The following is a 57,671-nucleotide window of genomic DNA, read 5'->3' as shown; positions in this document are numbered from 1 at the left end:
TCCGTTACATCCAGTAGACTTTTAAAGCATTGTCATATCGCTGCAGACTACCTACCCTGCTTTCAAAGAAAACTCAGGAAAATGCCATGAAAAGCCTCGTCACCTCACTCACCCTTGTCAGCAGCTTGTTTGCTTCTATTGTCCTGGCATCGGATGTCCAGAGCATCGATGTCTACCGCGATCCGAACTGCGGTTGCTGCAAAGCCTGGATTGAGCATCTGGAGGGAAACGGATTCAGCGTTACCGACCATGAGGAAACGGATATGACGTCGGTAAAACAACACCTGGGTGTACCGGGCGATCTGGCGTCCTGCCATACGGCAGTAATCGATGGGCGTTTTGTTGAAGGGCATGTGCCTGCAGCCGATATTCGATTGATGCAGCAGCGTCCCAGCGTGCTGGGTATTGCAGTACCGGGCATGCCTGTAGGCTCACCAGGCATGGAAATAGGCGACCGGCAGGATAGCTATCAGGTAATCAGTCTGGATGAGGCAGGCAATCGCAACGTGCAGAGCACCTATCCCTGATCAGTTTCAACAGGTGACGTAGCCGTTGCGGCCATTGTCCTTGGCCTGATAGAGGCATAAATCGGCTTGATGCATCCAGGCATCGGTATTGGCGTGTCCTGCCAGCAGGCAACCACCGATGGAGACGGTGACCGGACCTGCTGGCGTCTTCAGCTGCTCGGCAACCGTCTTGCGAATATGCTCTGCGGCCGTCTCCAGCCCATCACGCGTGATTTTGGGCAGCAAAAGCACGAACTCCTCACCGCCCATGCGGAATAGTCGGTCTGAATGCCGACAACTGGCCTCGACAATCTGCGCAAACTCGATCAGGACCTTGTCACCGACTTTGTGCCCGTGCACATCATTGACCTCCTTGAAGAAGTCCAGATCCATGACCAGCAGGCCGAATCCAGTGCCGTAACGCTGATGCTCGGCCAGTGCTATTTCCAGCTCGCTGTCCATGGCGCGACGATTGCCCACCATGGTCAGCGGATCCAGCGCGGCCAACTCGACCAGTTGACGGCGCTGGCGGCGGCCGCGATAGGCAAAGACAAAGGAGAAAAGACTGGCAATCAGACAGGTCACGGCAAAGGAAGTCATCTGGTAATGGCTTTCGAACACCTCGCCAGGATGCAAGTAACCAAAGACACAGAGGGCCAAGAGCGCAGAGAATGTCGCGATGGCACTTTGAATAGGTGGCACAACAAAGAAGTTAAAGAGAATCAGGGTATAGAACCAGAACAGCCCGTTCACACCCAGGTTGATGGCCACCAACACTGCACCGATGGAATAGATACAGGCCAAAAAAAGACCAGGACGAATGGTGTCACCGCTCTTCCAGGCATAGACCACAGCAAAGCCGGTACTGATGACCAGGAAGCTGTCAACCAGCCCAACCAGCCAGTTGCCCTCGAGCAAGCGGTAAATGGTGTAGGGTGTTATCCCGAACAGGGAGCAAAACCCAACCAGCGTAATGATGGATAGCTGAAAATCGCCTTTCAGGCGCATCCAGATACTGTGCATTGGCTACTCAGTGGCGTTAATGTCAGGCAGTCAAGGATGGTGTGACTAAAGCGCACACTACATCCTGAATAAACAACCGACAATAGCATGACGCCACTATAGTGTCTTCACTCTGTTTCAAATGTGAGACACTTTTCTTCAGGATTGCTGCGCAGCGGTATCCTGAATACGCTTGACCATGGCTCTCAGCCCGTTGCCACGGGTGACGCTGAGATGTTTGATCAGATTCAACTGCTCAAAATAATGCTCGATATCGAAATCAATGATCTGCTTTGCCGTCTTGCCGTTGTAGGCGGCCAGCACCACAGCCAGCAACCCCTTGACGATAAAAGCATCGCTGTCCGCATCGAAAAACAACCTGCCACCCTCGGCGTGGCTATCCAGCCAGACCTGACTTTGGCAACCACGCACCAGATGCACGTCAGTACGCTGATTGTCAGCCATGGCCGGCAATTCACGCCCAAGGTCGATGATGTACTTGTAACGGTCTTCCCAACTGTCAAAAAAAGACAGATTGTCGACAATATCATCGCTGCTGATATCCGTACCGAATTGGCTCATGTGCAGGCATCCATCAGTCAAAAAAACAGGCCGGTTTCGAGCTGAGCTTCTTCGCTCATCATCTCGCGGCTCCAGGGCGGATCGAATACCAAATCAACCTTGACCGTCTCGACATTCGGCACACGACGCACGCGGTATTCAACATCACCAACCAGCACCGGACCCATACCACAGCCAGGTGCGGTCAATGTCATGCTGATGTCCACGCGCTTGGCGGCCTGGTCGACCGCAACGCTGTAGATCAACCCCAGATTAACCAGATCGACGGGAATCTCCGGGTCAAACACGGTGCGCAGGGCATCCCACACCTGCTCGACGTGAATCTGGTCATCCGTAGGCTCGGGGAAGCTCAGGATTTCCGGCTCAAGACCCAGGCTGGCGGCGTCAGTACCGTCTACCCGCACCATCTGGCCATGGTAGGTCACCGTATAGTTACCGCCCAAGGATTGGGTAATGGTTACAAAGGTGTCCTTGGGGATAGTCAGCGGCGTACCATCCGGAACCCGGCGCGCAGGACAATCGGCCTGGGCTACCACCATACGTCTTTCCATTTCTGCGCCTTAATTGATACTGAAACTTTCGCCGCAACCGCACTGGTCTTTGACGTTGGGATTGATAAAGCGGATCTGGCGGTTGATGCCTTCCTTGACCAGATCAATTTCGGTGCCGGACAAGACCTGCAGACTGTCACGATCAACCAGCAGTTCAACCTGCTCATCCAGACGGAAATGCAGGTCAGTATCTACGCCCTGCTCGACCATATCGATGACATACATAAAGCCGGTGCACCCGCTCTTTTTTACGCTAAGGCGAACCGACTTGCCTGGCTGCGAGCCGAGCTGCCGACGGAAATGCTCCAGCGCTGCCGGGGTCACACTGACGACCTGGTTACCGGGGTCGAAGGATTCAACACTCATGGTCTGACTCCTATAAAAACTGTCGAACCTTTTCCAAGGCTTCAAACAAGCGGTCTACGTCCGCAAAAGTATTGTAGATACTGAAACTGGCCCGGACGGTACCGGGAATGCCGTACTGATCCATGATGGGTTGGGCACAATGGTTGCCCGTTCGCACAGCGACGCCCTGCTGATCCAGTAGCATGCCGACATCATGCGGGTGCGCACCCTCCAGCAGAAAGCTCAGCACGGCAGCCTTGTGCGACGCGGTGCCTACCAGGGTCAGACCGGGAACCGCTTTGGCTTTCTCCATGGCATAGGCAAGCAATGCCTGTTCGTGCTCGGCGGCAGCCTGCCGATCCAGCCCGTTGACGTAGTCTACCGCCGCACCCAGGGCGATAACCCCGGCGATATCCGGCGTCCCCGCCTCAAACTTGTAGGGCAACTGATTATAAGTAGTGCCGGCAAAGCTCACGGTTTCGATCATTTCACCGCCGCCCTGATAGGGGGGCATGGCTTCCAGCAGTTCAGCCTTGCCGAACAGCACACCCAGTCCGGTCGGACCAAACAGCTTGTGCGCGGAAAATACATAAAAATCGCAATCCAGCGCCTGCACATCCACCGGCCAGTGACCAATTGCCTGGGCACCATCTATCAAACACAAGGCACCCGCCGCATGGGCCAGACGTACAATCTGCTCGACCGGATTAATGGTTCCCAACGCATTGGAGACGTGCCCGCAGGCGACCATTTTTACCCGCTCATCCAGCATGCTTTCCAGCGCAGCCAGATCCAGTGTGCCGGCGGCATCAACCGGAATGGCTTCAACATGGGCGCCGCGTTCGGCCGCAATCATCTGCCAGGGGACAATATTGGCATGATGCTCCATGGCCGAAACCAGTATCCGATCGCCCGCTTTGAGCGTGCTGCGCCCCCAGCTGTTGGCGACCAGGTTGATGCTTTCCGTCGTACCCTTGGTCCAGATGATCTGGCGTGCCTCAGGTGCATTGATAAAGGCGGCAACGCGGGACCGCGCAGCTTCGAACTTTTGCGTTGCCCGGTCAGCCAGGGCATGGGCACCACGGTGCACGTTGCTGTTGTCCTGGCTGTAATAATCAACAATCGCCTGAATCACTGCCTGCGGCTTTTGTGTAGTCGCGGCATTGTCCAAATACACCAGCGGGTGGCCATTGACCTGCTGGTGCAGAATCGGAAAGTCTGCCCTGATCAGCTCTGGATCAAAGCGGACCTGGCTTGGCTTGTTTGCCAACTCATTCATGGTTGAGTGTTTCCAGCTCTGGCGCACGGCCAAACAGACTGGCCAGACGCGGGCGAAGGTAGTCTTGAACCGCTACTTCAGGCACTTCGTTGAGCAGCTCGTTGATAAAGCCAAAGCTCAGCATGCTGACGGAATCAGCCTTTGATACACCGCGGCTCTGTAAATAGAACAGCGAGGTCTCATCCAGCTGACTGATGGTCGCACCATGGGCGCAACGCACATCGTCGGCATAAATTTCCAGTTCCGGCTTGGTATTGATCTCGGCGGTACGCGAGGTCAGCAGGTTCTTGTTGCTGAGTTGTGCCAGGGTTTTCTGCGCCTGCGGATGAATATGAATACGACCGTTGAACACCGCTTTGGCAGAATCACCGACGATGCCACGAAACACCTCATTGGTGGTGCAGTGCGGCACGCAATGCTCGACATTGGTGTGGTAGTCGATCAACTGGCTGTTACGTGGCAGATAGACGCCGTGCAGCTCCAGATGCGCGCCCTGACCGCGATGATTGACCTGATAATCAATGCGTTTCAGGCGACTGCCCATGGCCAGGGTAAAACCCTGAAAACGGCTATCGCGGTCCAGATTGACGTGCACACCGCCCACATGCAGCAGGTTTTCCTGCTCCAGATTGATACGGTAGTGCTGGCAGGATGCATTGGCGCCCACCACCACTTCGGTCAGAGCGTTGATAAAGCCGTTCTGCTGTGCCTCTGAGGAAATATAATGCTCAATGATTTCGGCTTCGCTGCCCTCCTCCAGCACCACCAGCAAACGCTGACTGGAAACAGTCGGCTCGGCACCGGGCGTGGCCAGATTAACGATATACAACGGCTTGGCCAGACGCTGACCCTTAGCCAAATGCAGCAATACGCCGTCTGCGGTCCAGGCATTGCTCAAGGCTGCAAACAAATGCCGCTTGGCGTCCACAACCTGACCCAGATGCGCGTTGATCACCGCCTGTTGCGCTGCATCGGCGTTAACAAAACGCACCATCTCGGCCGGCAACGGGCTGGAATCAGTCGGGCTGAAATGACCGTTGATAAAGACCAGACGTGTGGCATCCAGCTCGATCAGCTCAATACCGTCCAGTGCCTGACGGACCTGTGCCGACCACTGAGCCGGGCAGTCGCTCTGCAGCGGTTGCAAGGGTGTGTATTTCCACATCTCGGTCTTGCGTGTGGGCCAGGCCGCTGCAGACCAGTCGTCAGCACCCTGCTTGCGCAACGTATTCAGCCAGGCAGGCGACTGCTGCTGGCCCGCCAGCTGCAATGCCTGTTGTTGAAAATCACTCATGCTCAAGCCACCTCGCCTTCGAGCCAGCCGTAGCCCTTGGCTTCCAGCTCCAGAGCCAGACTCTTGTCACCTGACTTGACGATCCGGCCACCGGCCAGAACATGCACGTAATCCGGCACGATGTAATCCAGCAGACGCTGATAGTGGGTCACCACCAGGAAGCTGCGCTGACCGTCACGCATGGCATTGACGCCATCGGCCACTACCTGAAGCGCATCGATATCCAGACCGGAGTCGGTTTCATCAAGAATGCACAGCGACGGTTCAAGCAGCATCATCTGCATGATTTCGTTGCGTTTCTTTTCGCCACCGGAGAAGCCTTCATTGACGCCACGCTTGAGAAAGCTGGCATCCAGATTGACGCGCTTGCTGGTTTCGCGCGCCAGCTTCATGAAGTCGACCGAGGACAGTTCAGGCAAACCATGATGCTTTCGCTTGGCATCCAGGGAGACCTTGAGGAACTCCATGTTGCTCACGCCGGGGATTTCAACCGGATACTGAAATGCCAGAAACAGACCTTCGCGGGCGCGCTCTTCGGTATCCATGGCCAACAGGTCCTGGCCCTTGAACAGAATACTGCCTGCGGTGGCTTCATAACCAGGGCGGCCGGAGAGAACATTACCCAGGGTGCTTTTACCCGAACCGTTAGGGCCCATGATCGCATGCACCTCACCCGGTTTGACCTCGATATTCAGTCCCTTGAGGATGTCTTTCTCTTCAACTTTAGCGCACAACCCTTTGATAGATAACATATTCAACGCCTGATAACTGTATGAAATAGGGGGATTGGTCTGTGTTCGGGTTAACCCACCGAACCTTCCAGACTGACTTCCAGCAATTTGCCCGCTTCAACGGCAAACTCCATCGGCAACTCCTTGAACACCTCGCGGCAGAAGCCGTTGACGATCATCGAGACCGCCTTTTCAGCGTCCAGGCCGCGTTGCTGACAAAGAAACATCTGATCGTCACTGACCTTGGAGGTAGTGGCCTCGTGCTCGATCACCGCGCTTGGGTTCTTGCTCTCGATATAGGGGAAGGTATGCGCGCCACAGCGGTCGCCAATCAGCAAGGAGTCACACTGGGTATAGTTACGCGCACCATCGGCACCCGGGTTGATTCGCACCAGTCCGCGGTAGGCACTGTCGCTACGGCCAGCAGAAATACCCTTGGCAATGATGGTTGAGCGGGTGTTCTTGCCCAGGTGGATCATCTTGGTGCCGGTGTCGGCCTGCTGAAAGTTGTTGGTCAGCGCTACCGAATAGAATTCGCCGACGCTGTTGTCACCCTTGAGAATGCAGCTGGGGTATTTCCAGGTCACCGCCGAGCCGGTTTCGACCTGAGTCCAGGAGATCTTCGAGTTGGTATGGGCAATCCCGCGCTTGGTCACGAAATTATAGATGCCACCCTTGCCCTCGGCGTTGCCCGGATACCAGTTCTGTACCGTGGAATACTTGATTTGCGCACCATCCAGTGCCACAAGCTCTACCACCGCCGCGTGCAGCTGGTTTTCATCGCGCATGGGCGCCGTGCAGCCTTCAAGGTAACTGACGTAGGAGCCTTCATCGGCGATGATCAGCGTACGCTCGAACTGCCCGGTGTTCATTTCATTGATGCGGAAATAAGTCGACAACTCCATCGGGCAACGCACACCCTTGGGGATATACACAAAGGAACCGTCGGAAAAGACCGCACAGTTAAGGGCGGCATAGTAATTGTCTTTCTGCGGCACCACGCTGCCGAGGTACTTCTGCACCAGCTCAGGGCAGCGGTGAACGGCCTCGCTGATCGGGCAGAAGATCACTCCAGCCTCTTCCAGCTTGGCGCGGAAGGTGGTCACAACCGAGACCGAATCAAACACCGCATCCACGGCTACACCAGCGAGCATTTCCTGTTCATGCAGGGGAATGCCGAGCTTTTCATAGGTCGCGATCAGCTCAGGGTCGACTTCGTCGAGGCTCTTGGGCTTGTCGGCCATGCTCTTGGGTGAGGAGTAGTAGGATACCGCCTGAAAGTCGATTTCCGGATAATGCACATGGGCCCAGGTCGGCTCTTCCATTTCCTGCCAGGCTTTATAGGCCTTCAGACGCCATTCAAGCAGCCAGGCAGGCTCGCCCTTCTTCTCGGAAATAAAGCGAATCACATCCTCATTCAAGCCCGGCGGCAGAGTATCGGACTCGATTGCCGAATGAAAACCAGCGGCATAGTCTTGTTTGATAAGACTCTCGACCTGTTCAGTCACGGTATCACCTCAATCTGTCAGCGACACATCGGTGCTTCGCTGAGCGTATTTTTCAGGCTGACGACAAGCTGGACAGAGCCCAGGGGACAGTCGTCTGAATCGGATGGCTCTGTGGCCACTTCAGATAATGCGTTCCAGCTCTTTGGTCAGACTACCGGCACAACCGGTTTTGTCCTGACGGGAACGGACGCGTTGGATATCTTCTCGGGAAACCAGATCAGCCAGACTGATCTCGCTCAAGAATTGATGCAGTCGGTTACTCAAATCGGACCACAAGTGGTGAGTAAGACACACCTCGCCCGATTGACAGTCACCCTTGCCGAGGCACCGGGTCGCGTCCATGGAGTCATTCACTGCCTCGACTATCTGCGCCACGTTGATAGCCTGCGCACCGCCCGACAGGCGATAACCGCCGCCTGGACCACGTACGCTTTCAACCAGACGGCAGCGCCGCAACTTGGCAAACAGCTGTTCAAGATAGGAAATCGATACCCCTTGGCGCAGCGATATATCAGCCAAGGTGATCGGTCCCTGATCTTCATGCAGTGCCAGATCAAGCATCGCGGTTACCGCATAGCGACCTTTGGTGGTCAGACGCATAGGCAATTCCAAACCCGTTGAACGTGGTCGCAACTATGCAATATCCAAGCATTTCAGTCAAGTATTAGCCAGAGACCTGGAATCCTGCGGCGGCATTATAAAGGCATTTAACCGCGGCCTGAACACAGCACCTCAATATGCCCAGTTACAAATAAGGCAAGCGCTTCAAACAGGTCATGTCGACAGTTAAAACCCGACCTACCCTCGTCGGCTTTGCTGTCGCCCGCGCACGTCTGTCGTCACGCTGTCGATATCATCGAGAGCCATGCCGAAGCATAAACAGTATGGAGATAAATCATAAAATGGCTGATAAACAGGCACAGGGAGTGCTATCGTTTGACAAATTTGCGAACAGTACAACAAGGAGCTAGTCGATAATGAGTCACCACAAGCAATTCTATATTAACGGCCAATGGGTTCAGCCCAAGGGCACTCAAAGCATGGACGTGATCAACCCGGCCACCGAAGAGGCTGTTGCGACCATCGCCCTCGGTAACGCAGAGGATGTTGATCTGGCGGTTGCCGCCGCCCGCAACGCCTTTGAAAGCTACTCGCAAACCAGTCGTGAAGAGCGTATTGCTCTGCTCGAGCGCATTCTTGGCGTATTCAAGAAGCGTATGGGTGAAGTCGCGGAAGCCATTACCGCAGAGATGGGTGCACCGGACAAACTCTCGCAAATGGCCCAGGCCCCTTCCGGTCTCGGACACTTTGCAGCAGCACTGCATGCCCTGAAGAACTATGAATTTGAAGAGCAGATCGGTACCACTCAGGTAGTCAAGGAGCCGATCGGCGTTTGTGGTCTGATCACCCCCTGGAACTGGCCGATGAACCAGCTGACCTGCAAGGTTGCACCGGCGCTGGCTACCGGCTGCACCATGGTGCTCAAACCTTCCGAGGTTGCACCTTTGTCTGCCCTGCTGCTGGCTGAGATTCTTGATGAGGCGGGTGTACCTGCCGGCGTATTCAACCTGGTCAACGGTGACGGCCCCACCGTCGGTGCTGCCATGTCCGCCCACCCCGGCATCGACATGATGTCCTTCACCGGCTCCACCGGTGCCGGTCGTCAGGTCATGACCAACAGTGCCGGCACCATCAAGCGCGTGGCGCTTGAACTGGGTGGCAAGTCCGCCAACATCCTGCTGGACGATGTCAACTTCGAGAAGATGGTCGGCCATGCTGTCCTGACCTGCATGAACAACACTGGCCAATCCTGTAATGCACCCACTCGTCTGTTGGTTCCGGCCAGCCGCATGGACGAGGTCGCTGCCATCGCGGCAGCTGTGATCACCAAGGTCAAGGCCGGCGATCCCAAGGCCGCTGATACGGTCAACGGCCCTGTGGTATCCAAAGCCCAGTGGCTGAAGATTCAGGATCTGATCCAGAAAGGTATTGATGAGGGCGCCACCCTGCTGGCCGGTGGTACGGGTCTGCCGGAGGGTCTGAGCAAGGGCTACTACGTCAAGCCGACCATTTTTACCCATGTAAAGAACGACATGACCATCGCCCGTGAGGAAATCTTTGGTCCGGTACTGTCGATCATCGCCTACACCGATGAAGACGACGCCGTACGCATTGCCAACGATACCGTCTACGGTCTGTCCGGCTATGTATCCTCCTCCGATCTCGAGCGCGCCCGCAAGGTTGCCCGCCGTATCCGTACCGGCATGGTGCACCTGAACGGCGCCCAGCTGGACAACAACGCGCCCTTCGGTGGCTACAAGCAGTCCGGTATCGGCCGAGAGTGGGGCCATCATGGCTTCGAGGACTTCCTCGAAATCAAGTCGATCTTCGGTTATCACCCGAAGCAAGCTTGACCGCTAGCGGCAAGCTTTAAGCTTCAAGCAGCAAGTAAAGCAAAGCCCCGGCCCTGTGCCGGGGCTTTTGCTTTTGAGACTGAAGCTTGAAGCTTGAAGCTGAAAGTATCTCTTTTCCTGGGAAGGTCGAGTTCCATCTCGACCAAGTGCGTCGACCGCAGCACCTTCGGCCGAGATGGAACTCGGCCACTCCCAAAAAACCAGATCCATGGCATGCCTTGGCAAGATAACAACAAAAAAACGGCAAGGGACAAGCTTCAAGCTGCAAGAGAACCCTGACTCAACACCGGGTTTTTGGGTTTAACTTGCCGCTGGAAGCTTGCAGCTGGGTTAGCGGGCTAGCCCAGTGATTTGACCGCTTCTATCATCTGCGCCATGACCTTCTGCGCGTCGCCATAAACCATCGAGGTGTTATCCGCGTAGAACAGCTCATTTTCCACGCCGGAATAGCCCTTGCCCTGCCCGCGTTTGACCACATAGGCCTGCCGGGCCATGTCAACGTTGAGAATCGGCATGCCGTAGATGGGGCTGGATTTGCGCGTGCGTGCGGCCGGATTGACCACATCATTGGCACCCAGCACGATGGCTACGTCCGTCTGGGCAAAGTCTTCGTTGATATCTTCCAGGTCATAGATGATGTCGTAAGGCACACCGGCCTCGGCCAACAGTACGTTCATATGCCCTGGCATGCGGCCTGCCACCGGGTGAATGGCAAAACGCACATCGACACCCTGCTTCTGCAAAAGCTTCACAAATTCATAGAGCTTGTGCTGGGCCTGAGCGACCGCCAGGCCGTAACCGGGGACGATAATGACCTTGCCGGCGTAAAACATGCTGATCGCCGCATCCGAGGCCTCGGCTGATTTCATGCTGCCTTCAATCTCGCTGTCGCCTTCGTCTCCCGACTCACCGAACTGGCTGAAGATCACGTTGGATACTGGGCGGTTCATGGCCTTGGCCATCATCAGGGTCAACAGCGTGCCGGCTGAACCGACCACAGTACCGGCAATGATCATCGCCGGGTTCTGCAGCACAAAACCCTCGAAGGCCACAGCCAGACCGGTAAAGGCGTTGTACAGGGAAATCACCACCGGCATGTCGGCACCGCCAATCGGCGTAGTCAGCATCACCCCGAGGGCCAATGACAGCAGGAAAAACACGGCAATCAGCAGCATCGGCACGTCAGCGCCGGTCAAACCGGCGGTGGTAATGGCAGCCCCCGTGGCCAGCGCCGCGCAAAACAGGCTGGCATTGATCAACTGCTGGGCTGGCAGCCTGATGGTCTTGTTCATCCGGCCATCCAGCTTGGCCCAGGCAATCAATGAACCGGACAAGGCGACTGCGCCAATCAGCCCGCCCAGCACAGCCAACACGGTCACGACCAGACCATGGTGCTGGGCATTCCCGGAAAACAGTTCAATCGCGGCAATAGCTGCCGCTGCGCCGCCACCCATGCCGTTATACAGCGCCACCATTTGCGGCATGTCGGTCATGGCTACGGTCTTGCCGCTATACCAGGCCCAGCCTACCCCCAGCCCCAGGGCCAGAAGCACCAGACCAATGTTGACAGGTAGGTGGTCCTGCGCCCGCTCACTCACATCAAAACCGTAGAGAAAGGCCACCACCACCGCCAGCGCCATACCCCAGCCGGCGAGGACAATACCCGAGCGCGCGGTAACCGGACTGGCCATGCGCTTGAGACCGTAGACAAAGAGCACCGCAGCAATAAAGTAAGCCGCGTCAATGATCAGAGAGATATCCATGGGCTATTCCTTGTCTGCTTGACTGTCTTTGCCCGGGGCGGGCCGCCGGTCACTGCCCTTGAACATCTCGAGCATGCGTTCGGTCACCACATAGCCACCCGCCGCATTGCCGGCACCCAGCAGCACACCAAAAAAGCCGATGGCCTGCTCCAGTGGCGTGGCGGCATTCAGCAATGCCCACATGGCGCCGACCACGACGATGCCATGGATAAAGTTGGAACCGGACATCAACGGGGTATGCAGAATAGCCGGCACCCGACCAATGATTTCATAGCCGGTAAAGGCCGCTAGCATGAAGATGTACAGGGCCACAAAGCCGGTAATGGTAGTTGTCGCGTCCATGGTTATTCCCCGCTCGATTCGGCTGCTTCGCGGGCAACCTTGTGCTTGATTTCACCGGCATGGGTCAGTACCGCCCCGGCCAGAATCTCGTCTTCCCAATCGATGCTCAGCTCACCGTCCTTGACCATCAGACCGACCAGACTCAGCAGGTTGCGGGCGTAGAGTTCGGAGGCGTGTTCGGCCAGATGACTGGGAATGTTCAGCGGTGCAACAATGATCGCCGGACCGACTTCCACCGTATCCCCCGGCTGCGTCAGCGGCGTGTTGCCGCCCCCTTCCGCGGCAAGGTCAATAATGACCGAGCCGGGCTTCATACCCATGATCTGTTCCTTGCTGATGATCTTCGGGCTCGGGCGTCCGGGAATCGACGCTGTGGTAATTACCGCATCGGCCTGCTGGATATGCCGGGTCAGCACTGTGGCAACCTTGGCCTGCTCTTCTTCGGTCAACTCCCGAGCGTAGCCGCCCAGTCCGCTGGCTGAGACGCCGGTATCGACAAAGCGCCCGCCGACCGATTCCACCTGCTCCTTGACCTCGGGCCGCACGTCATAGCCTTCGACCATGGCGCCCAGCCGCTTGGCCGTCGCCAGTGCCTGCAACCCAGCCACACCGGCGCCCATCACCAGAATCTTGGCCGGACGTAAAGAGCCGACGGCTGTGGTCATCATCGGCAAAATACGGTTGAGATTGGTGGCCGCCAGCAAGGCGGCGTAATAACCCGCCAGAGCCGCCTGGGAAGACAGCGCATCCATGGCTTGGGCCCGGGTAATACGCGGTACCAGCTCCATGGCAAAGCAGGTGATCTGATGATCACGCAGCGCACGCACAATCGGCAGTTCACGGTGGGCATAGACAAAGCAGCAGAGCACGGTGCCCGGCTTCATCGCTTCTATTTCAGCGATGGAGGGCGGCTGGACGCGAAAGATCAGATCGACCCCGCTTGGCGGTTTATCTGCAGTGACGCCGACATCGGTATACAGCGCATCGGGTAAGCGCGCCGCATCACCGGCTCCGGGTTGCAGATAGATATCAATGCCGAGCTTGGCAAGTTTGGGAACAACGGCAGGAACGAGGGCTACGCGCTTTTCATGCAGGCGCGTTTCCGTTGGAACGAACAGGGTGACTGACATGGCGCATCCTTGGTTTTTGTTATATCCACAGCTTAGACCATGGACATATCAACACACCAAGGACGCGCAAGCAAATCAGGCTGGCTGCGCTTCAAACTCCTCCGCCACCTGGTTCATCAGGGCGCCATTGTCATGCTGCCAGGGATGGAAATCCGCGTTGAAATAGTCACGGTAATCGCGCATCAGGTGACTGAAAAAGCCGCCCGGCCCCCACAGCCAGAGCATGCCCCGCCACCAGCTCTTGAGGGTCAACGCGCCATCCTTGCGCATCATGTACAGCGTGCCCTTGGTCACATCCTTGAGAAAAAAGAAGGTCGCCTGGCGCATGGCCCGTCGCAGGATCTTGCGGTCACCGCATACCTGCATGTACACATCAAAGGCGACGGCCTTGTGCTCGGTTTCTTCAAGGGCATGCCAGCGCCAGATCTTCTGCATTTCCGGGATGGCACCGGCAATCCACTTGGGATCACTGAGCATGGCGTTGGCGAGAATGGCGGTGAAGTGCTCCATGGCTACCGTGCCGGCCAGTTGACGCTCGGGGCCAAAGTGTTTCTGCACAAAGCGGATGCGCTTTCTGACCGGCACTTCGAGCTGGTCGATATCGTAGCCCAGATCGCGCAGACGGTTGTTGTACTCGATATGCTCGCGGCTGTGATGACCTTCCTGGCCGATAAAGCCACGAATCTGTTCCTTCAGCGCCGGGTCGGTAATCTGGTCGCGGTAATGTCTGACCGAATCGATGAAAAAACGCTCACCATCAGGAAATAATACCGACATGGCGTTGAAAAAGTGGCTCTTGAACGGATCGTTGCTGTGCCAGTAGCGTGGTAGAGGGTCAGGCAAGGCAAAGTCCATGCGTCGGGGCCGAATGATGAGATTGGCGGGGGTCAGGCTGGTCATGAAGACTCCTTGGGCATACCGAGCAGGCGTTTTAATTATTATCAATACCAACCAATATAGCCCCGTCCAGAACTGGACGACAGGTCCCATGCAGCCAATTAACAGGTCATAACTGGCCAGATCTGAAGATAAAAAACAGGCGCACGTCGAGCTGCAACCCGTCAGAGGCTGACGGGTTGCAGTATTTCAGGGCAGGCATCTGAGCCGTGTTTAATCAACCAGGCGCCAGGTGGTACCGCCCTTGCCATCTTCCAGCACCACTCCCATGGCTGTGAGCTGATCACGGATGCGGTCAGACTCGCCCCAGTTTTTCTCGGCACGGGCTTGCAGACGGGCCTGGATCAGCGCATCCACCTCGGCTGCATCAACCCGCCCTACTGCGCCAGCCTGCAGGAACTGCTCAGGCTCCAGTTGCAGCACCCCCAGGCTTTCTGCCAACTGTTTGAGTCGGGCAGCCAGCGCCGCAGCGGCATGCAGATCGGACTCCTTCAGACGATTGATCTCGCGCACCATGTCGAACAGCACGGCGCAGGCTTCAGGCGTATTGAAATCGTCGTCCATGGCCGCGCCAAAGCGCTCGACAAAGGCTTCACCGCCAGCAGGCGTCGCTTCAGGCAGCCCTTTGAGCGCATGGTAGAAACGCTCAAGTGCCCCCTTGGACTCCTTCAGGTTGTCCTCGGAATAATTGATCGCACTGCGGTAATGGCTGGCAACCAGCAGATAGCGCACGACCTCCGGCTGGTATTTCTCCAGCACGTCACGAATGGTAAAGAAATTGCCCAGCGACTTGGACATTTTCTCGCCATCAACCCGTACCGCACCGGCATGCATCCAGGCCATGGCATAGGGTTTGTCATTGGCCGCCTCGCTCTGGGCAATCTCGTTCTCGTGGTGCGGGAACACCAGATCCGGACCACCGCCGTGGATATCGAAGGTTTCACCCAGGCAGCAGTTGGACATCACCGAGCACTCGATATGCCAGCCTGGACGACCCTCACCCCAGGGCGATGACCAGCTTGGTTCACCGGGCTTGACGCCCTTCCACAGGACAAAATCCAGCGGGTCTTCCTTGGCCTCATCGACTTCGATGCGCGCGCCAATTTTCAGGTCCTCAATCTTGCGACGGGACAACTTGCCGTAGCCGACAAACTTGGCCACGCGGTAATACACGTCGCCGTTGCCCGGCGCGTAGGCATAACCCTTGTCGATCAGCGTCTGGATCATGGCATGCATGCCCGGCACATGATCACTGGCCTTGGGCTCCATATCCGGACGCAACACGTTGAGCCGCGCTTCATCTTCGTGCATGGCAGCGATCATCCGACCGGTCAGGTCGAGAAAACCCTCGCCGTTCTCATTGGCGCGGCGAATGATCTTGTCGTCAATATCCGTGATATTGCGCACATAGGTCAGCTTGAAACCGCGAAACCGCATCCACCGAGCCACAACGTCAAAGGCCACCATGACCCGGGCGTGGCCAATATGGCAGTAGTCGTATACGGTCATGCCGCAGACATACAAGCGCACGTGATTATCTTCCAGCGGCACCAGTGGCGCTTTGGTCTTGCTCAGGGTGCTGTAGATCTCCAATGCCATTATTGCCCCCAGGAATCACGCAGGGTGACGGTGCGGTTGAAGACCAGATGGTCTGGACTGGAATCCTTCATATCCACACAGAAATAGCCTTCGCGCTCAAACTGGAAGCGCTCCTCCGCAGCGGCCTGGGCCAGCGAGGGTTCGGCGCGGCAACCGGTCAGGGTAACCAGCGACTCCGGATTGATATTGTCCAGAAAACTGCCGCCGTCCTCGTCCTTCTCCGGGTTGGCCGAGCGGAACAGGCGATCGTATAGTCGCACTTCACAGGGCACGCTCTCGGCCGCTGGCACCCAGTGAATCACGCCCTTGACCTTGCGACCTTCGGGGTTCTTGCCCAGGGTGTTCTCGTCGTAGCTGCAGCGCAGTTCGATGATGTTGCCATCCGCATCCTTGATTGCTTCATCGGCGCGGATCACATAACTGCCACGCAGGCGCACTTCGCCACCGGGAATCAGACGCTTGAAGCCGGCCGGGGGGACTTCCTCAAAGTCGCTGGCATCAATGTAGATTTCACGACTGAAGGGCAATACGCGTACACCCATATCCTGCTTGGGATGGCGTGGCAGCTCGAGCTGTTCGATCTGGCCTTCGGGGTAATTGGTGATCACCACCTTGAGCGGCTTGAGCACGCACATGGCGCGCGCGGCATTGGCATCCAGGTCTTCACGGATGGCAAATTCCAGCATGCCGATATCCACCACACCACCCGCCCGATTGACCCCGATCATATCGCAGAAATGCCGGATAGACGCTGGCGTGTAGCCGCGGCGTCGGAACCCGGACAGCGTCGACATGCGCGGGTCATCCCAGCCGCTGACATGCTTCTCATCGACCAGTTGCTTGAGCTTGCGCTTGCTGGTGATGGTGTAGTTCAGGTTAAGGCGAGCAAATTCGTACTGACGTGGCTGTGCCGGTACTGGCAGATTGGCCAGGAACCACTCATACAACGGCCGGTGGTCCTCGAACTCCAGGGTACAGATCGAGTGGGTAATGCCCTCAATGGCATCCGACTGGCCATGTGTGAAGTCGTAGCTGGGGTAGATACACCACTTGTCACCGGTCTGGTGATGATGGGCATGCCGAATACGATACAGAATCGGGTCGCGCAGGTTGATGTTGGGCGCGGCCATATCTATTTTAGCTCGCAGCGCACGCACGCCATCGGCAAACTCACCGGCCTTCATGCGCGCAAACAGGTCCAGGTTCTCGGCCACCGAGCGCTCACGGAACGGACTGTTCTTGCCTGGTTCAGTCAGGCTGCCGCGGTATTCACGGGCCTGCTCTGGCGACAGATCACAGACATAGGCCTTGCCCGTCTCGATCAGATTAACAGCCCAGTCATGCAGTTGATCAAAGTAGTCCGATGCATAGTGCTCGGCACCCCACTCGAAACCCAGCCAGCGCACATCGCTCTTGATCGCGTCGATATATTCCTGATCTTCCTTGGCCGGATTGGTGTCATCAAAACGCAGATTGCACTGGCCGCCAAACTCCCGGGCCAGACCAAAGTTCAGGCAGATCGACTTGGCATGCCCGATATGCAGGTAGCCGTTCGGCTCCGGCGGGAAACGGGTGACTATCCTGTCGTGCTTGCCGCTTTCAAGGTCGCCCTGAACGATCGGACGGAGAAAATTGGCTGCCGCGGTGCTTTCCGGTTTGTTCATAGAATTTGCTGGACTCATTGCTGGTGACGCCTGCGCGGTCACGGATTATGGCTAGGCCATGATGGCCAAAGCGCTTATCATACCGCAAAGTGTCAAGCGTCTGAACGCGCACAAAGTCACATCGCTGTATTCATTTACCCTTTTACGCCCGAGGATTGCCCACAATGGTCAAACTGCATACCAACCACGGTGTCATTACCCTGGAACTGTTCGCCGACAAGGCACCGGAAACCGTTGAGAACTTCAAGCAGTATGTCCGCGATGGACACTATGACAACACCATCTTTCACCGCGTGATTTCCAACTTCATGGTTCAGGGCGGCGGCTTCGAGCCCGGCATGAAGCAAAAGGAAACCCGCGACCCGATCAAAAACGAAGCCAACAACGGCCTGAACAACAGGATCGGCACCGTCGCCATGGCCCGCACCATGGAGCCGCATTCCGCCAGCGCACAATTCTTTATCAACGTGGCCGACAACAGCTTTCTCGATCACAGCGCCCCCACCGTTCAGGGCTGGGGCTATGCCGTTTTCGCTCAGGTAGTAGAAGGCATGGATGTGGTCAACAAGATCAAGGCCGTGAAAACCACAATGCGCGCCGGTCACCAGGACGTTCCCGCTGATGATGTGATCATCGAACGTGCTGAACTGACCGAGTAACGCCCGGCAATGCGCTATCTGCTGCTCTCCGATCTGCATCTGGAAGCCGAACGCCCGGATATCACCCGGGCGTTTCTGCGCTGCCTTGATGAACGCGCCGCCAAGGCGGATGAAGTCTATATCCTCGGTGATTTTTTCGAGGTCTGGCTCGGCGATGATGATCCCAGCCCGCTCGCTGATCAGGTCACCGCCGCCCTCGCCCGCCTTGCCGATGCCGGCGTACGGGTGTTCATCATGCATGGCAATCGCGACTTTCTGCTGGGCAAGGCCTTCTGCCGTGCTGCGCGCTGCCAGTTGCTGAGCGATCCCTGTGTGCGCCAGTTCAATGGTGAATCCGTACTGCTGATGCATGGCGACAGCCTGTGCACCGACGATCTTGGTTATATGAAGATGCGGCGCTGGCTGCGCAACCCGGTGAGCCTGTTCATTCTGCGCAATCTGTCGCTCAAACGGCGTCGGGCCATAGGCCGCAAGCTGCGCAGCGAAAGCCAGGCGCAAACCCGGCAAAAGCCCAGTGATATTACCGATGTCAACCTGGGTCAGGTCGCCCAAGTCATGCATAAACATCAGGTGCGCTGCCTGATCCACGGTCACACCCACAGGCCCGCCACCCACGCCCTGATGCTCAACGGCCAACCCGCCGAGCGCATCGTACTGGGGGATTGGGACAAGGCCGGCTGGGTACTTGAGATTGATGAGCACGGCAAACGCCTCGAACAATTCCCGCTCTGACCTTCTGGGGCTATTCGCGCCACGCACCGAGCAGTCAACCAAGTCTGCTCGCCCACCCCGCAGCAGCACTGCATGGCAACATCACCACTAAGTGCGCAACTTCTTGCGCACTTAGCTCGTTGAATACAAAAGGATTTTCCTGCTGATCAATGGCCAAGTGCCTGCCGGTTTTGTCTACCCGCGCACATTTTTTACCACGCATTTCTGCGATAATCGGGCGCCTGTATCCATACAGGTCTGCAGACCACTCTGCATGTCGCTTACCCGATCAAGGAAGATAGGATGTTCGCCCCAGCCAATCAGGCCGACTTCACCCTCGCTATCCCCGGCATCAGCCACGACTTCAAGGTGCTGTCCTTCGACGGCGTCGAGCAGATCAGCCAGCCTTACCGCTTCGAACTGGTACTGGTCAGCGAACGCCCGGATCTGGATATCGAAACCCTGTTGCAGCAACCGGCCTTTCTCAGCTTTGCCGGGCAGGACAAGGGTATCCATGGCCTGATTCACCGCGTCGCCCAGGGCGATGCCGGCAAACGCCTGACCCGTTATCACCTGCGCCTGGTGCCGCACCTGTTCTATCTGGGCTTGCGCACCAACCAACGTATTTTCCAGCACCTGAGCGTGCCCGAAATCATTGCCCAGGTCCTCGGCGACCATGGCATGCAGTCCGATGCCTACCGCTTTCAACTCAACAGCGAGTACGCGCCACGGGACTATTGCACCCAGTACGACGAGACCGACCTGCACTTTGTACAGAGATTGTGCGAAGAGGAAGGTATTCACTACCACTTTGAACACACAACCGATAACCACCTGCTGGTGTTTGGCGATGACCAGACCAGCTTCCCGCGTCTGGAAAGACCCACCGCCTACAGTCAGGACAACGGCCTGGTCGCCGATGAACAGGTGATCAAACGCTTTGCCCTGCGCATGGAGACCCGGCCTAGCCGCGTGACTCGCCGCGACTACGACTTTGAAAAGCCGCATCTGTTAATGGAGGCCGCCCACCAGGCCGAGCAGCCCATTGAGGGGGAAGAGCCACCACCGCCGCTGCCGGACCTGGAAGACTACGACTACCCCGGCCTCTTTAGCGAACGCGCCCGCGGCAAACACCTGGCCAAGCGCACCCTGGAGCGCCATCGCAGCGACTACCGCCTGGCCGAAGGCAAGAGCGATGTCCCCAGCCTGATCAGCGGCCACTTCCTGACCCTGTCCGAACACCCCAGAGCCGACTGGAACGACCTGTGGCTGATCACCGGCATCCGCCACGAGGGCAAACAGCCCCAGGTGCTGGAAGAGTCGGTTACCAGTGACGTCAGACCGGAAGATGGCTTTACCCAGGGCTACCGCAACCAGTTCACCGCCACGCCCTGGGATGTGCCGTTCAGACCACAACTGAACCACCCCAAGCCCAAGGCCCTCGGCAGCCAGACCGCCGTGGTCACAGGCCCCGCTGGCGAAGAAATCCACTGCGACCAATACGGCCGCATCAAGGTGCAGTTCCACTGGGACCGTGAAGGTCAGGCCGATGAGCAGACCAGTTGCTGGTTGCGTGTCTCATCCAGCTGGGCCGGTAATCAATACGGCGGTATCGCCATCCCGCGCATCGGTATGGAAGTGCTGATCACTTTCCTCGAAGGCGACCCGGATCAACCGCTGGTTACCGGCTGCCTGTACCACAAGGGCCATCCCACACCCTACGAGCTACCGGCACACAAGACCCGCAGCGTATTCAAGACCCTGAGTAGCGCCCCCGGTGGCGGCGGTGATGGTTACAACGAACTGCGGATTGAAGACAAGCAAGGCGAAGAGCAGATCTACCTGCACGCCCAGCGCGACTGGGACGAGAACATCGAGCACGATCAGAAGATCCGCGTCGGCAACGAACGCCATGACCGCGTCGAAGCCAACAGCTACTCGGAATTCATGGCCGAGGAACACCACACCACCCACGGTGAGCGCAAAACCGAGATCAAGGCCAATGATCATCTGACCGTGGGCACCAGTCAGCACGTCAAACTGGGTACCGGTCAGTTCATCGAGGCGGGCAACGAAATTCACTACTACGCCGGCGACAAAGTAGTGATCGACGCAGGCATGGAACTCACAGCCAAAGGCGGCGGTTCCTTCCTCAAGCTCGACCCCAGCGGCGTAACCCTGAGCGGACCCAATATCAGGATCAATTCGGGGGGCAGTGCCGGGCGGGGTTCGGGACTGGATATTGTGCTGCCGCTACTGGCCGGCATGGCTGACAGTGCTCAGGCTGGCGCCATAACAACCCCAGTGCTGGCCAATGCCCAAAGCAATCTGGCGCGACTGGCGCGCAGCATGGGCGCCAGTCGCTGCCCTATCTGTGAAGCCTGCATGGAAGGAGTCTGCCCGGTATGAGCGCACATTCACCCATCGAGCCACAGCAGTGGATTGCCGACCAGAAAGCCTATGGACGGCAGATTTTTCTGATCATCGACCGGCTGGCAGAACCAGATCCGATAACGCAGCTTTTCGGCCTGGACCTCATGCAGGAGTACATCAATCTCTACGCTGGCACAGACTACAACGAGCTGAAAGACATGGGTCCCTGGCTGATCAAGATACCCGAACACAGCACCCAGGCACTTAGCGGCCTGCTGGATGCCCCAGAGCCGCTTTGGGGCTGGTTGGCCAGTGCTGACCAGCTTGATCTGGCTGGTCTTGCCACGCATTGGCGCGAGCGCATGGTGATTGTCGAAGCAAACAAGAAAGCCCTGTATCGCTTTCAGGACAACCGGGTAATCAGTCACCAATTGACCCATCTTTCAGCAGAACAGCGGCCGCTCCTGCTGGGGCCGCTGCACAACCTGTTGTGCTGGCACCAAGACCAATGGAACACATGGGTTAATCCTGCTCCCGCCCCGCACCCTGAACCCATCAACAGGCCCTGGCTGGACATACCCGAACCTGACGACACCGCACAGGCAATCCGTTTGCATAACCTGCAACAATGGCTGTGGCAAGAGCACCCGACAGCGGCTACCCAACTGGCAACACGTGAGCCGCTCAAAAACTGGCTGCAACGCCAACTGCAAACAGCCCAGGACTGGGGCTGGAATAACACGGAACAACTGCATTTTCTGCTGCAACACCAGTTGAATAGCCAGGTAGCCAACCAACCATTCTGGGTCAAACAAACCGGCGAAACACCCACAGCCCATTATCAGCGCTGCCGAAACGCGCTGGCCAACACCCCCTCCCGGAGTACTCCATGAAGCTGCCCATACTGCTGTGCCTGAGCACCCTTACCCTCACCGCCTGCAGCTTTGCCGGGCATATGGCCAAGGAAGGTGTGTTGTCACTGACCGAGCGCAGTGGGCGTGAGCATTTCACGCTGGCGGGTAGTCTGCCTGCCAACTTTGAGTTGATGGCCTCGGCCCAATATCAGGTGCTGGATGCAGAGAAATGCCAGGTTCGTGATTTTAGCTCAAGTGGCACCTCTACTCGCACTATGGTCATCCAGCAAAGCACCGAGCTAAACAATCACCCCCACGACTTCAGCCTGAACATCCCCCTGACCCACCATGTTGGCTTATGTCACTCAGAACTGTATCGGGTGGCGCTTTATGTTACGGGGCACTATGGCGAAGAGAGCTGGAAACAAGACAGGCATGGCGGCGGCATTCCAGTCGTTGATACACGACCGACGCATGCCCCCAGCTTCGCCAGCGACGGCACTATGCTACTTCGGGGTATGTGCACTTGGATGTTTAAGTTAAGCACCGCCTACTCACGTAAGGGACAGGTAAGCAAACTACTCCACTGCTCACAGCCAGACGAAAACTGGTCGCAGGATTATGATCTATCCAAACGCAGAGGCCTTGGCGTGACCCTTGGCCGTGATGAGCTGGCGGGTAAAACCGTTATATTGGAGATTCGTGAAGATCCGCAGGAAGAACCCTCAATGCACAGGCGTTGGATTGAGACCCCAACAGGCTGGAAGCCTTGCCAGGGCACAGAGCAATCCGACCGCTGCCAAGAGCCACCCATTTTCAAGACCTTTCAAATGAACGGGCAAGAATGCACTGTCTACCCCAACTGTACGGAGTAATCACGGATGAATGACTCTCCCAGCGCTCAAGAATCCAATAGTTTAGATTGCCCTATAAAAAACCAATGGGTAAGTTTCCGTCTGCTTGACGAACACGGGGAGCCCGTCTGTTTCAGTGGCCTCGCTTTCAAGCTTTGCGATACTGAAGGCCAGATTTATACAGGAGAGCTTGACCAAGATGGCTATGCTCTTATCAATAATATTTATTGTGGCCCAATGCTCTTATCCATGACTGCAGAGTACCCTGGTGGTGACAGGTGGTACGAGACATTACGCGATAGAAAGGAATACCCTCTCCCGCTAACCAATTTACAAATCGCAGCCGAGCAAACCCCAATAGGCCCCCGCCGCACTGGAGAGAGCCTGACCTATCTGGCAGAGGAACGCGCAGCACAGGAAGGCGCACGTTTTTATCGTGTGGAGGTCAGCGATCTGGTCGAGGCCACCAAGCACCTGCCCGACCCCGACCAAGCTTGGGGTCCACGCCCGAGCGCAGGTCTAAAGCAGGCTGCCGGAGCTGCCGCAGACCAACCCGGCATCGCTCTGGAGCCCAATCAGCACCACGTATTTGAGGTCAAAGCGCTCAGGGCCTACAGCCCGATCTTCTCAACGGCACCCGAGTTTTCAGCACTAAACGCCTATCAATTGGCCGTGATGGCCATTCTGTCCTATGCGCCCTTCAGCATAGAACGAGAAGACAAAGCCCCCTCACACCCACCTCCATACCTGCAAGCAGGCAGCATTGGTAATGTGCTACGAGAACAGTTGGCCTGCCAAATCAAGCCAACACTCTTTGAAAAAGCCAATTTCCATCTATTATCTGAAGAAGTGCCTTATTCAAAACGCTTTGAGGTTGTGCCTTACGACCCTGAGCGATATCAAATTCAGAGTGAAAAACTTACTCCAGAAGATGAGCACTTTCTGCATGATGATAAAACCGACACACAGGTTCTTATTACCCATAATGACAAGATAATACTAATTTCAATCCGCGGCTCTGCCAGTCCACACGATTGGCTCCGCGACTTTGATGCGCGCCAAGTTCCAATCGAGAATGGCATTGGTAACGCACATCGTGGATTTTATGAAGCTTTCTGTATTGCGCAAAAATTTACTAAAACCTATCTGGAACGCTTTCACAGAGAAGACCACAATATCATAGTGTGCGGCCACAGTTTAGGTGGTGCCATAGCTTTGCTACTTGCAGACTATGTCCGCAAGACATGGTCGCCAAAAACCCAGCTTTATACCTACGGCGCCCCACGCGCAGGCGACGCTGCTTTTGTGGAAAGCGCAAAAGATCTGGTTCACCACCGCCTTGTCAATAATAACGACCTCGTCCCCTCTGTCCCCGCGAGATGGATGGATTCGGAGTGGAAAGTAGTTGTGCCTGGGCTGGTTATGCTGCTGGCTTCTCTTGCTCCACCAGCCAAAGCGACAAGCCTTTTGCTGGCCGGTCTAGTCAATCTTAAGGGTGATGCTTATCAACACCATGGCGAGCAGTATTATTTTATGCCTCGCAGGCCCGGTGGCGGCAGTGAGGCTTCCGTCCTATGGCAGCCGGGTTGTGCGGCACTGGAAGAAGGTGACTGCGCACGCTTTAGCGCTGAGCTCTCGATTGTTAACGATGAGGTTGAACGCCGGAATTTTATTATCCAGATTGCCTCGTTTTCACATCACTACAAAGACACGGGCTATGCCCGTGCGGCCTTGACCAATCTATTACGCTGGAATGCCAGTCTCAGCCGCGGTGGTCAACTTTTCACAGAAGAGGAGGTCGAGCTTCTTAGACCACAACTGACCAAATTAGAGAGGGAGCTGGCAAACTGGACCCCGGGTTCCTTCACGGAGTTCAGGAACCGGATTCGCCTGTACCATGACTCCCGTTTCTACAATAAGACCGATACCGAACTGCTTACGTTTTACCGCGATGACATAAACTCATTAACAGACCCCCTGATAGTGCAACAGCGCAAACTGACAGCTGCTCAGCAGCGGCTAACAGCTCAAGCCAGTATCCCGATCACAGCTGCTGCTGTTTTTGGCGATCAGGCCAACAGAGAAGACCTGCAACAACTGGTAAGCGAATGGCGTCAGGAAGAGCTGAACCTGGAGGCAGAGCGAGTGGCCAATGTGGAATCAGCCTCAACCCGTAACGGCCAATATGCTTGATCTCTTACCTCAACGCGTAATGCTTTATACAAGTAAAACCGGCACCTTTATAAAGTTAATGCTGCTGGGCGCCATGTTGTTAGACCTTACCGCCTGCAGCTTTGTCGGGCATATGGCCAAGGAAGGTATGTTGTCACTGACCGAACGCAGTGGCCGTGAGCATTTCACCTTGGCGGGTAGTCTACCGGCCAATTTTGAGCTGTCAGCCATCTCATACTATCAAGTGCTGGACGAGGACAAGTGTCAGGTACGTGACTTCACCTCAAGTGGCACCTCAACTCGGGTTATGGCGACTCAGCAAGACACCGAGCTAAAGGATCACCCCCACACCTTCAGCCTGGAAATCCCTCTTACGCATCATATTGGTTTATGTGATTCCGAGTTGTCTCGGGTGAAGCTGCAGATTAAAGGACATTATGACGAACGTAATGATCGACAAAGTCGCCATGGGGGCGGACTCAGCATCCTCGACACCAGGCCAGAAAATGCTCCTGCCTTTGATTCCGAGGGTAATCTTTACCTACGCGGCATGTGCAGTTGGATGTTTCAGATAAGTAGCCTTTACGTTGGGATAGACAAACTACTCCACTGCTCACAGCCAGACGAAAACTGGTCGCAGGATTACGACCTCTCCAAGCGCAGGGGCCTTGGCGTGGCCCTTGGCCGCGATGAACTGGCGGGTAAAACCGTTATCTTGGAGATTCGTGAAGATCCGCAGGAACGCCCATCTCACCGAAATACCTGGATTCAGTTCCCTGAGGGCTGGAAACCCTGCGAGCCCAAGCCAGGCGGCTGGATGAGGTGCCAAGATCCACCCCTATTCAAGACCTTTGAGATGAACGGCCAGGAATGCACCGTCTACCCAAACTGCACGGAGTAATCACGGATGACACCTCCCAGCTACCACTTTCAGCTTTTCCGCACGTTGTTGCTATGCTCCCTGGCGCTAGGCCTCACTGCCTGCAGTTTTGTCGGGTATATGGCCAAGGAGGGTCTGGTGTCACTGACCGAGCGCAGCGGGCGTGAGCATTTCACGCTGGCGGGTAGTCTGCCAGCCAACTTTGAGTTAATGGCCTCGGCCCAGTATCAGGTGCTGGATGCAGAGAAGTGCCAGGTACGTGACTTTACCTCAAGTGGCACATCTACTCGCACTATGGTCGTCCAGCAGAGTACCGAGCTACAGGATCACCCACACGACTTCAGCCTGAACATCCCTCTGACCCACCATGTTGGCTTATGTCATTCTGAACTGTATCGGGTGGCGCTTTATGTTACGGGGCACTATGGCGAAGAGAGCTGGAAACAAGACAGGCATGGCGGCGGCATTGCAGTGGTTGATACACGACCGGCCGATGCCCCCAGCTTCGCCAGCGACGGGACCATGTTACTCCGGGGTATGTGCGGCTGGATGTTTCAGATCAGCCCCGTCTACCTCGAGCTTGGCAAATTGCTTCACTGCTCACAGCCAGACGAAAACTGGTCGCAGGATTACGATCTATCCAAACGCAGGGGCCTTGGCGTGGCGCTTGGCCGCGATGAGCTGGCGGGTAAAACCGTTATCTTGGAAATTCGTGAAGATCCGCAGGAACGGCCATCTCACCGAAATACCTGGATTCAGTTCCCTGAGGGCTGGAAACCCTGCGAGCCCAAGCCAGGCGGCTGGATGAGGTGCCAAGATCCACCCCTATTCAAGACTTTTGAAATGAATGGGCAGGAATGCACCGTCTACCCCAACTGTACGGAGTAATGACGGATTAAGACGCTCCAAGCAGCCTAAACTTGAGCTTGTTGATCAAGGGAATAACTCGTACTGGACTGGCTGACACAGCAATCTGCCGCATCTGCCAGCCCTGGTGAGTCGCCAGCATGACCGCGCAACTCGGTATCCACACTCGGAACGTCAGCCCGGCTATTTCTGGCTTTACCCCTGCACCCATACGGAAGCAAACCACTATGTCCCTGCTCACGCGTTTTCACTGCAACCGCCTGGCCGCCACGGCGCTGATGATCAGCAGTGTGCTGACACTGAATGCCTGCTCTGCCCAATCACATTCGACAGAAGTACGAAGGCTTGGGACGCCGATTGAGGGATATAGCCATACTTCGGCGGGCATCAACCGCTTCTCGGTAAATGGTAATGGTGGACCCAACGTCGGACCTAACCAAGGCGGGGGCAAGCAAAACTGCTGCGTCAGCTTGCCGGTTACTTGGCAGCCCGGGCTCAAGGTGATAGTTGAATGGGAGAAAGATCCAGATCCATTTTCATCCAGTCGAATTCAAGAAAAACCATTCACAGAAGCTTGGCGCGCTCAAATGCAGGAGCAGCGGACTCACTATACAAATCACCGAGCTGAGGTCGAAGTGGCGCCTTATGAGGCGCTGGGCGTGGTCAGCGTGCACTTTCTGCCCTGCAATGAAGTCAAAGTCACTGCTGGCATCTACGGGTTCGGCCACCCACAATACCCATATTCCGACCCGTTCAACATGGAAGAGCCCAGCCAATGCCCGAACAAGTAGTTAGCCCGGCATCGCACGAGCTCTCCAGTACTGTATAAGACCAGCGACACGCGCACTGATACCGAACTCACACCTTGATCAGCATCGCCCGCAAGGTCTGAATCTCGTCGCGCACACTGGCGGCGGCTTCAAATTCCAGGTCGCGTGAGTGGTGGTACATCTTTTCCTCAAGCTGGCGGATACGTTTGCTGATTTCCGAGGGTGAGCGCAACTGGTTGGCGTTGTACTCGGCTGCGTCTTCAGCGGCCTTGAGTTTTTTGCGCTTGTTCGAACGGCTGCCCGGCACCACAGCACCTTCAAGAATATCGGCGACGCTCTTGGTTACGCCCTTGGGTGTGATGCCATTGGCCAGGTTAAAGGCTATCTGCTTGTCCCTGCGGCGTTCGGTTTCACCTATGGCGCGCTCCATGGAACCGGTCATGCGGTCGGCATAGAGGATGGCCTTGCCGTTCAGGTTGCGGGCGGCGCGGCCGATGGTCTGGATCAGTGAGCGCTCCGAACGCAGAAAGCCTTCCTTGTCGGCATCCAGTATGGCCACCAGGGAAACCTCTGGCATATCAAGGCCTTCTCGCAATAAGTTGATGCCAACCAGCACATCAAAAGCACCAATGCGCAGGTCACGAATGATCTCTACGCGCTCCACGGTATCGATATCCGAGTGCAGATATCGCACGCGTATGCCGTGGTCGGACAGGTAGTCGGTCAGATCCTCGGCCATACGTTTGGTCAGGGTGGTGACCAACACCCGTTCGCCTACGGCGGTACGCAGGCCTATTTCCGAGAGTAGATCGTCAACCTGGGTGGTGGCGGGCCGGACTTCGATCAAGGGATCAACCAGCCCGGTAGGTCGGACTACCTGCTCGACTACCCGGCCAGCGTGTTCAGCCTCATAGGGGCCGGGTGTGGCAGAAACAAAAATCGCCTGGGGCGAGATGGCCTCCCATTCGTCAAAACGCATGGGGCGGTTGTCCAGCGCCGAGGGCAGACGGAAGCCGTATTCGACCAGGGTTTCCTTGCGCGAGCGGTCACCCTTGTACATGGCGCCAACCTGGGGCACCGACACGTGGGATTCGTCGATGATCAGCAGGGCGTTGGCCGGCAGGTAATCAAAGAGGGTCGGGGGTGCTTCGCCATGGGCACGGCCGGACAGATAGCGCGAGTAGTTTTCGATGCCGTTGCAATAACCAAGCTCGAGAATCATCTCCATATCAAAGCGCGTGCGCTGCTCAAGGCGCTGGGCTTCGACCAGTTTGTTCTGGCTTTTCAGTACTTCCAGACGTTCGCCGAGCTCGACCTTGATATGTTCCACGGCCTCCAGCAGTTTCTCTCGTGGCGTCACATAATGTGATTTGGGATAAACAGTTACGCGTGGAACCTTGCGTAATACTTCACCTGTTAGCGGATCGAAATAACTGATGGTCTCGACCGTATCATCGAAGAGTTCGATACGTATGGCTTCGAGGTCGGATTCCGCCGGGAAGATATCAATCACATCGCCACGCACCCGGTAGTTGGCCCGCGCCAGCTCCATGTCATTGCGGGTGTATTGCAGCTCAGCCAGACGTCGCAGTAGCGTACGCTGATCCAGCAAATCGCCGCGATCCACATGCAGGACCATTCGTAAATAGGAGGCGGGATCGCCCAGACCGTAGATCGCCGATACGGTCGCGACAATGATCGCGTCCGGACGCTCGAGCAGCGCCTTGGTCGCCGACAGACGCATCTGCTCGATATGGTCGTTGATCGAAGCATCCTTCTCGATAAAGGTATCCGAGGAGGGAACATAGGCCTCAGGCTGGTAATAGTCGTAGTAGGAAACGAAATACTCCACCGAGTTGTTCGGAAAGAACTCGCGAAACTCACCATACAACTGGGCGGCCAGGGTCTTGTTCGGAGCCATGATGATGGCCGGACGCTGCACCTGCTGAATCACGTTGGCGATGGTAAAGGTCTTGCCCGAGCCGGTGACACCCAGCAGCGTCTGATGTGACAACCCCGCCTGCAAGCCTTCTACCAGCTGCGCAATCGCCACAGGCTGATCGCCAGCGGGCTGGAAACGGGTCTGCAGGGTGAACTGAGTCATGACTGTGGCTTTCCGGCTGAAAAATCGGCCTCCATCATAGCACCGCTACCCTGCTCTATCAGCGCTCGTGATGTGCAAAAGGTTTCACGCTGCTGCACTCGCACCCGTGCAGCGGACTGTTTATAATGATCGCCGTTTGCCTCCACCCACCAGCTTTGAGTTCGCCCATATCATGACTCTGTTCTCCCCTGTTGAAATGGCTCCACGCGATCCAATCCTTGGCCTGAACGAAGCCTTCAACGCCGACACCCGTAGCGACAAGGTCAATCTGGGTGTTGGGGTGTATTACGATGAAAATGGCAAGGTTCCGCTGATGCGTGCCGTACAGGCCGCCGAGGAAGCTCGGGTTGCCGAGCATGCGGCCCGCACCTATCTGCCGATGGAAGGCCTGGCAGATTACGACCGTGCCGTGCAGACACTGCTGTTTGGTGCAGACGCCGAGCTGCTGAGCTCGGGCAAACTCATTACCGCACAGGCCTTGGGCGGTACCGGCGCCCTCAAGTTGGGTGCTGATTTTCTGCACCGTCTGCTGGACAAGCGTCTGGTCGCCATCAGCAATCCGAGCTGGGAAAACCATCGCGCGCTGTTCGAGGCTGCCGGGTTCGAGGTAGTGGATTACCCCTACTACGACAGCAATAGCCGTGGCGTCAACGTCGAGGCCATGCTCGAGGGTATCGATGCGCTGCCCGAGGGCAGCGTGGTGCTGCTGCATGCCTGTTGTCACAACCCCACCGGCGCGGACCTCAGCCTGGCTGACTGGGCGCGGGTGATTGACGTCATTCAACGCCGCAAGCATGTGCCCTTTCTGGATATTGCCTACCAGGGCTTTGGCGACAATCTGCAGGATGATGCGATTGCGGTGCGTCTGTTTGCTGAATCAGGACTGCCGCTGTTTATTGCCAGCTCCTTCTCCAAGTCCTTTTCGCTGTATGGCGAGCGCGTGGGCGCGCTGACGCTGGTCACCGAAGACCAGCAGGAAACTGCCAAGGTGCTGTCCCAGCTCAAGCGCGTGATCCGCACCAATTACTCCAATCCGCCGACCCACGGTGCCAAGGTGGTTGCCAAGGTGCTCAACAGCCCCGAGCTGTATGCCCAATGGGAAGCTGAGCTGGCGGAAATGCGCGTACGCATTCGCAGCATGCGCCAGGCGCTGGTTGAAAAACTCAGTGCCGCCGGGGTCAAGACCGACATGGACTTTATCCAGCGCCAACGGGGCATGTTCTCCTATTCCGGTCTGAGCGCAGCTCAGGTGGCACGCCTGGCAGATGAGTTTGGTATTTATGCGGTCAGCAGCGGCCGTATCTGTGTTGCCGCACTGAACCAGGGCAACATTGATGCGGTAGCCAATGCCATGGCCTGCGTGCTGCTGGATCAGGCATAACATCCTGCGCGCTTCATCATAAAGCGGCCTCAAGACGTTGACTTGGCTGATTTTTTTGATAAAGTGCGCTGCGTTAATTCCGCGATAGCTCAGTTGGTAGAGCAAATGACTGTTAATCATTGGGTCCCAGGTTCGAGTCCTGGTCGCGGAGCCAGAATGCAAAAGGCCAGTCAGCAATGACTGGCCTTTTTTGTGGGCGGCGGGGCCTGCCAGTATGGACTAGCTCGTCAGACTGCGGCTGATGATGTCCTTCATGATCTCCGAGGTGCCGGCAAATATCCGCTGAATGCGTGCATTGGCATACATGCGGCAGATCGGGTACTCCCACATATACCCTGCACCGCCATGCAACTGCACGCCCTCGTCGACCATGCGCCCGAGCAGCTCGGTGGTAAACAGCTTGGCCTCGGCGGCCACCTCGGCGGTCAACTGGCCAGTGTTATGGTCCATGACGCAGCGGTCGACAAAGACCTGCGCGACGTCTATCTGGGTACGCAACTCGGCCAGCTTGAAGCGGGTATTCTGAAAGTCCGACACAGCCCGTCCAAAGGCCTGGCGCTGTTTGACATACTCCAGCGTGACCTGAAAGGCGGCCTCGGCGCCTGCAACGGCGCCACAGGCGTTGGTCAGGCGTTCCTGTGCCAGCATCTGCATCAGATAGACAAATCCCGCCTGGCTGTCACCCAGCAGGTTAGCCTTGGGCACCTTGACGTCATTGAAGAACAGCTCGGCGGTGTCCTGACTGTGCATACCCAGTTTGTGCAGCTTGCGTCCACGCTCGAAGCCCGGCATACCACGTTCGACCAGGAACAGGCCCATGGCATGCTTGTTAGCTGGATCGGTCTTGGCCGCCACGATCACCAGATCGCTCAATAATCCATTGGAGATATAGGTCTTCGAGCCATTCAGCAGATAGTGGTCGCCCTTGTCGACTGCCTGGGTCTTGAGCCCGGCCAGATCGGATCCGGCACCCGGCTCGGTCATGGCCACGGCCAGAATGCATTCGCCGCGGATGATGCCCGGCAGGAAGCGCTGTTTCTGCTCCTCGTTGCCGTATTCGGCAATATAGGGTCCGCAGAGTGCTGAATGCAGTGGCAACATGAAGCCAGGCTCATTGATGTACGCCAGCTCCTCGCTCATGATCTGTTCGTATCGGAAATCCTTCAGCCCAAGCCCGCCATAGGCCTCCTCCGCCCAGGGCAGCAAAAAGCCCTGGGCGCCTGCCTCGCGCCAGACCTCACGGCTGACCATGCCATCGGCTTCCCAGGCATCCTGATGGGGTACGACCTGCTGTTGAAGAAAACGCCGGAATGACTCACGGAACAGATTATGTTCCGTCTCGAAGTGGATGCGCTGCATAAGGCTGGATCCTGGTTATTGTTTTTATGCCTGAGCAAGGCTGTCCCGCATGCTAGGCGGCGCTTGCCGGTCTATACCCATGGCAAGCTAAGCCAGATAAATAGTTCAATCCGCGACCTGGCAGGTCAGCGTCACGCGTACGCGCAATACCTCGCGATTGAAGGCCTGGGTCAGGACCGTCTCTTCGCCACTGGCCAAGCGAACCCGCGTCGGTACAGGGCGCTCGGGACCATTAACAAAGCTGGCTTCACAGCTGACCGCACGGGAATCGGTATTTTTTACCGTAACCGTGGCAATATTGGCCAAATGACCGGTACGGGTTTCAAGCTCGAGGCCCTCGGCCAATAACTCAAGCTCGACGGGGAAAGCTTTGGTCGTCAAAGGAAAGCCCTGGGCAAAGAGTGCACTACTGAACAGCATCAACACGGACAGCAGGACGTACTTCATGATCGCAACTCCTGATCGGATGTCAGACAACAGAGTAAGCCAGGGGCGCCGCGCATGAAAGCCCCACGGGTAACCCTCGAACAATGGCGTACCTTGCAGGCCGTGGTTGACCACGGTGGCTTCGCACAGGCCGCCGAGGCATTGCATCGCTCCCAGTCCTCAATCAGCTATACCGTGGCACGCATGCAGGAGCAGTTGGGCGTGCCCCTGCTTGAGATCGAAGGCCGCAAGGCAGTGCTGACCGATGCCGGCGCGACATTGCTACGCCGCTCGCGCCACCTGCTGGTACAAGCCAGCCAGCTGGAAACCCTGGCCCATAATATGGACCAGGGCTGGGAGCCGGAGGTTCGTCTGGTGGTGGATGCCGCCTACCCTACCGAACGCCTGGCCCGCGCCCTGAAAGCCTTCATGCCCTTGAGTCAGGGCTGTCGCGTGCAGTTACGTGAGGAAGTATTGTCCGGGGTGGAAGATTGTTTGCTGAATAACTCCGCCGATCTGGCCATTTCCGGCATCAGCATTGCCGGCTACCTGCCACATCAGATCAACCAGGTGGACTTCATTGCCGTTGCCCATCCGGAGCATCCGCTGCACAGGATGAATCGACAGATCAATCATGACGATCTGCAGGGGCAACTGCAGGTGGTAATTCGTGATTCAGGCGATCATCCGATCGACTCAGGCTGGCTGGGTGCCGAACAACGCTGGACGGTGACCAGTATCAGCACCGCCGTCAGCCTGGTAGCCGGCGGATTGGGTTTCGCCTGGCTGCCGCGCCATGAAATTGAGATACAAATGCAGCAGGGACTGCTGGCTGCCCTGCCCCTTGAACAGGGCACAGTGCGCAGTCACTATCTGTACCTCTATGCCAACAAGGACAAACCGCTTGGCCCGGCAACGCGGATTCTTGCAGACCTGCTGATTGAACACTCGATGAATGACTGACAGTGTTCATATTTGCCGTCTAGAATGACTGCTTACCCATTTTCAGGACCGAACATGCCTTTTCTGACACTCAACGGCTGCCAACTGCACTACACCGATCAGGGCGAAGGCGATGCCGTGTTGTTGATCCATGGCCTCGGCTCCAGCACCAAGGACTGGGAGTACCAGTTGCCAGCCCTGCTGCCGCACTACCGGGTACTCTGTCTGGACATGCGTGGTCACGGCCAGAGCGACAAGCCACGCGGAGCCTACTCAATTCGTCAGTTTGCCGATGACTGTATGGCCTTTATAACTCACATGGGCCTGATCAAACCGCACATTGTCGGTATTTCCATGGGTGGCATGATCGCTTTCCAGCTGGCCACCGATCACCCTGATGTAGCCGCCAGCCTGACCATCGTCAACAGTGCACCAGCTGTCATTCCACGGCGGGCTGCAGAGTATCTGATGGTTGGTAAGCGTCTGTTCTTTGCCCACGTGCTGCCGCTATCGACCATTGCGAAGGGGTTAGCCAAGCTGCTGTTCCCCAAGGACGAACAGCAGGCGATTCGCGAGACCTTTGAGCAACGCTGGAATGAGAATGACCGCCGCGCTTATCTGGCCTCACTCCGCGCCATCATTGGCTGGGGTGTCAGCCAGCACCTGCATCGGATAAACTGCCCCGTACTGGTCATAGCCGGTGATCAGGACTACACACCGGTAGAGAGCAAACAGGAGTACGTGGCGCACCTGGGCGATGCCCGCCTTGAGGTCATTACTGACTCCCGACACGGTACACCGATCGATCAGGCCGAGACCTTCAATCAGCTGCTGGTTGAGTTTCTGCAACAACACCCCCCTGCAACAGCCACCATTCAATAGCATCCAATCTAAAACAAGGAAAACCCCATGCTGAAGACCCTTATTGGCCTCTGTGCCCTGACCCTGGCTGCCAACCTGGCCATGGCTGACAACCCCAAAGTCCTGCTGAAAACCAGTGTGGGCGATATGGTGCTGGAACTGGATGCGGAAAGAGCACCGATCAGCACCCAGAACTTTCTGCGCTATACCGATGCCGGGCACTATGATGGTCTGATCTTTCACCGCGTCATCCCCGGCTTCATGATTCAGGGCGGTGGCTTTACCCCGGACATGCGTCAACGTGAGGTTGGTGCGCCGATCAAGAACGAAGCCGACAACGGCCTGACCAACGACACCTACACGCTGGCCATGGCCCGCACCAATGTCGTCGACAGTGCCACCAGCCAGTTCTTCATCAACCACGGCAATAATGACTTCCTAAACCATGGCAGCCGCGATTTTGGCTATGCGGTGTTCGGCAAGGTGGTTGAAGGTCAACACGTGGTGGAAACCATTGCCAAAGTCCCTACGGCCAATCAGGGCATGCATCAGAACGTACCAACCACGCCGGTGACCATTATCAGCGCCGAGCGCCTTGAATCCGCAGCTGAAACGCCCGCGCAATAATCCCGTCAGCCTCGGCGGTTAGTATTCTTGCTGGAATACGAATTGCCGGGGCTCTGTTTGCTGCCCCACTTGACCCGTCCTGCTACTCGACTTGTCGGTACGGCAGGTATGCAGTCGCTTCGCTATGAAATCGCTGTACAGACTCCCGCTCACGTACCAGGAAATCCTCTACCGCAGCATGCAGCGGTGGTTGTAGCTTGTGCCAGGACCGCGTCAGCACTGGGTGGAAACCCCTTATCAATTTATGCTCACCCTGGGCTCCGGCGTCGAACCTGTGCAAGCCCTCGGCAATACAGCGGTCCATGCCTTGATAAAAGCAGGTCTCAAAATGCAGTCGATCAAACTCCTCGAGACAGCCCCAGTAACGACCATACAGGGTGCCGCTATCCGCAAAGAACAGCGCTGCCGCTACGTTTTGCTGTCCCTGACGGGCAAACAACAGGCGAACTGACTCACGCATGTCCTGACCAATCTGCTGAAAGAAGGCTGGCGTAAGATAGGGTTGCTGGCCGCGCTTGAGATAGGTTGCTGCGTAGAAAGGATAAAACACCTGCCAGACCTGGTCAGTCAGTTGATCACCAACCAGCCAGTTGAACTCGATTCCCAGCGCCGCTACCGACTGACGCTCCTTGCGGAAATTCTTGCGCTTGCGCGAGGTACAGGCCGCAAGAAAATCCTCAAACTGCTCGTAGCCTTCATTGAACCAATGAAATTGACAGCCCAGGCGAGTTTCCCAGCCAGCATGGGCCATCAGCGGATCAAGGTCGTCAGGACCGAACAACAGATGCAGGCTGGACACCTCGGCCATCTCAAGCCGCTGTTCGAGCCAATCCAGGATAAGCGTTCGGCTGGCCTCAGTGCGCCATAGCAGCCGCGGCCCCTGCACCGGGGTAAAGGGCACGGCACTCAGGTATTTGGGGTAATAGTCCCGGCCACTGCGGGCCCAGGCTTCGGCCCACTGAAAATCGAACACGTACTCGCCATAGGAATGCATTTTCCGATACAGCGGCAGCGCCGCCAGCAACCGGCCCTGCTCGTCTTCAACCAGCAGATGCGCCGGGATCCAGCCCTGTTGATCGGTTACCGAACCACTCGACTCCAGGGCGTGCAGGTAGGCATGCCTGAGGAAGGGGTAGTCACTCTCAAGCAGGCTATCCCATTGCTCGGCACTGACCTGGTTAATGGCACTGAGTTGGCGTAATTTCATGCTCTGAGCATGCCACAAGCGCGCTCATGGCGGAAAAGAAAAACCCTGCCGAAGCAGGGTAAAAGGGAGCATCACACACACTTGGTAAAACATCAGTCGTCACGCTTGACTCAGTTCGTCGCCCACTCCAGAAACGCACTGCGACTTTCCGGGCTAAGCAGTTGCCAGAGCTGTTGCAGGGTGGTCAAGGTGGCGTCGTTATGCGGCAGGGTTTGTTCCGCAACGGTTGTCGCCTGGGGCATGGGAGCTGGTGCAGCAGTCACACCGAGCGGCTTGACCTCATCAGCATAGGTCGGCGCGCTGCCGCCGCCCATGAGCTGACCCACCAGTGACACATAGGCTGGCCCCCTCTCGGTAGGCGTGCGTTGACCAGTACGGGTATTGAGCGCCCAGCCAGCAAAATCGTCTTTCATGGCCTGTGCAGCGGCCAGATCTTCAGGGGCGTCAAAGCCCAATTGCCAGACTTCACCCGCTTTACCGTCAATCAGGAAAGTCGCACTGCGGGTTCTGACGACCTCATGACTGAGCCCGCCGCCAATGTCATAGACATTTTCATAGTAGGCATTAATACGGTACTGACCAGGTTGTAAATGCAGGGTGCGATCACTGTTGCCGGTCATGCTATTGGCTGCAGGTACAGGTTGGCCGTTGATATTCAAGACTTCGAGTGTATACGGCATATTAACGACAACCAACTGCTCTACTGACTGCTCTGCCCCGCCGTACAACTTGACCGGCTCAAGTTGTGCACAGGCACTCAGTAAACAACCAACTGCAAGAACGAACAGACTACGCATGGTGACTCCTCGATATAAGGTAAACAGGCCTGAATGCGGAACACTTCCACGTCGGCGTTGAGCTTGATAATAAGACGGAAAGGTTTCAGAAAAATGACAAAAGGGTTATGCCCTGCGGCATAACCCTTTTGTTAGATCTGATCTGAAATGATCAGAAGTCGTAACGCAGACCAACCGACAGACCGCTAGCCTCTTCACCTGCAGTACCACCTGGGTTGGCAGTACGAGCCTGGCTCCAGGGGGTCAAAGCAACGTTATCGTCGTTATCAACCACAGCGTAGTTGGCATAAACGCGCACAGCCTTGTCCAGCTTGTGCTCTACACCGATAACCCACAGATCACTGTCGGAGTTGTCAGCATCGGCTTCACGGGTCAGCCACATACCTTTGATAGCGGTGTTTGAGGCTACTTTCAGCTCGGCACCCAGACCAAAAGTATCAGCGGTCAGCGAATCACGAACGGCTTGGGTTACCGCATCGTTGGTGTAATCAACGGTCTGGTAGAAAGCCACAGCCTTGATGCCGTCAGTGATCTTGTAAGCGCCGGCAAAACGAATACCGTCACGCTCACCACGACCAGTGTCTTCTTCAGCCTGTTCGTAGGCCAGAGAGGCTTCCAGAGCAGAACCGGCGTAGTTCAAGGACATGCTCAGGGTGTCAGAATCAACATCTTCACCCGCTACGGTATCTTCATGAACGGAGTAGCCGAGTTTACCGTTAAAGCCACCCATGGACGGGGTAGTGTATTCAACGGTGTTGTCATAGCGCTCATCAAAGCGCGCATTGCCAACACGGGTCAGGTTACGCATATCACCGACCTGATCACCAAAGAGGTTGGCCGGACCGCGGGCAGCTTTGAATGGGCTGTCAAAACGACCCATGCGAACCTGACCGAAGTTACCACCCAGACCAACGAATGTATCGCGGGTGTTGAAGGAGCTGTCGTTGTCAGTACCGAAATCAATCTGCTGCTCGATCTGGAAGAATGCAGTCAGGCTGGGGTTGATTTCATGATTGCCTTTAAAGCCCAGACGCGAAGAGTTGCTGGACAGGTTGGTCTCGGAGTAATCAGCACCATCATCCAGGAAATCAACAGATACGTGTGCACGACCGTAGATGCTCACTTCGGCCATAGCCAGTGCCGGCATGACAGCGGCGGCGCTAACAACAATGGCAATCAGTTTTTTCTTCATCGCAAAACTCCTTCGGATTTAGTAAACGTCATCTTGGGGTGACGTGACGTCGTTGTTTCGACAGGAGCGAGTATGGAAAGCGGATATGACAGTCGCGTTTCTGGATTGTGAAGATTTTAAGTCAGCGGAACTTTCTGCAGGTCAGCGGGTTCATGGCAACAGAATATCTGCCAGACATGACTGCTCGATGATCTTGCAGGCACAAAAAAACCGGCAATTGCCGGTTTTTTTACCAAGCCCGAGGGCTCAATGTTTACGCACAATAACGCTGCCAATCGAATAGCCTGCACCAAAGGAACAGATCACCCCATGGCTGCCGCTGGGCAAGTCATCCTGATGCTTGTGGAAGGCAATGATTGAACCAGCCGAACTGGTGTTGGCGTACTGATCAAGCACAACCGGCGCTTCATGCAACTCCGGGTCGCGACCCAGCAGCTTGCGGGCAATCAGCATGTTCATGTTCAGGTTGGCCTGGTGCAGCCAGAAGCGACGGATATCACTGATCGGCAGATTGAATTCCTGCAGGTGATGACCGATCAACTCGGCAACCATCGGGCAAACATCCTTGAATACCTTGCGGCCCTGCTGCACAAACAATTTATCCGGCTTGCCAACACTGCTGTCGTCTGCACGGTTGAGGAAACCGAAGTTGTTGCGGATATTATTCGAGAACTTGGTCAGCAACTTGGTCCCGAGAATATCGAACTGACAATCGGAGACAGCCTGATCAGCGCGCTCAATAATCACCGCAGTACAGGCATCGCCAAAGATAAAGTGACTGTCGCGGTCACAGAAATTCATGTGGCCGGTGCAGATCTCCGGATTGACCATGAGGATCGCGCGGGCCTGACCCAGCTGGACCGAGTTGGCGGCAACCTGGATACCGAAGGTGGCGGAAGAACAGGCCACATTCATATCAAAACCGAAGCCATCAATGCCCAGCGCTTCCTGCACCTCAACAGCAATAGCTGGATAGGCGCGTTGCAAATTCGAGCAGGCAACAATAACGCCATCGATATCAGCCGCCGTTCGGCCCGCCTTGGCCAGTGCCTCGGTAGCGGCCTTGACCGCCATTTCACAGAGAATTGACCACTCATCATTACTGCGCTCAGGGATATCCGGCTTCATGCGGTTGATATCCAGAATCCCGCTCTTGTTCATAACGTAGCGGCTTTTGATGCCTGAGGCTTTTTCGATGAAGTCGGTACTCGAGGGCGCCAGTTCGATAATCTCGCCGGCGGCAATAGCAGCGGCATTGTCACGATTGAATTGTGCGACATAGCCATTGAAGCTTTCTACCAGTTCTTCATTGCTGATGCTGTTGGCAGGCGTGTACAAACCTGTTCCGCTGATCACGACTTTCTGCACGGTCGGTCCTCTTGAAATGGATTTCTAATGGCGTCCAATCTCGTTTCGGACGCCTGCAACCGGCATGAACATCACATGCCTGTCACAATTAAGTGTAATGCTGATCTAGCCAAGCCAGAACCAGGGGGAAATGATCCTCTTCCGCCTGCGCATGGGTCAGCAGGTCGTTATGGCCATAGTGCCTGGCACAGCCGGTGCCCTTTTCCAGCAGCACGATCTGCGTATCATGTTTTCCCAACTCCCTGGCGAAGGCTTTGACATCATCAAAGTGTCCCAGATAACGGTCCTTGCTGCCGGCCAGATACAGGCTTGGCGGCCAGTTCAGTTGATCAAGTTGTAAAGCATAGTCGAAACCGTCTTCCAGATCACGCCATTCCCGGTCGCGAATCCAGTCCAGATTATCCCTGTGCATCCGGCAGGACTCGTCCTCCGAGCCGGCGCCGAGTGCGCGGGCTGGAATATAACCCTTGAAACGCCCGATAAGCCCGGAAACCCGCGCCCAAAGCAGATCGATCATCACCCACCGGCGAAAACTGCGCTGATGAATGACCCGTTTACAGGCAAAGTGCACCATGCCGGCTACCCTGGGCAACCAGTCCGGTTGACGGATCAGGGCACTGGCCAGCCAGACGCCCCCCCAGGAGTGACTACCGAGAAACAGGCGCTGACCGGGATAGAAGCTGTCAATCATCTCCAGCAAGGCCGGTATGTCTTCGGTAATCACCTGGCGCTGACTGACTTCAAGACCCGGTTTGAGCTCAGGCGTGCTGGCGCCATGGGCGCGTATATCCGGGACAAAGACGTCAAATCCCTTCGCCGCCAGCCAGGGCGCAAAGCCCTTGCCGGTGCGCGAATAGAAGATACGTCCATCCTCGACCAGCCCATGCAACAGCAAAACCGGCACAGTCGCGGACTCCGTGCGAAAGCGCTGAACATGCAGGCTGACGTCCGGGCTGATGCTGACCTGCAGGGATGAAGAGACGATCTCGGACACGCTAGCCAACCTTATGCCAATACCTTGGCCATGAGTGTAACCAAAGTTCAAATCTCACGTTGTGATTTCCTGCCAAAGTTTGCCAAGGCGTTTGGCCGACACCGGGAAACGGGTGCCCAGTTGCTGGGCAAACAGTGAGACCCGGTATTCTTCAAGCAGCCAGCGCCATTGCAACAGACGCTCATCGTTACGCCCTTCCTGCTCGAGCTTTTGCTGCCGGGCCTGCCACTGACCAGTCAATTGTTGCAACTCATCGCTCCAGACCCGATCGCGTTGTACCTGTGCGGGCAGTTTGTCCAGACGCAGCTCGATAGCCTGCAAATATCGGACGTACTGGCTTAGCCACTCGGCAGGCACCTCGCGGACAAAGCCGCGATAAACCAGCGCGGCACTTTGCCCGCGGATGTCATTCAGAGCCAGGGCCCAACTCAGGTCAATCTTGCCTTTCAGACGTTTTTGAATGCCATGCCAGGCCTTGAGGATGCCCAGAACCTCAACCGACAGCTTTTCAGCGAAGTCCACCAGCGTCGCGCGTCCCGCCTCTGCACAGGCCTGCAAGGCCTGCGGATCCCGCGGCAAGGCAGGCTGGTCTGCCAGGCAGGCGCGATCCAGCGCCGCCAGCAACAGATCATCCATCAGTTGCTGCTGGGTACCCAGTTCACGGTAGTAAAGCGCCGCTTCCTTGAGGGCGGGCAACTTTTGCCTGAGATAACGTACCTGCTCGTTCATCCGCTGCATCAACAACCGTTGCACACCCCGGCGGTGCGCCTGCTCAGCTTGCAACGGCATATCAAAAAGCTGCTCGACCACCTGATCGCCCTGCTCCACCCAGGCCGGCCAGAACGTCACCTGAATACCCGCCTGCTGACGCTCGACCTGTTCAGACAGGGCATAGTCTCCAGGCACCCCGGTCGGTTTCTTGGGCTCCTGGGGGGCAGACTGGTTGGCTAACGCTGACTGCGGCTGCGCCGCAAGTTGACTGCATAGGGCGCCCAGATCACGCCCGGCGGCAATGGGCTGGCCCTGGGCATCCAGCACCTCGATGCGCAGCCGCAGGTGAGCCTCCAGCTGCGTATCAGTCCAGCTGTCATCATCCACCCGCGTACCGGTCATACGCGTCAACTCACGACCCAACACCTGGGTCAACTGGCCCTCGCCGAAGGGCATGCGTTCTAGCGCGGCACGGACAAAGTCAGGTACCGGGACAAAGTTCTTGCGCAGTGATTTGGGCAGATTGCGTACCAGGGCCACGCATTTGTCGAACAGCAAGCCGGGCACCAGCCAATCCAGCCTCTCAGCAGGCAACTGGCGCAACAAGGCGGCGGGCACCCTGAGTGTCACGCCATCGGCCTCGTGCCCCGGCTCGAAGTGGTAAGTGAGAGGCAAGGCAACCTGCTGCCAGCGCCACAGATCCGGGAACTGGTCAACGCTGACCTCTCCGGCATTACGTTGCAGCAGATCTTCGCGACGCATGTGCAGGATGTGCGGTTCGGTCTCAGTCGCTCGTTTCAACCAGCGCTCAAAGCTGGCCAGCTGGTAGATGCCCTGGGGAATATGCCGGTCGAAATAACCAAACAGGGTTTCTTCATCGACCAGAATGTCACGCCGCCGGGACTTGGCTTCGAGTTCGTCGAGCTCTGCCAGCAGTGCCCGGTTGGCTTTATCAAAGGCTGCACGACCATGCCACTCACCCTCGACCAGGGCCCGCCGAATAAATATTTCCCGGGCCGCGACGGGGTCGATCGGGCCGAAATGCACCTTGCGCCTGGGTACGATGATCAGCCCGAACAGGGTAACTTGCTCAAAAGCGACCACCTGCCCACGTTTCTTTTCCCAGTGCGGCTCACTGTGGCTGGTCTTGCTCAGATGAGCCGCCAGCGGCTCCACCCAGAGCGGGTCGATCTTGGCCGCCAGGCGACCATAGAGGCGACGGGTTTCAGTCAGTTCTGCGACCATCACCCAGGCCGGACGCTTCTTGGCCAGTGCCGATGAGGGGTGCAGCATAAAACGCCGTTGCCGGGCGCCCAGGTAGTCGCCCTCCTCGGTTTTATTGCCCAACTGACTGAGCAAGCCTGCCAGCAAGGCCTGGTGCACGGCATCATCGGACGCCGCTTGGGGATTGCGTTGCAGCTCCAGTTCGCGGCAGGTCAACAGCAACTGGCGGTGCGTCTCGCGCCATTCACGCAGACGCAGAAAATTCAGGAAATTGCGGCGGCACCAGCTGCGCAATTGACTTTGGCTCAGGGCCTGACGCTGCTCTTCGTAACCGCGCCAGAGATTGATGAAGGCAGCGAAGTCAGAGTTCTCATCCTTCCACTGCGCATGGGCCTGATCGGCAGCCTGCTGACGCTCGAGCGGGCGTTCGCGCGGATCCTGCACCGCCAGCGCACTGGCAATCACCAGCACTTCTTCAAGACTGCCATTGGCGCTGGCCGCCAGCAGCATGCGTCCAATACGCGGATCCACCGGCAGACGGGCCAATTGACGACCTACCTCGCTGATACCGCCCTCGCGGTCAACTGCACCCAGCTCCTGCAGCAAGGTAAAACCGTCACTGATAGCACGACTGTCAGGTGGCTCGATAAAGGGAAAATCCTCGATCCGGCCAAGACGCAGATGCAGCATCTGCAGAATCACCGCCGCCAGATTGGTACGCAGAATTTCCGGATCGGTAAAGGCCGGCCGCAGATTGAAGTCAGATTCACTGTAAAGTCGTACGCAGATACCGGCGGCTACCCGGCCACAACGGCCTTTGCGCTGGTTGGCACTGGCCTGTGAAATGGCCTCGACCGGCAAACGCTGAACCTTTGAACGCGGACTGTAGCGACTGATCCGCGCCTCACCCGGATCAATCACATAGACAATGCCCGGCACCGTCAATGAGGTTTCGGCCACGTTGGTAGCCAGTATCACCCGCCGTCCGGCATGGCTGGCAAAGATCCGTTGTTGCTCGGAAACCGACAAACGCGCGTACAGCGGCAGTATCTCGGTATGTCGCAGATTGACCTTGCGCAGATAGTCAGCCGTATCACGGATCTCACGCTCGCCGGGCAGAAACACCAGTGCGTCACCGGGGGGCTGCCCGCTGGCCCGTTCATGCTGTTCCAGTTCGCGCAAGGCCGCGACGATGGCCTGGTCAATACTCAGATCTTCTTCGACCCGATTGCCCTCTTCATCGACTTCGGCACTGAGCGGCCGATACCAGACATCCACTGGAAAGGTCCGGCCGGATACTTCAATGATCGGCGCATTGTCGAAATGGGCGGAAAACCGCTCAAGGTCAATGGTCGCCGAGGTAATGATCAGCTTGAGGTCAGGCCGCCGCGCCAGCATGGTCTTCAGGTAACCGAGCAGAAAATCAATATTCAGGCTGCGCTCATGGGCTTCATCGATGATGAGGGTGTCATAGCGCTCCAGAAAGCGATCATGCTGGGTTTCCGCCAGCAGGATGCCGTCGGTCATCAGCTTGACCAGACTGGTGTCACGGCTCTGGTCGGTAAAGCGCACCTGAAAGCCGACCAGCTCACCCAGAGGCGTGCCAATTTCCTCGGCAACCCGGCTGGCGACACTGCGCGCTGCCAGACGGCGCGGCTGGGTATGGCCAATCAGTCCGTGACTGCCACGCCCCAGCTCCAGACAGATCTTGGGAATCTGCGTGGTTTTACCCGAGCCCGTTTCACCGGCAATTACTACCACCTGATGTGCCGCTATAGCTGCCTTGATTTCGTCGCGCTTTGCCGCAATCGGCAGGCTATCGTCATAGCGTATTGAGGGAATGCTGGCGCGCCGTGCAGACGCCTTGGCACAGGAGGCTTGCAAACGTTTAAGCCACCTGGCCAGAGCCTGTGGCTCAGGGGTTTGACCAAGCTTGTGCCACTCCCGACGCAGTTTGTGTCGGTCAGCCACCATCGCCTGGTCGAGTTGCTGGTTCAGTTCCTGAGGGTCGGTCATGGGCATTGAGCAGGGATCTTGGTGGTCGAGTTTAAGGCTACAGACAGTCCATATCTGATTTGCCGGATCAGCGCGCATTCATTGCATTGGAGGCAAAAAAACACCCCGTACGGCATTGCCGAACGGGGTGTATTGTCGCAAAGAAGTACGCTGAAGTGTTACTTGGAAGCCAGCTTCTTCAGCTCTTCATCACGTAGCTCGCGACGCAGAATCTTGCCAACGTTGGTGGTCGGCAAGGCATCACGGAACTCGACCAGACGCGGCACTTTGTAGGCTGTCAAGTTGTCACGCATATGCGCCTTGACCTGCTCTTCGCTCAACTCGGCGCCAGGGGCCTTGACCAGAAAGACCTTGATCGCCTCACCCGACTTCTCGTCCGGCACACCAATGGCGGCACATTGGGCCACGCCCGGAATGGCGGCCATGACATCTTCCAGTTCATTGGGATAAACATTGAAACCGGAGACCAGAATCATGTCCTTCTTGCGATCAACGATACGCAGAAAACCATCGTCCTGGATAATCGCGATATCACCGGTTTTCAGCCAACCCTCGGCATCCAGCATCTCTGCGGTCGCTTCGGGACGTTGCCAGTAGCCTTTCATCACCTGGGGACCCTTGACGCAGAGCTCACCGCGCTCACCCAGAGCAACCTCATTGCCGTCATCGTCGATGATCTTGCACAGGGTTGAAGGTACCGGGATACCAATCGTACCAATTTGAATCGCATCAATCGGATTAACCGTGGCCACCGGGCTGGTTTCGGTCATCCCGTAACCTTCACAGATATTGCAGCCGGTTACCTTCTCCCAGCGCTCAGCGGTAGCCAACTGCAAGGCCATGCCGCCGGACAGGGTAACCTTGAATTTGCTGAAATCCAGATTGCGGAAAGCTTCATCGTTGCACAGCGCAACGAACAGGGTATTCAAACCGACAAAACCCGTGAACTTGAACTTGGACAATTCCTTGACGAAGGCCGGGATATCCCGTGGGTTGGTGATCAGTATGTTGTGATTACCGCTGATCATCATGGCCATGCAATGAAAGGTGAAAGCGTAAATGTGGTACAGCGGCAAGGGGCAAATGATCACCTCTTCGCCATCATGCATGTTGGCACCCATCAACGCCTTGCTTTGCAACATATTGGCGACCAGGTTGCGATGAGTCAGCATGGCGCCCTTGGCAACACCCGTCGTACCGCCGGTGTATTGCAAGACGGCAATATCGCCGTTGTCCGGATTGGCTTCCTGGAAGCTCAAGCCCTTGCCTTTGGCCATGGCATCGTTGAAGCGTACCATGCCAGGGATGTTATAAGCCGGCACCATCTTCTTGACATGCTTGATTATGGTATTGACCAGCAGGCGCTTGAGCGGTGGCAACATGTCACCCACTTCGGTAACGATGACCTGCTTGACGCCGGTTTTGGGTACAACCTGCTCGGCCAGGTGGGCCATATTGGCCAGGCAGACCAAGGCCTTTGCACCGGAGTCATTGAACTGATGCTCCATTTCCCGCGCGGTGTAGAGCGGGTTGGTATTAACAACCACATAGCCGGCGCGCATGGCACCGAAAACCGCTATCGGATACTGCAAGACATTGGGCATCTGGATGGCAATCCGGTCTCCTTGCTGCAGGCCACTGTGTTTCTGCAAGTAGGCCGCAAATTGGCCGGACAAGGCGTAGAGCTCGCCGTAGGTGATGGTTTTACCCAGATTAGTGAAAGCCGGCTTGCTGGCGAATCGCTGGCAGGACTCTTTTAATACGGCAAGAATGTTGGGGTACTGATCCGGATTGATCTCGGTGGGGACGCCCGCCGGATATTTGTCTTTCCAGAAATTCTCAAGCATGGATGCCAGCTCCTGAACGTGTTCGACCCCGTAGTGGCCGACTCTGTCTTATGGGTTATATGCAGAAACACGCTTTCCGACGAAAATCGTGAACATTCGTCCCAGCAAAGTCGAAAAGTGGTCGAAGACTAGCAGTTTTTACCCGTACAGACCAGTATCCGGCGCGTGCATAAGTGTCAGCCAGGACATCAGAGGGAGGCAGCATAAATACTCCGCTGCAAACCGGCTTGCAGCGGAGTATTGCCCTGTCAGTTGTCGCGTAGTTCGCGACGCAGGATCTTGCCGACGGGGGTCATTGGCAGTGATTCACGGATTTCGTAATGCTTGGGTACTTTGTAACCGGTGAAATTGGCTCGGCAATAAGCCTTGAGTTCGTCAATGCTAAGGTCCGCTGCGCTGGGGACAACGAACAGCTTGACTGCCTCACCGGACTTTTCATCCGGCACACCAATGGCAGCGGCATTGGCCACCTTGGGATGGGCCGCAACCACGTCTTCGATTTCATTCGGGTAAACGTTAAAACCGGAAACAATGATCAGGTCCTTGATACGGTCGACAATCGAGACGAAACCGTCTTCATCGATTACCGCCACGTCACCGGTTTTCAGCCAGCCCTCGGCATCAATGATTTCCGCTGTGGCGTCAGGGCGCTGCCAGTAACCCTTCATGACCTGTGGCCCTTTGACACACAACTCACCGCGCTCACCAATACCCAACTCGCGACCTTCCTCATCAATGACCTTGATCGCAGTACCAGCAACCGGCAGGCCAACGCTACCCAGACGAGCAAGTCCATCACCTGGGCTGGAACACACCACCGGCGAACATTCTGTCAGGCCGTAACCTTCGCCAATACGGCTCTTGGTGCGGCTTTCCCAGCGCTCAGCCGTGGCCTTGACCAGTGCGGTACCACCCGAGGTCGTACCCTTGAGATGCGAGAAGTCAACCTGGTCGAACTCAGGGTGTTCCATCAGAGCGACGAACAAGGTGTTCAAGCCAACCATGGAAGCAAACTTCCACTTCTTCAGTTCCTTGATAAAACCGGGAATATCGCGCGGATTGGTGATCAGCACGTTGTGGTAACCGGCCAGCATCATGCACATGCAATTCGCGGTGAAGGCGAAGATATGGTAGAGCGGCAAAGGGGCAATGATGACTTCACTGCCATCACTCATGATCTTCTTGCCGTCCTTGTCCAGCTGCTGCATGTTGGCATAGACCTGCAACATGTTGGCCACCAGGTTGCCATGGGTCAGCATGGCACCCTTAGAGGGGCCGGTTGTACCACCGGTGTACTGCAATACCGCCACATCATCCAGCGTCTTGGTCACGGCGTTTGGCGATTTGCCTTTGGCGGCTTTGAGCGCAGCCTTGAAGGAGATGGCCTGTGGCAATTTGAAAGCCGGAACCATTTTCTTCACTTTCTTGACCACGGTATTGACCAGCCAGCCTTTGAAGCCCGGCAGCATGTCACCCATACGTGCTTCAAAGAGGTATTTCAAATCCGTATCGGGGAGCACTTCCTCGACCAGGTGGCCAAACAGATTCATGTAAATCAGCGCCTTGGCACCGGAATCCTTGAATTGATGGCGCATTTCACGGGCGGTATAGAGGGGATTGGTATTGACCACAATTAGGCCGGCGCGAATGGCGCCAAAAACCGCTACAGGGAACTGAAGAACGTTAGGCATCTGAATGGCGATGCGATCGCCTGGCTGCAGATCCGTGTGCGTCTGCAGATAGCTGGCAAAGTTACCGGACAACCGATCAAGGTCACCATAAGTGATGGTGGTATCCATATTGGTAAAGGCCGGGCGATCGGCATAGGTCTTACAGGAGCGCTCAAACACGTCGATAATGGAACTGTACTGCGTCAAATCAATATCGTTGGGTACGCCTGGCGGTCGTTTATCGCTCCAGAATGCTGCTTCCATTATTATTGTCCTCTTTTCCCGATGAAATGCTCTGGGATGAATGTGTCTTCATTTCCCGTTGGTTAGTACCGGATGAATAGGTTGTCATCCGGCTCATGTCTGTGCGTAACTCGCAAAATTACCAGTATTGCCATGAAACACAAAACCCTGTTCTGTTTCATTTGGTAGCGGATAAGGAGAATAACAAGAATGCACTACCAAAATCGCTGGCTAACCACAGCAGATGAAAGAAAGATTTTGATGCACCAATGGCAACCGGCCTCAGATACACCGCGCGCCCTGGTTATGATCAGCCATGGCATGGCAGAACATGCACAGCGTTACGCCAGACTGGCAAAACAACTTTGCGCCAAAGGGATGCTGGTTACTGCATTGGATCAACGTGGCCACGGTGCAAGCGGATTACAAGATCGCTGCGGGCATTTTGCCGATCAGGATGGCTGGTCCAAAGTGTGCAGTGATATTGGTCTGTTACTGACGGCGTCGAAACGTCTTGCTCCTGGGTGCAAAGTCATATTGCTGGGTCATAGCATGGGCTCCTATATTGCCCAGGGCTATGCTCTGGATAACAGCCAGTCAATTGATCTACTGATACTCAGCGGCAGCAATGCGCACCCGCCGGCGCTCAGTTACATTGGCCGTCTGGCCGCCCGAATTGAAGGTGCCATTCGCGGCCAGGCTGTCCCGGCCCTGAGCCTTAACCGCCTGAGTTTTGGTCAGTTCAATAATGCCTTCAAGCCAAACCGAACCGAGTTCGACTGGCTGAGTCGCGATTCCGCCGAAGTGGATGCCTATATCGCCGATCCGCTCTGCGGTTTCGCCGTCAGCGCCAGGCTCTGGCAAGACCTGTTTCATGGCCTGCTGGCCATTGCACGGCAAGCCAACCTGGCGCGCATCAGGCACGACCTGCCAGTGTTGATCATCGGCGGCAGTGCCGACCCGGTCAGTGCCGGTAATGGCCTGCACAAGCTTCAGCAAAGACTCTTGTGTGCAGGACTGACAGAGGTGCAACTGCGCCTGTATGATGGCGCCCGCCATGAAGTCTTCAACGAAACCAACCGCGCGCAAATCACCCGTGATCTGCTCGATTGGCTGGACCAACATCTAGCACTAACACCGGAGCTTAACCATGTCTGAACTGGAAAACCGCCCCTATGACGAACTGGCTGTCGGCGACAAGGCCAGCATTCAACATCATGTCAGTGAGCGCGATCTTATTCTGTTTGCCGAGGTATCCGGCGACGTCAATCCGGTGCACCTGGACGAAGGTTTTGCCGCCACGACCCCGTTCAAGGGCCGCATAGCCCATGGCATGTTTTCCGGCGCCCTGATTTCCGCTGCCATTGCCTGTGAACTACCTGGTCCAGGCAGCATCTACATCGGCCAGGAACTCAGCTTCATGCGTCCGGTGCGCCTCGAAGACGACATCCGTATCGAACTGGAAATCCTTGAAAAGCTGCCAAAAAACCGTGTGAAAATTGCTACCCGGGTATTCAACCAGGATGGCAAACAGGTGGTTGATGGTGTGGCAACGGTGATGGCGCCGACGGAGAAGGTCAAGGTCGCGAAGCCGGTATTGGCGGCAGTGACGGTGGGTTGAGCGCTGCAAGCTGCAAGCTGCAAGCTGCAAGCTGCAAGCTGCAAGCTGCAAGAGTGGAGCTTTTAGCGCCCTCGCCGTCAACAGGTCGTTGACAGAAAAAACTTAAAAACCACCGAAACTCCGACGCCTTTAACTTACAGCTTGCAGCTTAAAACTTGCCGCTCCTGAGCAAATAGCCCTCGGCTATTTGCTCAGGTACCTCATCCCCTGCTCCAACCCTTCCAGGGTCAGCGGATACATCCGGTCTTCGATCAGATCACGGATGATGCGCGTCGACGTGGTGTATTCCCAGGCGTCCTTGGGATAGGGATTTATCCAGATCATCTTTTTGTACTTCTCCATGAAACGCTGAATCCAGACGTGGCCCGGCTCTTCGTTCCAGTGCTCTACGCTGCCGCCCGGCTGGGTGATTTCATAGGGCGCCATGGCCGCATCGCCGACAAACACAACCTTGTAATCCGCTCCGTACTTGTGCAGCAGATCGATGGTTGCCGTGCGTTCGTTGGTGCGGCGCAGGTTGTTCTTCCAGACTGATTCGTAAATGCAGTTATGGAAGTAGAAGTACTCAAGATGCTTGAACTCGGTTCGGCAGGCAGAAAACAGTTCCTCACAGACCTTGATATGCGAATCCATCGAGCCGCCAATATCAAACAGCAGCAGCAGTTTGACGGCATTGCGACGCTCCGGACGCATCTGGATATTCAGCAGGCCGGCATCCCGCGCGGTGTGATCGATGGTGCCATCGATATCCAGCTCATCGGCGGCGCCCGTTCGGGCAAACTTGCGCAGACGGCGCAGGGCCACCTTGATATTGCGTGTGCCAAGTTCGACCTGATCGTCGAGGTTCTTGTACTCGCGCTGATCCCAGACCTTGACTGCCTTGCCCTGACGCTTGCCGGCATCACCGACGCGAATACCCTCAGGGTTGAAGCCGCCTGAGCCAAAGGGGCTGGTGCCACCGGTACCGACCCACTTGTTCCCGCCTTCATGACGCTCTTTCTGTTCTTCCAGGCGCTTTTTGAACTCTTCGATCAATTTGTCCAGGCCGCCGAGGGATTGAATCTTTTCGCGTTCCTCGTCGGTCAGCAAACGCTCGAACTCCTTGCGCAGCCAGTCTTCCGGTATCAGCGCTTCAAGCAATTGATCCAGGTTCTGCAAGCCCTTGAAGTAAGCGCCGAAGGCACGGTCAAACTTGTCGAAATGGCGTTCGTCCTTGACCATCACGGTGCGCGCCAGATAATAGAACTCATCCATGTCGGCAAACACCACGTGGTGCTTGAGTGCGCCAATCAGGTCGAGCAGTTCCCGGACCGATACCGGTACCTTGGCCGCACGCATTTCATTGAACAAGCCCAGTAACATCGGCCATCTCCCCTTTTAGCGGTTCTGACGACGGGTCATGAAGGCCAGGCGCTCAAGCAGCTGGACGTCCTGCTCATTTTTCACCAGTGCGCCATACAGCGGCGGAATCGCCTTGGTCGGATCGCGGTCACGCAGCACGGCTTCCGGAATCTGATCAGCCATCAGCAGTTTCAGCCAGTCAACCAGTTCCGAGGTAGACGGCTTCTTCTTCAGGCCGGGCACCTTGCGCACATCAAAGAAGATGTCCATGGCCTCAGCCACCAGCTCCTTCTTGATGTTCGGGTAGTGCACATCAACGATACGCTGCATGGTGTTGCGATCGGGAAAGGCAATGTAATGGAAGAAGCAGCGACGCAGGAAGGCGTCCGGCAGTTCCTTTTCATTATTCGAGGTGATGATGATGATCGGGCGCTGGGTCGCCTTGATGGTTTCATTGGTCTCGTAAACAAAGAACTCCATCTTGTCGAGTTCCTGCAGCAGGTCGTTGGGGAACTCGATGTCGGCCTTGTCGATTTCGTCAATCAGCAGGATGACCTTTTCCTTGCTTTCAAAGGCTTCCCATAACTTGCCTTTCTTGATGTAGTTGCGCACATCGTGAACCTTGTCGGTACCCAGTTGCGAGTCACGCAGACGGCTCACCGCATCATATTCATACAGTCCCTGATGGGCCTTGGTGGTGGACTTGATATGCCAAGTGATCAACCGTGCCCCCATGGACTCGGCCAACTGCTCTGCCAGCATGGTCTTGCCGGTACCTGGCTCACCCTTGACCAGCAGCGGCCGCTCCAGGGTAATCGCGGCATTGACCGCCAGTTTCAAATCATCTGTGGCAACGTAGGCGTCTGTACCTTCGAATTTCATGCGGGCTGTCCTCGAAAAATCGCTGTTGACTGCTGTCATGCTGACAGCTTCAGGCAAAACACGACTATAACGTGAGGGTAGGCGCACTGTGAACCGAGATGTAGTATTCAGTCACTGAATGATGACAACCAACCGAGGCATGCTCATGGCCAAGATATTCGCTGACAACTCACAATCAATCGGAAATACCCCCCTGGTTCAGATCAATCGTCTTGGGCCAGCTGGCGTCACAATTCTGGCCAAGATCGAGGGCAGAAACCCGGCCTACTCGGTGAAATGCCGTATTGGCGCAAGCATGATCTGGGATGCGGAAAAATCCGGGCGTCTGAAACCAGGGATGACTATCGTCGAGCCCACTTCCGGCAATACCGGTATTGGTCTGGCCTTTGTGGCCGCAGCACGGGGTTACAAACTGATCCTCAGCATGCCCTCTTCCATGAGTCTCGAGCGACGCAAGGTACTCAAGGCCCTTGGCGCCGAGCTGGTCTTGACCGATCCGGCCAAGGGCATGAAAGGCGCTATCCAGGCGGCCCAAGAGATTGCCGACAGCGATCCGGCCAAGCATATACTGCTGCAACAGTTCGAAAATCCAGCCAACCCAGCTATCCACGAACAAACCACAGGTCCGGAAATATGGAATGATACCGATGGCAGCATCGATGTCCTGGTGGCCGGCGTAGGGACAGGCGGCACCATCACCGGCGTGTCGCGCTATATAAAGCAGCAGTGTGGCAAAGCCATCCTGTCGGTCGCGGTCGAACCCGTCAGCTCGCCTGTGATCACCCAGACCATTGACGGCGACGAAGTCAAACCGGCACCGCACAAGATTCAGGGCATAGGCGCCGGCTTTGTGCCCGGTAACCTGGATCTGTCGCTGGTCGACCGTGTCGAGCAGGTGACGGATGAAGAATCCAAAACCATGGCGCTACGACTGATGCGCGAAGAAGGCATCCTCTGCGGTCTATCTTGCGGTGCCGCCATGGCTGCAGCCGTCCGAATCGCACAGGAACCCGGCATGCAAGGCAAAACGCTGGTCGTCATTCTGCCCGATTCTGGCGAGCGTTATCTGAGCACCATGTTGTTCAGTGACCTGTTCACCGACAGTGAAAACCAGCAGTAATCACGGTGCCCTGTGCCGCCTTGCTGCACAGGGCCGGGCCTGAACAACCTGCCCCCCCTTTCGCTGGTGCGCCTGAATAGCTATTCTGCGGCTATTCACTGCAAAGGCGCACCCTTATCATGCTGCATTCCCCCGAACACATCGCCCGGCAAATACTGCACGGCTTTGATCAATACCGCCATGCCTTCCGCGAGATAACCGGCGGCGCCCGCCAACGCTTTGAGCAGGCTGACTGGAATGCGGTGCAGGAGGCCTCGACTGCCCGGATCAATCTATACGAGCAATGCGTGTTTACAACCTCCGCGGAGCTCAAGGCTGACAACCAAGCCAATAAAGTCATGGATGCGGCTCGCTGGCCCGCCATTCGCCTGGCCTATATTGATGTCATAGAGCCGCGCTTTGACGATGAGCTTGCAGAAACCTGGTTCAATTCGATCTTTACCAGCCTGCACAAGCACGAGCTGATAAGCGACGAAACCATGTTTGTGCACAGCACCCGGCCGCCAACCCGCCAACCTTCACGCATACCCCTGACACGGGGTTTCATATCCGATGGCTCGCTGGACGGGCTGGTCAGACAGATTCTTGACGAGCACAGCTTTGATGCACCCTGGGCAGATTTTGAAGCCGACTGCCGCATGATCGTCGAACAGCTGGGTCAAGGCTTGCCGGAATGGGCACAGCATGATCGTGGACTGACCATCGAACTGATTCAGTCGGTCTTCTATCGCAACAAGGGGGCTTATCTGGTCGGCCGGGTGATCAGCCAGCAGGAACAATGGCCCTTTGTACTGCCGCTGATTCACCGCGATCACGAGGGGATACGCGTGGACACCGTGATTACTGATGAATCCCAGGTGTCCATCATCTTCTCTTTCACGCGGTCCTATTTCATGGTGGATGTGCCGGTACCGGCGGAAATGGTCGCTTTTCTCAAGCGCCTCCTGCCCGGCAAACACATTGCTGAGCTCTACACTGCAATAGGCTTTTATCGGCAAGGCAAATCCGAGTTTTACCGCGCACTGATCGGCCACCTGGCCAAGAGTGATGACCGTTTCATCATGGCACCCGGTGTGCGTGGCATGGTGATGAGCGTATTTACCCTGCCCGGCTTCAATACCGTCTTCAAGATCATCAAGGACAAGTTTGCACCATCAAAAAACATTGACCGCGCAACCGTGTTTGATCGCTATCGTCTGGTCAAGCGCCACGATCGCGTGGGCCGCCTGGCCGATACGCAGGAGTTTGCCGACTTTCGTTTTCCCCGCGACCGCTTTGAACCCGAATGTCTGGCTGAGCTGCTGGAAGTTGCCCCGTCCACGGTAATAGAAGAAGGTGATGTCATCCTGGTCCGGCATTGCTGGACCGAGCGACGCATGACACCACTGAACATTTACCTGGAGAACGCCAGCGAAACCCAAACCCGTGAAGCCCTGGTGGATTATGGCAACGCCATCAAGGAACTGGCCGCAGCCAACATCTTTCCCGGCGACATGCTGCTGAAGAACTTTGGCGTCACCCGACACGGACGTGTGGTGTTTTATGACTACGACGAAATCAGCTATCTCACTGAAGTGAATTTCCGGCAGATTCCCGAAGCCATGTACCCGGAACAGGAAATGGCTTCTGAGCCCTGGTACTCGGTCGGCCCCAACGATGTGTTTCCCGAAGAGTTCCCGGTATTTCTGTTTGCCGACATCCGCCACCGCAAACTCTTTGCCAGCCTGCACGGCAACATCTTTGAAGCGAGCTTCTGGAAGGGATTGCAGGACTGCATTCGGGCAGGCCAGATGATTGATGTTTTCCCTTACCGCAGGCCCTCCTGAGCAGATTTCAGACAAACGGTATTGATGAAACAAAATTATTTACGTTTGGGGGTGTTATTTCCACAATCTGTCGTATACTGAATTTCGCTTGTTTTGTGCTTGTCGCCCCGAAAAGCTTTAGCTTGACAGGGTGTACTTAAAGGCGCAGAGTGAGCGCGTAGGTTTTCAAGATAGAGTAGTAGGCTGCAAGCGCACTTTTCAGTACGTAAGTTTGTCATTCTCGTGATCTTTGATTCCCCGCGCGACAATTGAGCATTGCTCAAGTATTTTTTAATTTGATAGGAATTACCGAAATGGCAACTGGTACAGTTAAGTGGTTCAACGACACTAAAGGTTTTGGCTTCATTACTCCGGACGGTGGTGGAGACGACCTGTTCGCCCACTTCTCCGAGATCAAAGTCCAGGGCTTCAAGTCCCTTGCTGAAAACCAGAAGGTATCTTTCGATATCACTACTGGTCCTAAGGGCAAGCAAGCTGCAAACATTCAGATCATCTAATCCCTGATCTCGAATGAAAGCCCGGCTCCGGCCGGGTTTTTTATTGCCTGAAACCTGCTGCCCGCGTCGGGGTAAAGACAAAAAAAACTCGCCTGAAAAGGTTCAAAGTCGTACCCTATCCAGACTACATAGGTCGATTTGAAGCACTCTGCCTGCTTCTTCAGCGTTGTCCTTCGTAACCCGCCATCAGGATGTCAACAAGGGGGTTCCCCAGAGTGGAAAGTACCAACATATCCAAAGAAGCCGCGACACAGCGCCTGGTTATCTTTCGCGCCGCAGAAGCTATTGTCAGCGAGCTAGGCGCATCACAACTGACCTTTACCAGCCTTAGTGAACGCAGTGGTATCGATACAGCGCTGCTTGAATCACTGTTCCCCAACCGCGAAGCACTGCTATCCGATATGATCGAGCACCGACTCGAGCGTTTCAGGGTGCGCTGGCAAGCTTATGAAAGCGTCCTGCCGGACGAGCCCATGCGTGAGCTCAAAGCCTTGCTGCTGAGTAATCTGAGCGAGTCAAACGAAGAAAAGAATCTCGATTCGGCCATTCTGGCCGCGGCTGCAAGTAACCCTGCACTACTGCAAACCACTTCAGATGATGTTCAGGGTCTATTCAACATCCTGGCGGAATCGCCCCTGGGTCTGGCCCAGGCAAGTATTCTGTTCTTTTCCGTGCGCGGTTACCGGCTCTTCGAACAAATTGGCATTTGTCCGATGACCGACGTTCAGCGCAGCGAGTTTCAGGAACAGGTCATGCGCCTGGCGCGTATGCTTTACGAACAGAAAAGCGAGCTCTGAGCTATCAGACCGGCCGCATTCAGCGGCCGGTTATCCTGCCGCAATCAGGCGTGTTCCAGCTGCCTGCGACGATACCCAATTCCAGCCCTAATGACTGCGTATACCAGATAGGCCGCCATGGCCAGAGACATGAACATGGCCATTGCAGCCAGTGCCCGTCCCTGATTGTCACCCGTATCAAGAATGGTATCCAGCAACCAGACAATAATCGCCGGCGCCTGAACTGGCTCAGCAGGATTCACCTGTAAGGGGGTTAAGAGCAGCACCGCCATGATCAGCCACAGGGGTTCACGCACATACCACAAGCGTATCCAGGCGGTCATTTTCCACCACACCAGCCACCCACAGACGGATGCCCCCAGGTAGAAAAGCCACAGGTTTTGGTACTCGGACTCATTGAACATCAGGCAACCACCGATCAGCTTTCATGTGCCGCTATAATAACGGTTTTAACTCCAGAGTCCCAAGCCGATGCCATTAACAACACGTCGTGATCCAAGTACCGACCCCTATGCCTGGCTTGAACAGCGTGATGCGCCTGAGGTACTGGCTTATCTTGAACAGGAGAACAAGGCGACTGAAGCCTGGTTGGCCAGCCACAATGACAATCGAACCACACTCTTTGAGGAAATTCGCGCACGAATTCGCGAGACCGATCTGTCACTGCCCGGCATCTGGGGCCCCTGGTTGTACTACCAACGAACAGAGACAGGGGACGAATACCCGCGTTATTACCGATGCACTCGCCGTGCCGATCACAGTCTGGAGGTGGACACCGAGACCGAACAGTTACTGCTCGATCTTAACCTGCTTGCAGGTGAAGACTTTCTGCAACTGGGCGAGTATGCCATCAGTCCGGACCATCGATGGC

The 57,671-nt window shown here is 56.2% G+C and carries 51 protein-coding genes and 1 tRNA gene (1 of these 52 only partly in view); 23 read left to right on the top strand and 29 right to left on the bottom strand.

The window, feature by feature from the left end; all coding sequences use genetic code 11:
- The first annotated feature begins 86 nt into the window (after positions 1-86).
- Positions 87-527 (top strand): DUF411 domain-containing protein, encoded by a 441-nt coding sequence (locus tag AC27HQ_RS12335; RefSeq protein ID WP_487156471.1) that lies wholly within the window; start codon positions 87-89, stop codon positions 525-527.
- Positions 528-533: 6 nt separating this feature from the next.
- On the opposite strand, the gene AC27HQ_RS12330 is transcribed toward AC27HQ_RS12335, so the two are convergent.
- The 9 genes from AC27HQ_RS12330 to AC27HQ_RS12290 all read right to left on the bottom strand — a co-directional run bounded on the left by AC27HQ_RS12330 (position 534) and on the right by AC27HQ_RS12290 (position 8,398).
- On the bottom strand, positions 534-1,529 hold the full coding sequence (locus AC27HQ_RS12330) for a GGDEF domain-containing protein (protein WP_487156470.1): 996 nt from the start codon (positions 1,527-1,529) through the stop codon (positions 534-536).
- A gap of 138 nt (positions 1,530-1,667) precedes the next feature.
- The gene (locus AC27HQ_RS12325; RefSeq protein ID WP_487156469.1) at positions 1,668-2,090 is read right to left on the bottom strand and encodes a SufE family protein; all 423 of its coding nucleotides are present in this window, start codon (positions 2,088-2,090) and stop codon (positions 1,668-1,670) included.
- A gap of 17 nt (positions 2,091-2,107) precedes the next feature.
- On the bottom strand, positions 2,108-2,641 hold the full coding sequence (gene sufT, locus AC27HQ_RS12320) for a putative Fe-S cluster assembly protein SufT (RefSeq protein WP_487156468.1): 534 nt from the start codon (positions 2,639-2,641) through the stop codon (positions 2,108-2,110).
- 9 nt (positions 2,642-2,650) lie between these two features.
- Positions 2,651-3,007: a HesB/IscA family protein gene (locus AC27HQ_RS12315; protein WP_487156467.1), complete on the bottom strand. Its 357-nt coding sequence runs from the start codon at positions 3,005-3,007 to the stop codon at positions 2,651-2,653.
- Positions 3,008-3,017: 10 nt separating this feature from the next.
- A complete protein-coding gene (locus AC27HQ_RS12310) occupies positions 3,018-4,265 on the bottom strand; it encodes an aminotransferase class V-fold PLP-dependent enzyme (protein ID WP_487156466.1) in 1,248 nt (415 codons plus the stop codon).
- A complete protein-coding gene (sufD, locus tag AC27HQ_RS12305) occupies positions 4,258-5,559 on the bottom strand; it encodes a Fe-S cluster assembly protein SufD (RefSeq protein ID WP_487156465.1) in 1,302 nt (433 codons plus the stop codon). The genes AC27HQ_RS12310 and sufD overlap by 8 nt, the downstream gene beginning before the upstream one ends.
- A 2-nt stretch (positions 5,560-5,561) precedes the next feature.
- Entirely contained in the window at positions 5,562-6,311 is a 750-nt protein-coding gene (sufC, locus tag AC27HQ_RS12300) for a Fe-S cluster assembly ATPase SufC (RefSeq protein WP_487156464.1), read from the bottom strand.
- Positions 6,312-6,361: 50 nt separating this feature from the next.
- A complete protein-coding gene (sufB, locus tag AC27HQ_RS12295; protein ID WP_487156463.1) occupies positions 6,362-7,798 on the bottom strand; it encodes a Fe-S cluster assembly protein SufB in 1,437 nt (478 codons plus the stop codon).
- 120 nt (positions 7,799-7,918) lie between these two features.
- On the bottom strand, positions 7,919-8,398 hold the full coding sequence (locus AC27HQ_RS12290) for an Rrf2 family transcriptional regulator (RefSeq protein WP_487156462.1): 480 nt from the start codon (positions 8,396-8,398) through the stop codon (positions 7,919-7,921).
- A 377-nt stretch (positions 8,399-8,775) separates the two neighbouring features.
- On the opposite strand from AC27HQ_RS12290, the gene AC27HQ_RS12285 reads away from it, so the two are divergent.
- Positions 8,776-10,212: an aldehyde dehydrogenase family protein gene (locus tag AC27HQ_RS12285; protein ID WP_487156461.1), complete on the top strand. Its 1,437-nt coding sequence runs from the start codon at positions 8,776-8,778 to the stop codon at positions 10,210-10,212.
- A 338-nt stretch (positions 10,213-10,550) separates the two neighbouring features.
- Here AC27HQ_RS12285 and AC27HQ_RS12280 read toward each other — a convergent pair whose 3' ends face one another.
- The 6 genes from AC27HQ_RS12280 to AC27HQ_RS12255 all read right to left on the bottom strand — a co-directional run bounded on the left by AC27HQ_RS12280 (position 10,551) and on the right by AC27HQ_RS12255 (position 17,607).
- Positions 10,551-11,975: an NAD(P)(+) transhydrogenase (Re/Si-specific) subunit beta gene (locus AC27HQ_RS12280; protein ID WP_487156460.1), complete on the bottom strand. Its 1,425-nt coding sequence runs from the start codon at positions 11,973-11,975 to the stop codon at positions 10,551-10,553.
- A gap of 3 nt (positions 11,976-11,978) precedes the next feature.
- Positions 11,979-12,317, bottom strand: a complete 339-nt coding sequence (locus AC27HQ_RS12275) for an NAD(P) transhydrogenase subunit alpha part 2 (protein WP_487156459.1) — start codon at positions 12,315-12,317, stop codon at positions 11,979-11,981.
- Between the two features lie 2 nt (positions 12,318-12,319).
- Positions 12,320-13,447: an NAD(P) transhydrogenase subunit alpha gene (locus AC27HQ_RS12270; protein WP_487156458.1), complete on the bottom strand. Its 1,128-nt coding sequence runs from the start codon at positions 13,445-13,447 to the stop codon at positions 12,320-12,322.
- 75 nt (positions 13,448-13,522) lie between these two features.
- Positions 13,523-14,347: a metal-dependent hydrolase gene (locus tag AC27HQ_RS12265; RefSeq protein ID WP_487156457.1), complete on the bottom strand. Its 825-nt coding sequence runs from the start codon at positions 14,345-14,347 to the stop codon at positions 13,523-13,525.
- Positions 14,348-14,557: 210 nt separating this feature from the next.
- Positions 14,558-15,943, bottom strand: coding sequence for a cysteine--tRNA ligase (gene cysS, locus AC27HQ_RS12260; RefSeq protein WP_487156456.1), 1,386 nt, complete (start codon positions 15,941-15,943; stop codon positions 14,558-14,560).
- Positions 15,943-17,607 (bottom strand): glutamine--tRNA ligase/YqeY domain fusion protein, encoded by a 1,665-nt coding sequence (locus AC27HQ_RS12255; RefSeq protein WP_487156455.1) that lies wholly within the window; start codon positions 17,605-17,607, stop codon positions 15,943-15,945. Before AC27HQ_RS12255 ends, cysS begins: the two co-directional genes overlap by 1 nt.
- Positions 17,608-17,771: 164 nt before the next feature.
- Between AC27HQ_RS12255 and AC27HQ_RS12250 the strand changes: the two genes are divergently transcribed.
- The 9 genes from AC27HQ_RS12250 (at position 17,772) to tli1a (ending at position 27,768) form a co-directional block, all read left to right on the top strand.
- A complete protein-coding gene (locus AC27HQ_RS12250) occupies positions 17,772-18,266 on the top strand; it encodes a peptidylprolyl isomerase (RefSeq protein WP_487156454.1) in 495 nt (164 codons plus the stop codon).
- Positions 18,267-18,275: 9 nt separating this feature from the next.
- Positions 18,276-18,998: a UDP-2,3-diacylglucosamine diphosphatase gene (locus AC27HQ_RS12245; RefSeq protein ID WP_487156453.1), complete on the top strand. Its 723-nt coding sequence runs from the start codon at positions 18,276-18,278 to the stop codon at positions 18,996-18,998.
- Positions 18,999-19,280: 282 nt separating this feature from the next.
- Complete coding sequence (locus AC27HQ_RS12240; protein WP_487156452.1) at positions 19,281-21,386, top strand: type VI secretion system Vgr family protein; 2,106 nt, start codon at positions 19,281-19,283, stop codon at positions 21,384-21,386.
- On the top strand, positions 21,383-22,243 hold the full coding sequence (locus tag AC27HQ_RS12235) for a DUF4123 domain-containing protein (protein ID WP_487156451.1): 861 nt from the start codon (positions 21,383-21,385) through the stop codon (positions 22,241-22,243). Before AC27HQ_RS12240 ends, AC27HQ_RS12235 begins: the two co-directional genes overlap by 4 nt.
- Positions 22,240-23,079 carry a hypothetical protein gene (locus tag AC27HQ_RS12230; protein WP_487156450.1) on the top strand — a complete coding sequence of 280 codons (840 nt, stop codon included), beginning with the start codon at positions 22,240-22,242 and terminating at the stop codon, positions 23,077-23,079. The genes AC27HQ_RS12235 and AC27HQ_RS12230 overlap by 4 nt, the downstream gene beginning before the upstream one ends.
- A gap of 6 nt (positions 23,080-23,085) precedes the next feature.
- Positions 23,086-25,251, top strand: coding sequence for a lipase family protein (locus AC27HQ_RS12225; RefSeq protein ID WP_487156449.1), 2,166 nt, complete (start codon positions 23,086-23,088; stop codon positions 25,249-25,251).
- Positions 25,211-26,131 (top strand): hypothetical protein, encoded by a 921-nt coding sequence (locus AC27HQ_RS12220; RefSeq protein ID WP_487156448.1) that lies wholly within the window; start codon positions 25,211-25,213, stop codon positions 26,129-26,131. The genes AC27HQ_RS12225 and AC27HQ_RS12220 overlap by 41 nt, the downstream gene beginning before the upstream one ends.
- A 6-nt stretch (positions 26,132-26,137) precedes the next feature.
- The gene (locus tag AC27HQ_RS12215; RefSeq protein WP_487156447.1) at positions 26,138-26,998 is read left to right on the top strand and encodes a hypothetical protein; all 861 of its coding nucleotides are present in this window, start codon (positions 26,138-26,140) and stop codon (positions 26,996-26,998) included.
- Positions 26,999-27,117: 119 nt separating this feature from the next.
- Positions 27,118-27,768, top strand: coding sequence for a Tli1a family immunity protein (gene tli1a, locus AC27HQ_RS12210; protein ID WP_487156446.1), 651 nt, complete (start codon positions 27,118-27,120; stop codon positions 27,766-27,768).
- 67 nt (positions 27,769-27,835) lie between these two features.
- On the opposite strand, the gene uvrB is transcribed toward tli1a, so the two are convergent.
- Positions 27,836-29,851: an excinuclease ABC subunit UvrB gene (uvrB, locus tag AC27HQ_RS12205; protein ID WP_487156445.1), complete on the bottom strand. Its 2,016-nt coding sequence runs from the start codon at positions 29,849-29,851 to the stop codon at positions 27,836-27,838.
- A 172-nt stretch (positions 29,852-30,023) separates the two neighbouring features.
- On the opposite strand from uvrB, the gene AC27HQ_RS12200 reads away from it, so the two are divergent.
- Positions 30,024-31,232, top strand: coding sequence for an amino acid aminotransferase (locus AC27HQ_RS12200; RefSeq protein ID WP_487156507.1), 1,209 nt, complete (start codon positions 30,024-30,026; stop codon positions 31,230-31,232).
- A gap of 78 nt (positions 31,233-31,310) precedes the next feature.
- Positions 31,311-31,386, top strand: a tRNA-Asn gene (locus tag AC27HQ_RS12195).
- 65 nt (positions 31,387-31,451) lie between these two features.
- Here AC27HQ_RS12195 and AC27HQ_RS12190 read toward each other — a convergent pair.
- A complete protein-coding gene (locus AC27HQ_RS12190; protein WP_487156444.1) occupies positions 31,452-32,591 on the bottom strand; it encodes an acyl-CoA dehydrogenase family protein in 1,140 nt (379 codons plus the stop codon).
- A gap of 105 nt (positions 32,592-32,696) precedes the next feature.
- Complete coding sequence (locus tag AC27HQ_RS12185; protein WP_487156443.1) at positions 32,697-33,038, bottom strand: 3-phosphoglycerate kinase; 342 nt, start codon at positions 33,036-33,038, stop codon at positions 32,697-32,699.
- Between the two features lie 54 nt (positions 33,039-33,092).
- Between AC27HQ_RS12185 and AC27HQ_RS12180 the strand changes: the two genes are divergently transcribed.
- Genes AC27HQ_RS12180 through AC27HQ_RS12170 form a run of 3 tightly spaced genes read left to right on the top strand, consistent with a single transcriptional unit; the run spans position 33,093 to position 35,447 of the window.
- Positions 33,093-33,980 (top strand): LysR family transcriptional regulator, encoded by an 888-nt coding sequence (locus AC27HQ_RS12180; RefSeq protein WP_487156442.1) that lies wholly within the window; start codon positions 33,093-33,095, stop codon positions 33,978-33,980.
- A gap of 54 nt (positions 33,981-34,034) precedes the next feature.
- Positions 34,035-34,841: an alpha/beta fold hydrolase gene (locus tag AC27HQ_RS12175; RefSeq protein WP_487156441.1), complete on the top strand. Its 807-nt coding sequence runs from the start codon at positions 34,035-34,037 to the stop codon at positions 34,839-34,841.
- Between the two features lie 27 nt (positions 34,842-34,868).
- On the top strand, positions 34,869-35,447 hold the full coding sequence (locus tag AC27HQ_RS12170) for a peptidylprolyl isomerase (protein ID WP_487156440.1): 579 nt from the start codon (positions 34,869-34,871) through the stop codon (positions 35,445-35,447).
- An 82-nt stretch (positions 35,448-35,529) separates the two neighbouring features.
- On the opposite strand, the gene AC27HQ_RS12165 is transcribed toward AC27HQ_RS12170, so the two are convergent.
- From AC27HQ_RS12165 to AC27HQ_RS12130, 8 genes are all read right to left on the bottom strand, one after another.
- Positions 35,530-36,654, bottom strand: a complete 1,125-nt coding sequence (locus AC27HQ_RS12165; protein WP_487156439.1) for a GNAT family N-acetyltransferase — start codon at positions 36,652-36,654, stop codon at positions 35,530-35,532.
- A 110-nt stretch (positions 36,655-36,764) separates the two neighbouring features.
- On the bottom strand, positions 36,765-37,451 hold the full coding sequence (locus AC27HQ_RS12160; RefSeq protein ID WP_487156438.1) for a DUF2057 family protein: 687 nt from the start codon (positions 37,449-37,451) through the stop codon (positions 36,765-36,767).
- Positions 37,452-37,602: 151 nt separating this feature from the next.
- Positions 37,603-38,643, bottom strand: coding sequence for a porin (locus tag AC27HQ_RS12155; RefSeq protein ID WP_487156437.1), 1,041 nt, complete (start codon positions 38,641-38,643; stop codon positions 37,603-37,605).
- A 246-nt stretch (positions 38,644-38,889) separates the two neighbouring features.
- Positions 38,890-40,011: a beta-ketoacyl-ACP synthase III gene (locus tag AC27HQ_RS12150; protein WP_487156436.1), complete on the bottom strand. Its 1,122-nt coding sequence runs from the start codon at positions 40,009-40,011 to the stop codon at positions 38,890-38,892.
- A gap of 88 nt (positions 40,012-40,099) precedes the next feature.
- A complete protein-coding gene (locus AC27HQ_RS12145) occupies positions 40,100-41,005 on the bottom strand; it encodes an alpha/beta fold hydrolase (protein WP_487156435.1) in 906 nt (301 codons plus the stop codon).
- Between the two features lie 54 nt (positions 41,006-41,059).
- Entirely contained in the window at positions 41,060-44,956 is a 3,897-nt protein-coding gene (gene hrpA, locus AC27HQ_RS12140; protein WP_487156506.1) for an ATP-dependent RNA helicase HrpA, read from the bottom strand.
- Between the two features lie 158 nt (positions 44,957-45,114).
- Positions 45,115-46,803 carry a long-chain-fatty-acid--CoA ligase FadD1 gene (gene fadD1, locus AC27HQ_RS12135; RefSeq protein WP_487156434.1) on the bottom strand — a complete coding sequence of 563 codons (1,689 nt, stop codon included), beginning with the start codon at positions 46,801-46,803 and terminating at the stop codon, positions 45,115-45,117.
- Between the two features lie 248 nt (positions 46,804-47,051).
- The gene (locus tag AC27HQ_RS12130) at positions 47,052-48,737 is read right to left on the bottom strand and encodes a long-chain-fatty-acid--CoA ligase (RefSeq protein WP_487156433.1); all 1,686 of its coding nucleotides are present in this window, start codon (positions 48,735-48,737) and stop codon (positions 47,052-47,054) included.
- A gap of 189 nt (positions 48,738-48,926) precedes the next feature.
- Here AC27HQ_RS12130 and AC27HQ_RS12125 point away from each other — a divergent pair, with 189 nt between their 5' ends.
- Positions 48,927-49,874: a lysophospholipase gene (locus AC27HQ_RS12125; protein ID WP_487156432.1), complete on the top strand. Its 948-nt coding sequence runs from the start codon at positions 48,927-48,929 to the stop codon at positions 49,872-49,874.
- Positions 49,867-50,337 carry a MaoC family dehydratase gene (locus tag AC27HQ_RS12120; RefSeq protein ID WP_487156431.1) on the top strand — a complete coding sequence of 157 codons (471 nt, stop codon included), beginning with the start codon at positions 49,867-49,869 and terminating at the stop codon, positions 50,335-50,337. Before AC27HQ_RS12125 ends, AC27HQ_RS12120 begins: the two co-directional genes overlap by 8 nt.
- Positions 50,338-50,520: 183 nt before the next feature.
- On the opposite strand, the gene AC27HQ_RS12115 is transcribed toward AC27HQ_RS12120, so the two are convergent.
- On the bottom strand, positions 50,521-51,699 hold the full coding sequence (locus AC27HQ_RS12115; protein WP_487156430.1) for a vWA domain-containing protein: 1,179 nt from the start codon (positions 51,697-51,699) through the stop codon (positions 50,521-50,523).
- 15 nt (positions 51,700-51,714) lie between these two features.
- Complete coding sequence (locus tag AC27HQ_RS12110; protein WP_487156429.1) at positions 51,715-52,560, bottom strand: AAA family ATPase; 846 nt, start codon at positions 52,558-52,560, stop codon at positions 51,715-51,717.
- Between the two features lie 145 nt (positions 52,561-52,705).
- Between AC27HQ_RS12110 and cysK the strand changes: the two genes are divergently transcribed.
- From cysK to AC27HQ_RS12090, 4 genes are all read left to right on the top strand, one after another.
- Positions 52,706-53,680 (top strand): cysteine synthase A, encoded by a 975-nt coding sequence (gene cysK / locus AC27HQ_RS12105; protein ID WP_487156428.1) that lies wholly within the window; start codon positions 52,706-52,708, stop codon positions 53,678-53,680.
- A gap of 119 nt (positions 53,681-53,799) precedes the next feature.
- A complete protein-coding gene (gene aceK, locus AC27HQ_RS12100; protein ID WP_487156427.1) occupies positions 53,800-55,506 on the top strand; it encodes a bifunctional isocitrate dehydrogenase kinase/phosphatase in 1,707 nt (568 codons plus the stop codon).
- 293 nt (positions 55,507-55,799) lie between these two features.
- The gene (locus AC27HQ_RS12095) at positions 55,800-56,003 is read left to right on the top strand and encodes a cold-shock protein (RefSeq protein WP_093392140.1); all 204 of its coding nucleotides are present in this window, start codon (positions 55,800-55,802) and stop codon (positions 56,001-56,003) included.
- Between the two features lie 215 nt (positions 56,004-56,218).
- Positions 56,219-56,800, top strand: coding sequence for a TetR/AcrR family transcriptional regulator (locus tag AC27HQ_RS12090; RefSeq protein WP_487156426.1), 582 nt, complete (start codon positions 56,219-56,221; stop codon positions 56,798-56,800).
- Between the two features lie 44 nt (positions 56,801-56,844).
- Here the strand turns inward: AC27HQ_RS12090 and AC27HQ_RS12085 are convergent, their stop codons facing one another.
- Positions 56,845-57,123: a hypothetical protein gene (locus AC27HQ_RS12085; RefSeq protein WP_487156425.1), complete on the bottom strand. Its 279-nt coding sequence runs from the start codon at positions 57,121-57,123 to the stop codon at positions 56,845-56,847.
- 148 nt (positions 57,124-57,271) lie between these two features.
- On the opposite strand from AC27HQ_RS12085, the gene AC27HQ_RS12080 reads away from it, so the two are divergent.
- Positions 57,272-57,671: the beginning of a S9 family peptidase gene (locus tag AC27HQ_RS12080; RefSeq protein ID WP_487156424.1), read on the top strand. Its footprint extends 1,616 nt past the window's final position; only the first 400 of its 2,016 coding nucleotides appear in the window; its start codon is at positions 57,272-57,274; its stop codon lies beyond the right edge, outside the window.

It is taken from the genome of Halopseudomonas sp. 4NH20-0008, from assembly GCF_057548395.1.
Note: the sequence above shows the minus strand (reverse complement) of the source record. Positions and strands in the feature narration are given on the sequence as shown.

What these genes read in the sequence shown, in the direction of transcription:
- AC27HQ_RS12335 (WP_487156471.1), top strand. Translation starts at nt 87, where the DNA reads ATGAAAAGCCTCGTCACCTCACTCACCCTTGTCAGCAGCTTGTTTGCT.
- AC27HQ_RS12330 (WP_487156470.1), bottom strand. Translation starts at nt 1,529, where the DNA reads ATGCACAGTATCTGGATGCGCCTGAAAGGCGATTTTCAGCTATCCATC.
- AC27HQ_RS12325 (WP_487156469.1), bottom strand. Translation starts at nt 2,090, where the DNA reads ATGAGCCAATTCGGTACGGATATCAGCAGCGATGATATTGTCGACAAT.
- sufT (WP_487156468.1), bottom strand. Translation starts at nt 2,641, where the DNA reads ATGGAAAGACGTATGGTGGTAGCCCAGGCCGATTGTCCTGCGCGCCGG.
- AC27HQ_RS12315 (WP_487156467.1), bottom strand. Translation starts at nt 3,007, where the DNA reads ATGAGTGTTGAATCCTTCGACCCCGGTAACCAGGTCGTCAGTGTGACC.
- AC27HQ_RS12310 (WP_487156466.1), bottom strand. Translation starts at nt 4,265, where the DNA reads ATGAATGAGTTGGCAAACAAGCCAAGCCAGGTCCGCTTTGATCCAGAG.
- sufD (WP_487156465.1), bottom strand. Translation starts at nt 5,559, where the DNA reads ATGAGTGATTTTCAACAACAGGCATTGCAGCTGGCGGGCCAGCAGCAG.
- sufC (WP_487156464.1), bottom strand. Translation starts at nt 6,311, where the DNA reads ATGTTATCTATCAAAGGGTTGTGCGCTAAAGTTGAAGAGAAAGACATC.
- AC27HQ_RS12290 (WP_487156462.1), bottom strand. Translation starts at nt 8,398, where the DNA reads ATGCGTCTGACCACCAAAGGTCGCTATGCGGTAACCGCGATGCTTGAT.
- AC27HQ_RS12285 (WP_487156461.1), top strand. Translation starts at nt 8,776, where the DNA reads ATGAGTCACCACAAGCAATTCTATATTAACGGCCAATGGGTTCAGCCC.
- AC27HQ_RS12280 (WP_487156460.1), bottom strand. Translation starts at nt 11,975, where the DNA reads ATGGATATCTCTCTGATCATTGACGCGGCTTACTTTATTGCTGCGGTG.
- AC27HQ_RS12275 (WP_487156459.1), bottom strand. Translation starts at nt 12,317, where the DNA reads ATGGACGCGACAACTACCATTACCGGCTTTGTGGCCCTGTACATCTTC.
- AC27HQ_RS12270 (WP_487156458.1), bottom strand. Translation starts at nt 13,447, where the DNA reads ATGTCAGTCACCCTGTTCGTTCCAACGGAAACGCGCCTGCATGAAAAG.
- AC27HQ_RS12265 (WP_487156457.1), bottom strand. Translation starts at nt 14,347, where the DNA reads ATGACCAGCCTGACCCCCGCCAATCTCATCATTCGGCCCCGACGCATG.
- cysS (WP_487156456.1), bottom strand. Translation starts at nt 15,943, where the DNA reads ATGGCATTGGAGATCTACAGCACCCTGAGCAAGACCAAAGCGCCACTG.
- AC27HQ_RS12255 (WP_487156455.1), bottom strand. Translation starts at nt 17,607, where the DNA reads ATGAACAAACCGGAAAGCACCGCGGCAGCCAATTTTCTCCGTCCGATC.
- AC27HQ_RS12250 (WP_487156454.1), top strand. Translation starts at nt 17,772, where the DNA reads ATGGTCAAACTGCATACCAACCACGGTGTCATTACCCTGGAACTGTTC.
- AC27HQ_RS12245 (WP_487156453.1), top strand. Translation starts at nt 18,276, where the DNA reads ATGCGCTATCTGCTGCTCTCCGATCTGCATCTGGAAGCCGAACGCCCG.
- AC27HQ_RS12240 (WP_487156452.1), top strand. Translation starts at nt 19,281, where the DNA reads ATGTTCGCCCCAGCCAATCAGGCCGACTTCACCCTCGCTATCCCCGGC.
- AC27HQ_RS12235 (WP_487156451.1), top strand. Translation starts at nt 21,383, where the DNA reads ATGAGCGCACATTCACCCATCGAGCCACAGCAGTGGATTGCCGACCAG.
- AC27HQ_RS12230 (WP_487156450.1), top strand. Translation starts at nt 22,240, where the DNA reads ATGAAGCTGCCCATACTGCTGTGCCTGAGCACCCTTACCCTCACCGCC.
- AC27HQ_RS12225 (WP_487156449.1), top strand. Translation starts at nt 23,086, where the DNA reads ATGAATGACTCTCCCAGCGCTCAAGAATCCAATAGTTTAGATTGCCCT.
- AC27HQ_RS12220 (WP_487156448.1), top strand. Translation starts at nt 25,211, where the DNA reads ATGTGGAATCAGCCTCAACCCGTAACGGCCAATATGCTTGATCTCTTA.
- AC27HQ_RS12215 (WP_487156447.1), top strand. Translation starts at nt 26,138, where the DNA reads ATGACACCTCCCAGCTACCACTTTCAGCTTTTCCGCACGTTGTTGCTA.
- tli1a (WP_487156446.1), top strand. Translation starts at nt 27,118, where the DNA reads ATGACCGCGCAACTCGGTATCCACACTCGGAACGTCAGCCCGGCTATT.
- uvrB (WP_487156445.1), bottom strand. Translation starts at nt 29,851, where the DNA reads ATGACTCAGTTCACCCTGCAGACCCGTTTCCAGCCCGCTGGCGATCAG.
- AC27HQ_RS12200 (WP_487156507.1), top strand. Translation starts at nt 30,024, where the DNA reads ATGACTCTGTTCTCCCCTGTTGAAATGGCTCCACGCGATCCAATCCTT.
- AC27HQ_RS12190 (WP_487156444.1), bottom strand. Translation starts at nt 32,591, where the DNA reads ATGCAGCGCATCCACTTCGAGACGGAACATAATCTGTTCCGTGAGTCA.
- AC27HQ_RS12185 (WP_487156443.1), bottom strand. Translation starts at nt 33,038, where the DNA reads ATGAAGTACGTCCTGCTGTCCGTGTTGATGCTGTTCAGTAGTGCACTC.
- AC27HQ_RS12180 (WP_487156442.1), top strand. Translation starts at nt 33,093, where the DNA reads ATGAAAGCCCCACGGGTAACCCTCGAACAATGGCGTACCTTGCAGGCC.
- AC27HQ_RS12175 (WP_487156441.1), top strand. Translation starts at nt 34,035, where the DNA reads ATGCCTTTTCTGACACTCAACGGCTGCCAACTGCACTACACCGATCAG.
- AC27HQ_RS12170 (WP_487156440.1), top strand. Translation starts at nt 34,869, where the DNA reads ATGCTGAAGACCCTTATTGGCCTCTGTGCCCTGACCCTGGCTGCCAAC.
- AC27HQ_RS12165 (WP_487156439.1), bottom strand. Translation starts at nt 36,654, where the DNA reads ATGAAATTACGCCAACTCAGTGCCATTAACCAGGTCAGTGCCGAGCAA.
- AC27HQ_RS12160 (WP_487156438.1), bottom strand. Translation starts at nt 37,451, where the DNA reads ATGCGTAGTCTGTTCGTTCTTGCAGTTGGTTGTTTACTGAGTGCCTGT.
- AC27HQ_RS12155 (WP_487156437.1), bottom strand. Translation starts at nt 38,643, where the DNA reads ATGAAGAAAAAACTGATTGCCATTGTTGTTAGCGCCGCCGCTGTCATG.
- hrpA (WP_487156506.1), bottom strand. Translation starts at nt 44,956, where the DNA reads ATGACCGACCCTCAGGAACTGAACCAGCAACTCGACCAGGCGATGGTG.
- fadD1 (WP_487156434.1), bottom strand. Translation starts at nt 46,803, where the DNA reads ATGCTTGAGAATTTCTGGAAAGACAAATATCCGGCGGGCGTCCCCACC.
- AC27HQ_RS12130 (WP_487156433.1), bottom strand. Translation starts at nt 48,737, where the DNA reads ATGGAAGCAGCATTCTGGAGCGATAAACGACCGCCAGGCGTACCCAAC.
- AC27HQ_RS12125 (WP_487156432.1), top strand. Translation starts at nt 48,927, where the DNA reads ATGCACTACCAAAATCGCTGGCTAACCACAGCAGATGAAAGAAAGATT.
- AC27HQ_RS12120 (WP_487156431.1), top strand. Translation starts at nt 49,867, where the DNA reads ATGTCTGAACTGGAAAACCGCCCCTATGACGAACTGGCTGTCGGCGAC.
- AC27HQ_RS12115 (WP_487156430.1), bottom strand. Translation starts at nt 51,699, where the DNA reads ATGTTACTGGGCTTGTTCAATGAAATGCGTGCGGCCAAGGTACCGGTA.
- AC27HQ_RS12110 (WP_487156429.1), bottom strand. Translation starts at nt 52,560, where the DNA reads ATGAAATTCGAAGGTACAGACGCCTACGTTGCCACAGATGATTTGAAA.
- cysK (WP_487156428.1), top strand. Translation starts at nt 52,706, where the DNA reads ATGGCCAAGATATTCGCTGACAACTCACAATCAATCGGAAATACCCCC.
- aceK (WP_487156427.1), top strand. Translation starts at nt 53,800, where the DNA reads ATGCTGCATTCCCCCGAACACATCGCCCGGCAAATACTGCACGGCTTT.
- AC27HQ_RS12095 (WP_093392140.1), top strand. Translation starts at nt 55,800, where the DNA reads ATGGCAACTGGTACAGTTAAGTGGTTCAACGACACTAAAGGTTTTGGC.
- AC27HQ_RS12085 (WP_487156425.1), bottom strand. Translation starts at nt 57,123, where the DNA reads ATGACCGCCTGGATACGCTTGTGGTATGTGCGTGAACCCCTGTGGCTG.